The sequence below is a fragment of the Streptomyces sp. NPDC001270 genome (assembly GCF_042896695.1).
Taxonomy (GTDB): domain Bacteria; phylum Actinomycetota; class Actinomycetes; order Streptomycetales; family Streptomycetaceae; genus Streptomyces.
In genome coordinates this window covers 1-57,671 of the sequence record NZ_JBIAXM010000013.1, presented here as the reverse complement: position 1 = coordinate 57,671, position 57,671 = coordinate 1, and the positions used below count along the sequence as shown (strand labels likewise).

Genomic DNA, 57,671 nt, shown 5'->3' with positions numbered 1-57,671 from the left:
TGCTCCTGTATGACTCGGAGGTCGTCGAACGCCTTCCGGCTCAGGAGCACGACCGGCCCGTGCACGCCGTCGTGACGCCGTCCGGCGTGCGCCGCTTCAGGACCGGCTGACGGCGACGGCCCGCGGACTCGGCCGGGATTGCCCCGGCTGATGGGGAAGGGCCCGCTCACGCGCGCGTGAGCGGGCCCTTCCCCATCAGCCGTCAGCCGATCACGGATTGAGCACCAGGGTGTCGCTCGTGCTCTTGTCGACCGCCTTGCCGGAGTACGACCAGGACAGCAGCTCACCCTTGGCCCATGTGCCGGTCTGGTCGGTGTAATGGGCGCTGTAGGCGTGGCCCGAGGCTCCCGTGAGGTTGATCCACTTGGATTTGTCGAGGTCGTCCAGGTTGACCACCATCCGCATGGACGGCACCCACACGACGCCGTAGCCGCCGGCCGCGTTCCAGCCGGTCGCGTCGACCGTCGCCTCGCCGCCGCTCAGCTCCCACGGGCCGCGGTTGAGGGCGTACTGAAGGATGCCGGGGCCGTCCGTGCCCAGGGTCTGGTTCTTCAGGAACAGCCGGTGCAGCCGGCCCCAGCTCCAGGTGTCGATGTCCTTGCCGAGCTTGGCGGTCAGCTCCCAGCGGGCGTCGATCATGGCACGCCTGAACAGCTCGTCGCGGTTGTCGGCGGCCGGGCGGCTGCCCGTCTTGGAGGCCGGTGTCTTCCACCAGTCGCTGTCCGGCTTGTCCATGAGGGTGCGGACCACCTCGAACCAGCGGTCGCCGCCGTCCGGCTGCGCCTGGTCGGCGGCGCGCTGGCCGCACTCGCGCACCTTGGTGTCGTCGTCCACCGGACCGGTGCTGTCGACCTTGTCGACCCACAGGCACTGGCCCTTGACCCGCAGTTCCTTGGGCAGCTTGTCGCCGAAGGCGAGCTTGAGGATGTTGCGCCAGACCGCGTTGAAGTACGCCGCCGCCGCCGAGTCGGCGTCCTGGGTGTAGTCCCAGCCCTCCAGCAACTGCTGCGCCTGGCGGACGTCCTTGTCATCTACGTGGATCTTCAGCAGCGTGGGCACGAGCAGCTTGGCGATCTCGCTGCTGTTGTCGAGCTGCATCTGGCGCATGTCGTCGGTCGAGATCTTGCCACCGTTCTTGATCTTGGACTCGATCAGATCGGTGATCCGCTGACTGCGGGCGCCGTATCCCCAGTCGGTGGTGAGCGTGTACGGGTACTTGTCCGGGTCGACGACGGCCTGGTTGGCGGTGACGATGTAGCCGCGCGAGGGGTTGTACTCGTGGGGCAGTTCGTCCTGCTTGATGTAGCCGGTCCAGGCGTACTCGGAGTCCCAGCCCGGTGCCGGGACGGACCCGTCGTCGCCCTTCGCGCGCGTGGGGATCTTTCCGGGCAGCGTGTAGCCGATGTTGTCCTGGGTGTCGGCGTAGACCAGGTTCTGCGAGGGCACGTCGAACTGGGCGGCGGCGTTCCGGAAGTCGCTCCAGTCCGCCGCCTTGTCGAGGGCGAAGACGGCGTCCATGGTGGTGCCCGGCTCCAGGGCGGTCCACTTCAGGGCGATGCCGTAGCCGTCGCCGCGGTCCGGCGCCGCGGTGTCGACGGAGGCCGTCTTGCCCACCTTGACGAGTTCGTCGTCGCGGTCGGACAGCAGTGGCATGCCGTCGGCGGTCTGGCGCACGACGATCGTCTTGGACTCGCCGCCGGCGACCTTGATGGTCTCCTCGCGGCTGGTGAAGGGCTTGACCTTGTCGCCGTACAGGTAGCCGGCGCCGGTCAGCTTCTCCAGGTAGAGGTCGGTGACGTCGACACCGGAGTTGGTCATGCCCCAGGCGATGTCGCCGTTGTGACCGATGATCACGCCGGGCATGCCGGCGAAGGTGTAACCGGTGACGTCGTACTGGCACTTGGCGGAGACGGTGCGGCAGTGCAGGCCCATCTGGTACCAGACCGACGGCAGCGACGCCTCCAGGTGCGGATCGTTGGCGAGCAGCGGCTTGCCGGTGATCGTGTACTTCCCGGCCACGACCCAGGCGTTGGAGCCGATGCCCTGCCCGTTCACGCCGACGGCTGTGGGGAGGTTGTCCAGAACGTCGTAGAGGCCCGAGAGCTGGCTCGTGAGGCCCGCTCCGGAGCCGGAGGTGCCCGAGGAGCCGGACGTGCCCGTCGTGCCCTGTGTGCCGCCCGTGCCGCCGCTCTGCTCGAACGCCTTGGTCAGGTCGTTGTACTGACCCTCCTGGACGATCGTCTTGTTGCGGCTGTAGGGGTACTCCGGGTAGAGGTCCTTGATCTGCTGCGGGCCGAGGCGGGTGGTCATCAGGGCGCGGTCGATCTCGTCCTGCATGTTGCCGCGCAGGTCCCAGGCCATCGCCTTGAGCCACGAGATCGAGTCGACCGGGGACCACTGCCCGGGCTTGTAGTCGTTGGTGAACCCGAGCGCCGCGTACTCCAGGGAGATGTCCTTGCCGTCCTTGCCCTGGAGGTAGGCGTTGACGCCCTTGGAGTACGCCTGGAGGTACTTCTTCGTCGAGTCCGACAGCTTGGTGTCGTACTCCTGCTTCGCGACCCGGTCCCAGCCCAGGGTCCGCAGGAACTCGTCGTTCTTGACCTGACTCTTGCCGAACATCTCGGACAGCCGCCCGGCGGTCATGTGGCGGCGCACATCCATCTCGTAGAACCGGTCCTGCGCCTGGACATAGCCCTGCGCCATGAACAGGTCCTCGTCGGAGGAGGCGTAGATCTGCGGCACGCCGTAGCCGTCCCGCTTCACCTCGACCGGCCCGGACAGCCCGTCGAGCTTGATCGAGCCCGTGGTCTGCGGGAAGGACGCGCGCACGGTGCTGACCGACCAGTACGCGCCGTAGGCGACGCCGCCGACTATGGCAAGGACGACGACGAGCACGAGCAAGCGGAGTCTGCGCCCCTTTTTCCTGCCTGACCTGCCCGGCCGGGCACCCGCCTTCCTGCCTGATTTGCCGGGCTGGGCACCCACGGTGGCGGTGGTGTTCGGGGGCATCGCTGTCCTTGCTGTCCTAACGCGAGCGGCAGGTCGGGCTGTGACTTTGAATGAGCGCTGGAGCAACCATAGGCGCAGGAACCTGTGGCCCTTGACCCGGACCGGGGTACCAGCACGGACGCGCGTTCGATCTTGCCCCTCCCCGCGTCAAGAAAGCGTCAAGAGTTAGGTAAGGTAATGAAGTAGTTGGGTGCGGCGTGCCGCAGCCTCGACTGTGTGTACGTGAGCGTCGCGCCCCCGCGCGCGAACCGGTGAAGGGATGCGCTGCTGACTGTCGACCACCTCAACCAGCTCCTGCTCGTCTGCTCCCTCGTGCTGCTCGTCGCCGTGGCGGCGGTGCGGATCTCCTCGCGCAGCGGGCTGCCGAGCCTGCTCGTCTACCTGGGGATCGGCGTCCTCATGGGCCAGGACGGCATCGCGAAGATCCAGTTCAGCGACACCGAACTGACCCAGATCATCGGGTACGCGGCCCTGGTCGTGATCCTGGCCGAGGGCGGCCTGGGCACGAAGTGGAAAGAGATCAAACCCTCGCTGCCCGCGGCCTCCACGCTGGCGCTGTGCGGCGTCGCGGTGAGCGTCGGGGTGACGGCGTCGGCCGCGCACTACCTGGTCGGGCTGGACTGGCGGCAGGCGCTCATCATCGGTGCGGTGGTGTCCTCCACGGACGCGGCGGCGGTCTTCTCGGTGCTGCGCAGACTCCCGCTGCCCGCGCGCGTGACGGGCACGCTGGAAGCGGAATCGGGCTTCAACGACGCCCCGGTGGTCATCCTGGTCATCGCCTTCTCCACCGCGGGACCGGTCGCGCACTGGTACGTGCTGCTGGGCGAAATACTCCTGGAACTCGCCATCGGCGCGGCCATCGGACTCGCGGTCGGCTGGCTCGGCGCCTGGGGCCTCAGACACGTGGCGCTGCCCGCCTCCGGCCTCTACCCGATCGCCGTGCTGGCCATCGCCGTCACCGCCTACGCGGCCGGCGCACTCGCGCACGGCAGCGGCTTCCTCGCGGTCTACCTGGCCGCGATGCTGCTCGGCAACGCCAAGCTGCCGCACTGGCCCGCCACACGCGGCTTCGCCGAGGGAGTCGGCTGGATCGCCCAGATCGGCATGTTCGTCCTGCTCGGCCTGCTGGTCTCGCCGCACACCCTGGGCAGCGACTTCTGGCCGGCCCTGGTCATCGGCCTGGCGCTGACCCTGGTCGCGCGCCCGCTGAGCGTGCTGCTCAGCCTGGTGCCCTTCCGGGTGCCGTGGCAGGAGCAGGCCCTGATGTCCTGGGCCGGACTGCGCGGCGCCGTGCCCATCATCCTGGCGACGATCCCCATGGTGAACGGCGTCACCGGCAGCCGTCACATCTTCAACATCGTCTTCGTCCTGGTCGTCGTCTTCACCCTGGTCCAGGGGCCGACGCTGCCCTGGCTCGCACGTCTGCTGAAGCTCGGCGACGGGGCGGAGGCGGCCGACCTCGGGATCGAATCGGCACCCCTGGAGCGGCTGCGCGGTCATCTGCTGTCCTTCGCGATCCCGGAGGGCTCACGGATGCACGGCGTCGAGGTGGGCGAGCTGCGCCTGCCCGCCGGGGCCGGGGTCACCCTGGTCGTACGGGACGGAAAATCGTTCGTCCCGACACCGACGACCGTGCTGCGGCGCGGGGACGAACTCCTCGTGGTCACCACCGATCCCGTCCGGGACGCCGCCGAACAGCGGCTGCGGGCGGTCGCCCAGGGCGGCAAGCTGGCCGGCTGGCTGGGCACGGGCAGCGCGGGGACGGGGCACTGAGCAGCCCCCGGCTCCCGACGGGGACGGGCTCGCAGGCCCGCGGGCCTGCGAGCGCCGAACGGGCACGCGCGCGTGGGGGCGACTCAGGACGGCCACGCGCGCGTGGGGGCCGCATTTTCACGTGACGCGCTTCATGTCATCGCGCGTGGCGCGTTTCTTGTCGTCTCACGTGGCGCGTTTCATACGGCCGGCGTCTCCCGTCGATCCCAGGCGAACGCGCCTGGTGGTGCGCGGATTCACAGCCGTACGACGTGCTGAACCCTGTACGATGAAGGCACCCCTGATCGAACCAACTCTGTCTGACGCAGAGCTGGCGCGACCGTATGGCGGCCGGACGCCCTGAGCGGTGACGCCGGTATCTACCGCAGTTCCGCGCAAGAGGACAGCTCTCGGCGCCCCCGCGAGGCGTGTGGACCGAAGGAGCGTGCTCCTGAGGCGTACGGGCCCGGCAAGGGATCGCGCTACCAGGCGGCAGAAAGGCACGGCCGTGGCGTCCACGGTCACCAACGAGCCGTCGGAGAACCCGGCGGCACCGTCCCGCCCCGGATACGGGCAACTGCTGCGCACTCGCGGCGTATGGGCGTTCCTGCTCCCCGGCTTCGCGGCACGCCAGCCGTTCGCGATGCTCACCCTCTCCATCGTGCTGCTCGTGCAGCACACCACCGGCTCCTACGGCGCCGCGGGCGCCGCGGCGGCCGTCACCGGCGTCTCCATGGCGCTGTTCGCCCCTTACAGCGGGCGCCTCGCCGACCGCTACGGCCAGCACGCGGTGCTGATCCCCGGCGTCCTCGTGCACACGCTGTCGGGCCTGTCGCTGACGGCCCTCGCGCTGTCGCACGCACCCCTGTGGGCACTGCTGGCGGCGGCCGTGCCGACCGGCGCCTCGGTGCCGCAGATCGGTCCCATGGTGCGCACCCGCTGGAGCGCACGGCTCCAGGGCTCCCCGCTGGCGGCCACCGCGGCGGCCTTCGAGTCCGTCACGGACGAGCTGACCTTCGTCGTCGGCCCGCTGCTGGCGACGGCCCTGTGCACCGCGGTGGCCCCGGCCGCCGGGCTCGTCACGGAGGCCGCACTGACGCTGCTCGGCGGCCTGCTGTTCGCCGCGCGCAGGAGCACCCAGCCGCCGGTGACCGAACGCGGCCACGCGCGCGTGCGGCAGACGTCCGCGCTGCGCGTCCCCGGTGTACGGGTCCTGGTCGTGGCGTTCCTGGGCATCGGTTCCGTGTTCGGCGGCATGCAGGTCTCGCTGGCCGCGTTCAGCGAGTCGATCGGCCGGCCCGGCCTGAACGGCGTCCTGTACGGGACGTTCGCGGCGGGCAACATGCTCTCCGGCATCGTGTGCGGCGCGATCACCTGGAAGGTGGCACCACGACGCCGCCTGGTGATCGGCTACGCGGCGCTCGCGCTGACCGCGTCGTCCCTGTGGACCGCCCACTCCGTGCCGCTCCTCGCCGGGCTCGGCCTCCTGGTCGGCATCTGCATCGCGCCCGCCCTGATCACCGGCTACACCCTGGTCGGCGACCTGGTCGCGGCCGGCGCGCGCACCGAGGCGTTCACCTGGCTGACCGGGGCGGTCGCCCTGGGCCAGGCGGCCGCGGTCACCGTCGCCGGTCAGCTGGAGGACCGCGCGTGGGACGGCGCCGGATTCCTGGTGCCGATGGCGGGTACCCTGCTCGCCCTGGCAACCCTGCTGGCACTGCGTTCACGGCTGGCCGGCCCGCCCCGGGCCCGGACCGTCACACGTGGCGTCGGTCACCGAGCGCCGGTCGCGGTGGACTGATCCCCGGGAATACGTCACTATGGACCGTCGTTAGCACTCATCGAGTGAGAGTGCCAGGAGGAAGACAGTGCCCACCTACCAGTACCAGTGCACCGAGTGCGGCGAGGGCCTTGAGGCGGTGCAGAAGTTCACCGACGAGTCCCTCACCGAGTGCCCCGCTTGCGGTGGCCGTCTGAAGAAGGTGTTCTCCGCAGTCGGCATTGTCTTCAAGGGCTCCGGTTTCTACCGGAACGACAGCCGCGGCTCCTCTTCGGGCAGCAGCCCGGCCGCGAAGCCCGCCGCGTCCGGCACGTCGTCGGGTTCCTCCTCCGACACGAAGTCTTCGTCGGCGTCGTCCTCGACGTCCTCTTCTTCGTCGTCCTCGACGTCTTCGTCCTCGTCTTCCTCGTCGTCGAGCTCCAGCGGCAGCTCAGCCGCCTGAGACTCCTCCTCCTGAGACCCTGCCGTCACCCGACGGTGGGGTCTTCGGCGTCCTCTCCGGCCTCCGCTTTCCCGACGTTTTCCGCGCGGCTAGTGTGCTCGTCATGGCGAACGCAGAGATCGGCGTAATAGGCGGCTCGGGCTTCTACTCGTTCCTCGACGACGTGACCGAGCTCCAGGTGGACACCCCTTACGGTGCTCCCAGCGACTCCCTCTTCCTGGGCGAGGTCGCGGGGCGGCGGGTCGCCTTCCTGCCCCGGCACGGCCGTGGCCACCATCTGCCGCCCCACCGCATCAACTACCGGGCCAATCTCTGGGCCCTGCGGTCGGTGGGCGTCCGCCAGGTCCTCGGCCCCTGCGCGGTGGGCGGCCTGCGGTCCGAGTACGGGCCCGGCACGCTGCTCGTCCCGGACCAGCTGGTGGACCGCACGAAGGCGCGGGCACAGACGTATTTCGACGGGCTGCCGCTGCCCGACGGGACCGTGCCGAACGTGGTGCACGTGTCCCTGGCCGACCCCTACTGCCCCGTCGGCCGGAGCGCCGCGCTGAAGGCGGCTCGCGGCCAGGACTGGGAACCGGTGGGCGGCGGCACGCTGGTCGTGGTGGAGGGACCGCGGTTCTCCACCCGCGCCGAGTCGCTGTGGCACCAGGCGCAGGGCTGGTCGGTGGTGGGCATGACCGGCCACCCGGAGGCGGCACTCGCCCGTGAACTGGAGCTGTGCTACACATCGTTGACGCTGGTCACCGATCTCGACGCGGGCGCGGAGACCGGCGACGGGGTCTCCCACGACGAGGTGTTGCAGGTGTTCGCCGCCAATGTGGACCGGCTGCGGGGTGTGCTGTTCGACGTGGTGGCGGCGCTGCCGGACAGCGCGGCACGGGACTGCCTGTGCGCCGGCGCGCTCGGCGGGATGGACCCCGGGTTCGAGCTGCCGTAGGGCCTTGGGGCCGTAGGGCTGTGGTGCTGCGACGCCTTGGTGCTGCGACGCCTTGGTGCTGTGGTGCCGAGCGCCGTGGTGCTGTGCTGCCGTGGCGCCGTAGCGGAATTCCTCGTTCGGGCGGGCGAGTTGTCCACAGTCCGCCCGTGATCCACCGGCTTCGGCGAGTGTCGGCGTGAGGCGTCATCGTGGGATCGCAACCCGATTCCGCACACAGGTGGTGACCTCATGTCCGTTCCTCACCCGCCCGTTCCTCACCCGCCCGTTCCTCACCGGTCCGTCCCGCCCCGGCCTTCCTCGGGACCGTCCTTCCGCTCCGCTCCGCCGCCCGATCCCCGGCCGGACGCCCTGCGGCCGGCCGTCCGCACCCCCCCCCGCGCCGCCCCGCGCCCCCCCCGCGCGGCCCCCCCCCCCCCCCGGGGCCCCCCCCCCCCGCCCCCGCCCCCCCCCGCCCCCCCCCCGCCCCCCGGGGGGCCCCCCCGTCCGCACCCCCCAGCGCTCCGCCCCTCTCCCCCAGCGCTCGGCCCCTCCCCCGCAGCGGGCCTTCCCCAGCCGGCAGCAGCCCTCTCCGGCCGCACCTTGGCCCCCTTCCTTCTCCTCCCCGTCTCCGGCCACCCCTTCACCGCCTCCTTCCTTCCCGCCGCCCGCGCTCCCGCCTCCCCGTCCCGCTCCTGTTCCCGAGCCGCGCCCGCTCGGCACCGACGCCCCCGCCACGTGCGAGATCCCACAGTTCGCGCCGGTGCGGGTGCGCGGCGCACGGTACGGGCTGCAACGGCTCGTACGGCATCGCGGGCGTGCCCTGACGGCCGGGCTCGCCGTCACCGCCGCCGCGCTCCTGGCGACCGGACCGCGGGCCGCGACGGATCCCCACCGCCCCGAGCGGGCCCGCGGCCATCCCGCGATCGAGCCCGCACGGCAGCCGGGCACGGGCACGGCGGTCGAGGCGGTGACCGCACCGGTCCGGATCGCCGACGCCGCCACCGTCCGGCTGCTGCGCCCCGGGGACCGGGTCGACGTCATCGCCGCGCAGGATCCCGCGACGGGCGGTGCCGCCCAGGTGGTCGCACGCGGGGCGCGGGTGGCGCGGCTGCCGGAGCCGCTCGACGGTGCCGTGGAGAGCGGGGCGCTCGTCGTGCTGTCGGTGCCGCGCGCCACGGCAGCGCGCCTCGTGGGGGCGAGCGCGACGGCGCGACTGGCGGTGACGCTGTGCTGAACCGGCGCGGACCTTGTCTTGACGACACGCTGTCAAGTCCCTCGTTAGAGGGAAGGAATTGGACAGGATGGCCGCATGGTGCCGTAGGTTGCGGAGCGTTTCGTTCCACAACCTGTGCGCACGAGGAGAGTCCCCGAGGTGAGCGAGAAGCAGGAACCGAGCATCTGGCAAGGCTTCAAAGCCTTCCTGATGCGCGGCAATGTCGTCGACCTGGCGGTCGCGGTGGTCATCGGAGCCGCCTTCACGAACATCGTCAACGCGGTGGTGAAGGGCATCATCAACCCGCTGGTCGGAGCGGTCGGCACGCAGAACCTCGACCACTACAGCTCGTGCCTCAGCTCGTCGTGCGAGGGCGACCAGGGCATCCAGCTGATGTGGGGCTCGGTCCTCGGCGCCACGCTGAGCTTCGTGATCACCGCGGCGGTGGTCTACTTCCTGATGGTGCTGCCCATGGCGAAGTACCTGGCCCGGCTGGAGGCCCGCAGGAAGGACCGGGAGAAGGGGACGGAGGCCACCCCGGAGGTCATCGAGGTGACCGAGCTGGAGGTGCTCAAGGAGATCCGCAACGCGCTGGTGGCGCAGCGCGGTTCGGGCCACGACGAGCGGTAGCGGCCCCGCGGGGTCCGCTTCAGAGGTGGTGGGGCGGCTTCTCGTCGAGGAAGCGCTTCAGGCCGGCGGCGGAGTCGTCGGCCTCGCCCCAACCGCGGTCCGTGTCGTCCGAGGACTGCTGGTCGAGCGGATCGTCGAAGACGAGCGCGGGCCTGGGGTCGCGCGGTTCGGGGGCGGTGGTCATGCCCCAAGGGTACGGCCCTGGGACCGCCGCCCGGCGCCGAGTGCGCCACCGGGAGGGGTTCGGACACCGTCCGACCTGGTCGTTCCTTCGGATCGAGACCCACCGAAGAACTTGTGAACTCATTCACAAGCTTTTCGCCGGGATTTCTGCTGTGCTGAGAGGCATGACCCCGAGTCCCGCTCCGACACCCGCCTCCGCGGGCACGCCGCACCCACCCCGCCCCCTGCGCAGACTCACCGCACGCGAACGCGGCGAGCCGCACCGGGTCGCCACGCCACTCGAACTCTTCTTCGATCTGTGTTTCGTCGTGGCCGTGGCGCAGGCGGGCGCCGAGTTGGTGCACGCCGTGGCCGAGGGACACGCAGGCAACGGCATCCTGAACTACGCGATGCTGTTCTTCGCCATCTGGTGGGCCTGGATGAACTTCTCCTGGTTCGCCTCGGCGTACGACAACGACGACGTGCTCTACCGCCTGATCACCCTCGTCCAGATCGCCGGTGTCCTGGTCCTGGCCGCGGGGATCTCCCAGGCGTTCGAGAAGCACGACTACATGGCGGTCTGGCTCGGCTACGTGATCATGCGGGTGGCGATGGCCACCCAGTGGCTGCGGGCGGCGAGAACCGCCGAGGGCCCGGAACGGACCACGGCGGTGCGGTACGCGGCCGGAGTCCTGCTGGTCCAGATCGGCTGGGCCGGGCTGGTGGTCCTGCCTCCGCACGCACGCCCCTGGGTGTTCCTGGTGATGGCGATCGCGGAGATCTGCGTGCCGGTGTTCGCGGAGCGGCACCACACCACCGCCTGGCATCCGCACCACATCGCCGAGCGGTACGGGCTGTTCACGATCATCGTGCTCGGCGAGACGATCGCCGCGGCCACGGTCGCCGTGAAGTCCGCCGTGTCCGAGCACGACGCGCTCGACACGCTGCTGCCGATCGCGGCCGGCGGCCTGCTGATCGTCTTCTCGGCCTGGTGGATCTACTTCGCGGTGCCCATCCACGGACATCTGCGTTCCAGCAGACAGTCGTTCCTGTGGGGTTACGGCCACTACCTGGTCTTCGCCTCGGCGGCCGCGATCGGCGCCGGACTCGAAGTGGTGGTCGAGCAGTCCGTGGGCACCTCGCACATCTCGGTCCTGGCCGCCTCGGCGGCCGTCACCCTGCCCACGGCGCTCTACCTGCTGACGGTGTGGATCCTGCACTCGCGTCACTTCAAGGTCGGCACCGCCCAGCAGGTGGTGCTGCCGCTCGCGGCGCTGCTGGTGATCTGCTGCACCTTCCTGGGCCACTGGGCGGTACTGGCGGCGGGCATCGTGACCGCGCTGGCGGTGGCGGTCGGGATCGCACTGACGGCAGGAAGGGCGGCGCACGGGACGGAGGCGAGGCCCGCCACACCCGCCGCCTGACACTCCTGCGGCCGGCCTCGGCGGAGCCGCTCCGGGAGAGACTGGCCGTCATGACAGTTGACGCATTGACGGACGTCGCCGGGCTTCGGGTGGGGCACGCGACCCGCACCGGCGAAGGACTGCTCACCGGCACCACGGTCGTCCTCGCGCCGGAGGGCGGGGCCGTGGCCGCCGTGGACGTGCGCGGCGGCGGGCCCGGCACCAAGGAGACCGACGCCCTGGACCCGCGCAACCTGGTCCGCAAGGTCGAGGCGATCGTGCTCACCGGCGGCAGCGCGTACGGGCTGGACGCCGCCTCGGGGGTGATGGCCTGGCTGGAGGAGCGGGGACGCGGGGTGCGGGTCGGGGCGGATCCCGCGCACGTCGTGCCGGTGGTGCCGGCCGCCTGTGTCTTCGACCTCGGGCGGGGCGGTGACTTCCGGGCCCGCCCGGACGCGGCCACCGGACGGGCGGCGGTCGAGGCCGCCGCGGCGAACGCCCCCGGGTCGCCGGTGCCCGAGGGATGCGTGGGCGCCGGTACGGGCGCGGTGGTGGGACAGCTCAAGGGCGGGATCGGCACCGCGAGCACGGTCCTCGGCTCCGGCATCACGGTGGCCGCGCTGGTGGTCGCCAACGCCGCGGGATCGGCGCTGGATCCGCGGACGGGCGTGTTGTACGGGGAGTTGTTCCAGGGGCCGGTGACCTATCCGGAGGCGCGCGTCCACGAGGCGGCGGGCCGGCGCCTGGCCGACGCGGCCGCGCGGAACCAGGCTCCGCCGCTCAACACCACGCTGGCCGTGGTCGCCACCGACGCGGACCTCTCGAAGGCCCAGGCGCAGAAGGTGGCCGGCACCGCCCACGACGGCATCGCGCGCGCCGTACGGCCGGTGCACCTGCTCAACGACGGCGACACGGTGTTCGCGCTGGCCACGGGTGAACGCCCGCTCGACACCGGGAACCCGCTCGCGCTCAACGAGATCCTGGCGGCCGGCGCGGACGCCGTGACACGGGCGATCGTACGAGCCGTACGGGCCGCGGAGCCGGTGGCCGGACCGGGCGGAGCATGGCCGTCGTACGAGGAGTTGTACGGCGCCTCGTAGCGGCGGGGGGGCGACCGTGGGGGCGGGGTGGGGAGGGGAGGGGGGGAGGGGGTGGGAGCCCGGTCTTGTCGCACCCAGGACTGGTCCCACCCCTGGCTGGTCCCACCCCTGACTGGCCCCACCCTTGGCTGGTCGCGGCTCGGATTGTCGCGGTTCTGTCACGTGCATGTATTCATGAGCCGACGACGCGAACTTCACCGGGTGCGGGTGCCTCTCACCCCACGTACAGAAACGGATCACCCACACCACACAAACCTGGAGCAGCCCGTGACTACGCCGAACATCGCAGCGCGGCGCGTACTGGGGGCCAGTGCCGCCCTGTTGGTCGGCGCCCTGACCCTGACCGCGTGTGGCGGCAACGCCGGCACCACGATCAACGACGGCAAGGGCGGCGACTCCCCCACGACGTCCGTGGCGAAGATCGCGATCTCGGCGAAGGACGGTTCGACGGGCGCGTCCATCAACAGCACCGGTGTGAAGGTGAGCGACGGCAAGCTGACCGACGTCAAGATGACCGTCGCGGGGTCGGGACAGGCCGTGCCGGGCACGGTGTCGGCGGACGGCGCCAGCTGGAAGCCGAAGGAGCAGTTGGAGCGCGGGACCAAGTACGAGATAGCGGCAACCGCGAAGGACACCGACGGGCGTACGGCCGCGGCGAATTCCGTCTTCACCACCGTCAGCACGGCGAACAGCTTCATCGGGACGTACACGCCGGACGGCGGCGCCACGGTCGGCGTCGGCATGCCGGTGTCGTTCACCTTCGACAAGGCCATCAGCGACAAGAAGGCCGTGCAGTCACACATCACGGTCAACTCCGACAGCGGGCAGCAGGTGGTGGGGCACTGGTTCGGGACGCAGCGGCTCGACTTCCGGCCGCAGGAGTACTGGAAGGCCGGCTCGCGGGTCACCGTGAACATCGACCTGGACGGCGTCGAGGGCGCGAACGGCGTCTACGGGGTGCAGAAGAAGACCGTGACGTTCACCGTCGGGCGCTCGCAGGTCTCCACGGTCGACGTCAACACGCAGACCATGACGGTGGTGCGGGACGGCACGACCCTCAAGTCGGTGCCGATCTCGGCGGGCAGCCCGGAGCACACGACGTACAACGGGCAGATGGTGATCTCCGAGAAGTTCGTCCAGACGCGGATGAACGGCTCGACGGTCGGCTTCGGCGGCGAGTACGACATCCCGGACGTGCCGCACGCGATGCGACTGACCACGTCGGGGACGTTCGTCCACGGCAACTACTGGTACAGCAAGTCCAATCCGCCCTTCGGTCAGCAGGGCACGAGCCACGGCTGCGTGGGGCTCGCCGACGTGCAGGGCGCGCAGGGGGACACGACCGCCAAGTGGTTCTACGACAACTCTCTCATCGGCGACGTGGTGATCGTCAAGAACTCGCCGGACACCACCGTGGCTCCGGACAACGGCCTCAACGGCTGGAACCTGCCGTGGAACGAGTGGGTCGCCGGTAGCGCGGTCTGAGTGGCGAAGTGCCGCCTGACCGGCGGTTTTTGACGGAACATCGGGCCGTACGGGAACTTCCCCGTACGGCCCGCGCGTTTTCCCGGCGTACGTTTTCTCGGTTCCCGGACATGATGTCCGATCGAGGGGCTACGGTATGCACCCACAAGGTGACATGCAGCAACGCCGGGAGAAACCTTGAGCGTTCCGTACGAGACGGCAGCGTACGACCCAGCCGAGTCGCCCGAGTCTCCGGAGGAGCACCTCGCGCGGCTCCTCGGCCGCGCCCTGAACTCCTTCGAGCTGCCCGACGAGGCAATACTGCAACTCGACTGCGCGCTGGCGCACGACAGTTCCCTGCACTCCGCCCACCACAGCGCCGGCCTGCACTGCGAGACGTACCGGCACACCTGGCTGCTCACCGACGGCCGCGCGATCACGCTCTGGGAGCTGGTGCACAACACCGCCCCCGGCAGCGAACCGGCACACGAGGTCTACGCCGACGAGGAGGCACTGCGCGCCGCCACCTCCCGGCTGCCGCTGCCGCCCGAGAGCCCGGACTTCGAGCTGCCGGTGCACGTACAGCTGCCACCGCCCCCCGCGCCACGGCACGCCTATGCCCCGGACGACTCCGCGGACCACGCCCGCCGGCTGCTGCGGCGCGCGGAGAACGCGGACCGCCCGGACGCGGAGACGGCCGCGCTGCTCGCGACGGCGTTCGCGCACCAGATCACGCAGGCGTTCGGGCGGCCGGAGCGGACCGGCCGGCCGGTGGTCGGCATCTCGCTCTACGAGCACGCGTTCCTGTTGCGCGACGGCAGCGAACACTCCCTGTGGGAGGTCGAGCACACGGCGACGCCGGACGGCCGGCACATGTGCGAGGTGTACGGCACGGAGGACGCGGCACGGGCCGCCATGGAGCGCAGGGCGGCGCACCAGCCCTGAGGACGCCCGAGCCCCGCGCCGCCCACTCCCGGCGTCCGCGCCCGGCTGCGGCCGGCGTACGCGCCCGCCGACCGCCGCCGGCGGCCACCGACGGCTGACGTACGCGTCCGCCGACCGTCATCAGGGGCCGCCGGCTGCTGACGTGCGCGCGCCCGGCTGCGGCTGATGTTCGTACCCGGCGGCTAATGCCGGCCGAGTTGCCGCACCAGACCGGCGAACGCGTCCTGTTCCGCCGGGGTCAGTTCGACGGACTCCACGTGGGGAGCCGCCTGACGTTGGCGCGGGAGGCCGGACAGGGTGCGGCCCGTTCGACCGGCGGTACTCCCGGAGCGGCTCCCGCGCAGCAGAAGCACCAGCACGACTGCCCAGGCGACCGCAACCAGGACCAGCAGGCTCGCACCCAGCGCGGCGAGGACGGAGAGGTAGTCAGGCATGCGCCCCAGTAGACACCACGGGCCGGAACTTACCCCCCGGACCGTGACCTATCTCGCAGGTGCCGTGAATCACCCACAGCACCCGAAACAGACACTCCGCGCGGGGAGAGGCGGGCCGCCGTGCGGGCGGTCTCCCGACGGGTCTCCGCCTTGCGCCGCTCGGGCAGGGGGGCCGTGGGAGCGCGCGGCAGGATGGAAAATATCTGGTCAGAGCCAGGACGGCTGGATCTTGGGGTGGTCACGTCGGCAGATTGTGCCCGTGTGGCAAAATCTGCCGTCCGGTGGGTCACCCCGGGGTTCAGGTACGGGGTGACCCACCGTGCGGCCCGCCGAGAACCCACGTGCGACCGGCGAAGAGACCGGGGCAGGTCCCCCGGAAGAACGCGGGCCCGCCGAAGGACGGGCCGACCGAAGGACGCGGGCCCGCCGAAGAATGCGGGGCGGCCGAAGAACTCGGGCCGGCCAGGAGCGCAAAAAGTAGCCGGGCTCCGGCGCCCGGGGGGGGATAGGCGCCGAAGCCCGGCTTTGGGAAGGTCCCGGCGCCGGGGGGGAGTGCGTCGGGACGTGGTTCTGGGGAACGTGTGCGGCCGCGGGATCGCGGTCCCGGGCCCTCGAACTCCAACTCCTGGGCCCTGAGGGTTTGTTCCCGGGGGCCGGGGAGTTGAAGCGACGGTACACGGCCATGTTTGCGCGGTCTTCCGCCACCCGGCGTACGCGGGAGGCGGCACTCGCACCACACCTGTCGCCCGGGAGCTTCGCACCGGTCAGGTGCGGTCGGCTCCCGTCGTTCACGCGGCGGCGTCGAAACCGGTCTGGCGCGCCAGCTTCTTCAGTTCGAGCAGCGCGTGCTTCTCGATCTGGCGGATGCGTTCGCGCGTCAGGCCGTGCTCCTTGCCGACCTCGGTGAGCGTGCGCTCCCGGCCGTCCTCGATGCCGTACCGCATCTTGATGATGGAGGCCGTGCGCTCGTCGAGGCGGCCGATCAGTTCGTCCAGGCCCTCGCTGCGCAGCAGCGTGAGCACGGACTGCTCGGGTGAGACGGCCGAGGTGTCCTCCAGCAGGTCGCCGAACTGGGTCTCGCCCTCGTCGTCCACCGACATGTTCAGCGAGACCGGGTCGCGGGCCCAGTCGAGCACGTCGGTGACGCGGTCCGGCGTGGAGCCCAGCTCCACGGCGATCTCCGCGGGCTCGGGGTCGCGGCCGTTCTCCCGGTTGAACTCGCGCTGCACTCGTCGGATCCGGCCGAGTTCCTCGACCAGGTGGACGGGCAGGCGGATGGTGCGGGACTGGTCCGCGATCGAGCGGGTGATCGCCTGGCGGATCCACCAGGTGGCGTAGGTCGAGAACTTGAAGCCCTTGCGGTAGTCGAACTTCTCGACCGCGCGCACCAGGCCGGCATTGCCCTCCTGGATCAGGTCGAGGAGGGGCAGGCCGCTGCGCGGGTAGCGCCGGGCGACGGCCACGACCAGGCGGAGGTTGGAACGGATGAAGACGTCCTTGGCCCGCTCTCCGTCGGCCACCAGGGCCTCCAGTTCCTCACGGGTGGCGTCCGAGCGGGACTCCTCCTCGCCGTCGAGGACTTGCTGCGCGAACACACCCGCTTCTATGGTCTGGGACAGCTCGACTTCCTTGGCGGCGTCGAGCAGGGGCGTACGCGCGATCTCGTCGAGATACATGCCGACCAGATCGCGGTCCGCGATCTCGCCGCCACGGACGCGGACGCTGCTCGCCGAATCTGCCGTCTCTCCCCCAGAGCCGAATGCCTGGGAGGTACCCCCACGGGCGGACTGACGACGGGCGACGGCACGGGTTGCCATGCGTGCTCCCTTTCGAATCGGGGTCCCCCTGTCCGGCCGGAGCCGGGCCTCAGGGGAGGGCTGGCGGGTGTTCCTTGCGGACACTCAGCACTTCGAGAACTCCTGAGACTCTCGTCGAGTGCCCGGCATCCGAAGGAAACAACGACTGTAATCCGGACAGAATTCCCAACCCGCCCACCAGTTTTTCTGATCATGCAGTACCCTGTGCGGCCACAGGGGGAGGCCGGATGCCGTCGGAACGTACAGAGGTCCAGGTCAGGCCGGGGGTCGCGAGCGATCTCGAAGCCCTTACCGATCTCTACAACCACTATGTACGCGAGACGCCCATCACATTCGACACCGAGATCTTCACTCCGGAGGAGCGCCGCCCTTGGCTGCTCTCCCACCCGGAAGACGGTCCGCACCGCCTGATGGTTGCCGTGGAGGCGGACTCTCAGGAGATTCTTGGCTACGTCACATCGAGTCCTCACCGTCCGAAGCCCGCGTACGGCACCACGGTGGAGACCACGGTGTACGTCGCACCGCACGCGGTCCGCCGCGGCGTCGGCACGCTGCTCTACACGGCCCTCTTCACGGCCTTGTCCGGCGAGGACCTGCACCGCGCCTATGCGGGTATCACCCAGCCGAACGCCGGGTCGACGCGGCTGCACGAGCGGTTCGGATTCCGCTACGTCGGCACGTACCACGAGGTGGGCCGCACATTCGGGCGGTACTGGGATGTGGCCTGGTACGAGAAGGAACTGTGAGCCACGGCGCCCACCGCGCCCCGCGTCCACGGCACCCGCCGCGCCCCGCGCCCACAGCACCCCACCGCACCCCGGGGCACCCCGGGGCACCCCACGGCAGCCCATGGCACCCCGCGGCGGTCAGCCGAACTGCACCGACCGCTTCGCCATCCCCATCCAGAACCCGTCGATCACCGGCTTCGGAGCGGTCGGCCCACCGTCGCCGGCCGCCGCGCCCATGGTGACGAACAGCGGAGCGAAGTGCTCGGTGCGCGGATGGGCGTACCGGCCGGCCGGGGCCTTGTCGAGGAAGTCAAGCAGGGCGTCCCAGTCGCGGGTTTCCAGGGCGCGGCGGCCCCAGTCGTCGAACTCGGCGGACCAGGCGGGCACGCCGCCTCCCGCGTGGCGCAGCGCGGCCAGGTTGTGGGTGAAGAAGCCGGATCCGACGATCAGCACGCCCTCGTCGCGCAGCGGCGCCAGCTTGCGTCCGATCTCCATCAGGCGCACCGGGTCGAGGGTCGGCATGGAGATCTGCAGGACGGGGATGTCGGCCGCGGGGAACATCTCCACCAGGGGGACGTACGCCCCGTGGTCGAGGCCGCGGTCCGGGATGTCCTGGACCGGGGTGCCGGGGGCGCGCAGCAGCTTGCGCACCGACTCGGCCAGCTCCGGGGCGCCGGGGGCCGCGTAGGTGACCTGGTAGTAGCGCTCCGGGAAGCCCCAGAAGTCGTAGACAAGGGGGACGGTCCGGACGGCGCCGAGGGCGAGCGGCGCCTCCTCCCAGTGGGCGGAGACCATGAGGACGGCCTTCGGTCGCGGCAGGTCGGCGGACCAGGCGGCCAGCTGGCCGGGCCAGACCGGGTCGTCGGCGAGCGGTGGGGCGCCGTGGCTCAGGTAGAGGGCGGGCATGCGCTCCGGTGCGGCGACGGACATGGCGGCGGCTCCCTCCGACGGCCCGGACGGTGCCGGGCGGCCGATCCCGTGGTCGTACATCTACTTTAAAGCTCAAGCTTTCGCGACACCGTACGCCGAACTTGTTCAACTTTCAAGGAGATTCCCCGTACAGTGGCCCCATGGACACGGCATCCGGCTCCGCCTCGCAGTACCGCTGGCTCACCGACGAGGAGCAGCGCGTCTGGCGCTCGTACCTGCACGCCACGACGTTGCTGGAGGACCACCTCGACCGCCAGTTGCAGCGCGATGCGGGCATGCCGCACATCTACTACGGCCTGCTCGTCCAGCTCGCCGAGGCCCCGGGCCACCGGCTGCGGATGACCGAGCTGGCCATGAAGGTGAAGATCACCCGCTCCCGGCTCTCGCACGCCGTCGCGCGCCTGGAGAAGAACGGCTGGGTACGCCGCGAGGACTGCCCCTCCGACAAGCGCGGCCAGTTCGCGGTGCTGACCGAGAAGGGCCACGAGGTGCTGCGGCACACCGCGCCGGGCCATGTGGCCGCCGTGCGCCAGGCACTGTTCCAGCGGCTGACCCCTGAGCAGCAGAAGGCCCTCGGCGAGATCATGGAGATCGTCGCCGAGGGCCTTCAGCCGAACGATGCGGGCGCCGACCTGCCCTGGCTGCGCTGAGCCGGGCGGGCGCCCCGGTGCCTCAGTGGGCGACCACCGGCACCGCCAGCTCGTCGTCGGCGCCCGCGCCGGAGGCCACCGCGCCGCCGCCCGGCCGGCCGGCGTTGACGAGGGTCAGGGCGATGGCCGCCGCGGCCACGAGGATGCCGACCGCGAACCAGATGGCGCTGCTGTAGCCGTGCACCATCGCCTGGAGCTGGACCAGCTGCCGCTGCTGCCCGGTGGCCGCGGTCGCGATGTGGTCCTTGATGTACGAGGTCGTCGCGGAGGCGGCGATCGTGTTCAGCAGGGCCGTACCGATCGCGCCGCCCACCTGCTGCGAGGTGTTGACCATCGCGGAGGCGACACCGGCGTCCCGCGGCTGGACCCCCTGCGTGGCCAGCGCCATGGCGGGCATGAACGCCGTACCCATGCCGAGGCCGAGCAGCATCATCGCGGGCAGCACCACCGAGGCGTAGGCCGAGCCGATCTCCAGCTGGGCCAGCAGCAGCATGCCCACCGCGGCGAGCAGGAAGCCGGGGCCCATCAGCAGCCGGGGCGCGACCCGGGTCATCAGACGGGCGCCGATCTGCGTCGAGCCGGTGATCATGCACGCGACCATCGGCAGGAAGGCGAAGCCGGTCTGGATCGGCGAGTAGCCCTTGACGACCTGGAGGTAGTACGTCAGGAAGAGGAAGGTGCCGAACATCGCGATGATCGCGAGACCCAGCGAGAGGTAGACGCCACCGCGGTTGCGGTCGGTGACCACGCGCAGGGGCAGCAGCGGGGCCTTGACCCGGGTCTCGGTGACCACGAAGGCCAGCAGCAGCACCACCGACGCGACGAACAGCCCGATGGTCGTCGGGTCGCCCCAGCCGTCGGACTCGGCGCGGGTGAAGCCGTAGACCAGCGAGACCAGGCCCAGGGTGGACAGGATGACGCCGGGGATGTCCAGCGAGGAGCGGTTGCGGCTGCCCTCCGGCTCACGGATGACGAAGTAGGCGCCGGCCGCCGCGATGATCGCGAACGGGACGTTGACGAAGAAGGTCCAGCGCCAGTCGAGGTACTCGGTGAGCACACCGCCGAGGATCAGACCGACGGCACCGCCGCCACCGGCGATCGCGCCGTAGATGCCGAACGCCTTGGCGCGCTCCCGGGCGTCCGTGAACATCACGGCGAGCAGGGACAGCGCGGCGGGGGCGAGCAGGGCGCCGAAGACACCCTGGAGGGCGCGGGCGCCGAACATCATCGAGCCGGTGGTCGCCGCGCCGCCGAGCGCGGAGGCGGCGGCGAAACCGGCCAGACCCAGGACGAAGGCGCGCTTGCGGCCCCACAGGTCGGCTATCCGGCCGCCGAACAGGAGCAGTCCGCCGAAGGCGAGCGCGTAGGCCGTGACGACCCACTGCCGGTTGGCGTCGGAGATGCCCAGGTCGGTCTGGGCGGAGGGCAGGGCGATGTTCACGATGGTGGCGTCGAGGACGACCATCAGCTGGGCAAGCGCGATGAAGACGAGCGCCTTCCAGCGGTTGGCGTCGGGGACGCCGAGAGCCTTGGAGGCTGTTTCAGACATGGAGGTACCCATTTCGGGACTTCGGGACTTCATGACCTTCAGCGGGGAAGGCCGGGACGTCATGACGGAGGAAGTGATCGAGAAGCGGTGCCGAGGCAGTCGGAGGAGACGTGAGGGAAGGCGATGTGGTCGAAGGCGAAGTGATCGAAGAAGCGGCGACCGAAGAAGCGGCGATCGAAGGTGACGTGGTCTAAGAGGAGGCGATCGAAGGCGATGTGTTCCAAGAAGAGGTCATCGATGGTGAAGTGATCGAAGAAGGGGTGATTGAGGGAGCGCCCACCGAAGAATAGATGAACAGATGTTCGATCCGATCCATAGGCAGAGGCGAAGCGATCGACAGTGAACGGCGCGTCGCCAGTGACGGCCGAAGGGCGTGTACGTGAAGACCGGGCTACGGCCCTGAACTGAGCGTCAGACCTGGCGCAGGTCCTCCAGAGTCGCCGCCGTACCCGGCAGGACGGAGCGGGCCGGAGCCCGCAGCCCGTCCAGGAACAGTTGCAGGTGGCGGTGGACGAAGCGATCCACACTGAGGCAGCCGACCCCGGCCGGCGGCCGGGACAGCTGGGCCACGGCGACCGTCACATCACCGACGCCGACGTCCGGCCGGAGCTGACCGGCCACCTTGGCACGGTCCATGACCTCGGCGATGAGACGCTCGGTACGCTCCCGCGCGGCCTCCAGATCGGGATGGTCCTGGTCGAAGGTGCTGGAGACCATCGGACACAGCGCGCTGATCCGCTCGTCGGCGGCGGCGTGCACGAACCCCTCCAGCGCCGCGAAGGCGTCCCCCGTCTCCGCGAGCGCCTCCTCGGCCACCCGCGCCGTACGGTCCATCACGGAGCAGACGACCTCGCGCACGAGGGCGTCGCGGTCGGGGAAGTTGCGGTACACCGTGGCGTTGCCGACACCGGCCCGGCGGGCGATGTCGTCGAGCGGCACGTCCGGCCCGTGCTCGACGAACATCTCCCGGGCGGCGCCGACGATCCGCTCCCGGTTGCGCAGGGCGTCGGCGCGGGGCCTGGACGCCTTGCGCTGCACGGCGGTCGCGGTCTGCACGGCGTACTCCTCGGATGGTCTTGAGCCGGTCGCAACGACCGGTCCTGCCGGACGGGTCGGAGCAATCGAACCGGCCGGGTCGGCGACCGGTCAGGGCCGACCGCCCACGTACGGGTCGGATGGAACGGATGGATCAGGTAGATCAGGTAGATCCTGCGGATCAGGTGGATCAAGCGTCGAGCGCAGGAAAAGCCCCCCTTCGCTCCGACACAGGTTTAAACGGGGAGACGATCCCCAGTTATTTCCCGCCCTCGCGACGAATTCCTGTGACCTGACTCACATCTCCGCGCCCGAGAAACCCACGATCGGTCTCCTCCAGCGCGCGCCGGGCGCCCGGTCGGCACAGGGTGATCGCAAGGGTGCAGCCGGTGACCGGCGGCTGCCGTGGAGCGAAAGGCCCATGATGCAGCCGCAGCCGATCGCCCGTCGGATACGCCCGCGGCGTGTAGCCGCTCTCGCGTCCGTGACCGTCCTGACGCTGGCGGTCAGCACCTCCGCCGGAACCGGTCGCCTCTCCTCCGGCGCCACCGCCACGGGCGCCGGCTCGGCCGCCGCCCTGGCCCGCAAGACCGCGCTCGCCCCCTGCCTGATCAACGGCGCCCACGAAGTCCAGATGACGGAAGGCGTTCCCACCTCCGGCGGTTACTCCCGCTCCACCGGCACCGTCCGTGCGCTGACCCTGATGGTCGACTTCCCCGACGCGCCCGGCGAGGGCGACGCCCTCGACCGCTTCCGCGAGTTCTTCCCGCAGACCCAGGACTGGTTCCGCACGGCGTCCTACGGCCGTCTCGACTACCGCCCCGAGACCCCCATACCGACCTGGCTGCGGATGCCGAAGCCGTTCACGGACTACGGCATAGAGCGCGGCGCCCCCTTCGACCCCGGCTACCGCCAACTGGTCCAGGACATCGTGGCCGCCGCCGACCCCACCGTGGACTTCAAGTCGTACGACCTTCTGAACGTGCTCGTCAGCCCCGACGCCGGCCCCTCCGCTCTGGACACGGTGCTCTCCGTGACCTTCGCCGGCAACGGTGAGGCGCCCGTCGCCGACGGTGTCCCCGTCTCCAACGCCTCCTTCGTCTACTCCCGCCAGGACGACGGCTCCGGCTCCTACCCGCACACCGGCTTCCGCGTGCTCCCCCACGAGAACGGCCATGTCTTCGGCCTGCCCGACCTCTACACCCAGGACGGCGGCGGCGCGGTCGGCCACTGGGACATCATGAGCGAGGACTGGGGCGCCAACAACGACCTGCTCGGCTGGCACAAGTGGAAGCTGGGCTGGCTCGACGCCGACCAGGTGAGCTGCGCGGCCGCCGCGGGCCCCAAGGAGTACACGCTGACCCCGCTGTTCCGGACCGGCGGCCAGAAACTCGTCTTCGTCCCGCTCACCGCGCACACCGGCTACGCCCTCGAACTGCGCAGCCACGGCGGCAACGACGAGGACGTGTGCCACCCCGGCGTCCTGATCTACAAGGTCGACGCGAACGTCGACACCGGACGCGGGCCCATCTCGGTGTACGACGCCCACCGCGACAGCGGCGGCTGCACCCGCAGCCCGAACGTCCACGCCGAACTCTCCGACGCCCCCTTCGCCCCGGGAGAGACCTTCAAGGACCCGCACCACGCCATCACCATCGAGGTGATGGCCGCGGGGCACGACGGGGACGTCAAGGTGCGGGTGGAACGGAAGTAGCCGGGCTCGGGCAGCCACGGCGGGGCCCACCTCCTCCGCCGACCGGCCGCCGTTTCAATCTCCACCGGCCGCTGACGGGCCGTCGTCGGCCACTGACAGGTCATCGTCAGCCCCTGACAGGCCCTCATCGGGCGCCGACCGCACCCGAGCGCCTGCCTCCACCCGCGGGGACTCGGCCCGGCAGCGGGTTACCGTAGGCGAACCCTGCCACGGTCGGCGTACCCAGGCAGGTGTGCGTGCCGCACCGCCGTACCGGAGAACCGATGCCCGCCCAGACCGTGCCGAACGCCCCCGAGGCTGCCCTGGCGCAGCCCCCTGGGAGCACCGCCGTACCCCCGCCCGAGGCGATCGCCCCGCTCATCCGCGGGATCACGGTGCTGCACCGGCTCACCGAGGCGGACGGCACCCTGAGCCTGAGCGCCCTCGAACGCTCCACGGGCCTGGCCCGCTCCACCGTGGACCGCATCACGGCGACCCTCGCGCACATGGGACACCTCCGCCTCGACGGCCGGGACGCGACCCTCACCCCGCACGTCATGGAACTGGGCAACGCCTACCTGGCCGCCCTGCGCCTGCCGACCCTGCTGGACGCCCGTGCGGACGCGCTGGCCGACGAACTCGACGAATCCGTCTCGCTGGCCGTCGCCGACCACGACGGCATCCGCTTCATCCACCAGGCCACCCGCCGCCGCGCACTGTCCCTGAGCTTCCGCATCGGCGACCTGCTCCCCGCCGAACGCACCGCGCCGGGCTCGCTGTTCGCGGCCGGCTGGACCCCCGAGGAGTGGACCGCCTGGCGCGCCCGCCGAGCGGCGGACCCCGAGGACCGGACCTTCCCGGCGGTACCGCCCCGCGCGCCGTCGCCCACGCCGCCCCGCCCTCTCCCCGGCGACGAGGAGTTCGTACGCCGGGCAGCGCGGGCCGCCACCGACGGCTGGGCACTGGACGACCAGCTGATCGAACCGGGCCTGGTCGCGGTGTCCGTACCCGTACGGGACCCGCGCACGGGCCGTGTGCTGTGCGCGGCGAGCGTGGTCAGCCACACCAGCCGCCGCACCGCGGCCGACCTGCGCGCCACGCTGCTCCCCCGCCTGCGTACGGCGGTGACGGAGATGGAGACGGTCCTGCGCGACGCCCCGCCGGCCGACCCCGGCCCGTCCCCCTCCGGTCTGGCCACCTGGACGACCGCGTCCAAGCATGAACTCGGCCGGGAGTTCATCGAATCGCTGGCCCGGGGCCTCACGGTCCTGACGGCCTTCGGCGAGGGCCGCGCCGCGCTCACCCTGACAGAGATCGCGAAGGCGACGGGCCTGGCCCGGGCGACCGTCCGCCGTGCGCTGATCACCTACGCGCATCTGGGGCTGGTGACGACGCCCCCGGCCCCGCCCCACACCTTCGCCCTCACCCCCCGGGTCCTCTCCCTGGGCTTCCCGCCCCTGTCCCGCACTACCCTCCCGCGCCTGGCGGTCCCCCATCTCAAAGCCCTGACGCACCGCCTGAACGAGCCGACGGCCCTGGCCATCCTCCTGACCCCGCCCGACGCCGAACCGGAGATCCAGTACACGGCCGGAGCCACGGCACCCCGGGTCCTCACGGTCGACATCACCGTGGGCACCCGCCTGCCGGCCCACGTCACCGCCCTGGGCCGAGTACTCCTGGCCGACGCTCCCACCGCCCCACCCGGACCGGACCTGCTCCCCGACCTCGCCGAGATCCGCGCCCAGGGCTATGCCCTGGCCGACGAGGAACTCGAATCCGGCCTCCGTGCGATCGCGGTCCCCATCCGCGACCGCACGGGCCGGGCGGTCGCGGCACTGAACGTCGCCACCCACGCGGCCCGCCGCACCCTGGAGGACTGCATCACCCAGATCCTCCCGGAACTGACCCACACGGCCACCCGCATCCAATCCGACCTGCACACAGCGTCCCGTTTCACCCGCGTCCCCCTGACCTGACCCCCACACCCCCACCAACCGAATCCGGTACGCTGACGCCTGTGGCCCACACGACCACGCTCCGCCTTCGTAGCTCAGGGGATAGAGCACCGCTCTCCTAAAGCGGGTGTCGCAGGTTCGAATCCTGCCGGGGGCACACGGCTAAGGGCCAGCTCAGGAGGGATTTCCTCCCAGGCTGGCCCTTCGGCGTTTCAGGGGGCGTGCCACGGGCGTGCCACTACGGGCTTGCAGGCCCTTTCTCGGAGGGTTCGGGGACCGCTCCCCCACCACCGTCACGGATCATGGCACCGAGCCGATCCGCGATGGCCCGGTCCCGGTCGCTGGTCATGTGCTGATAGATCAGCGCGGCCCGCGAGCTGCTGTGGCCCATGCGGGTCATCAGCTCACGGGTACTGGCCCCGACCGTGGAGGCGAGCGTATTGCCCGTGTGCCGAAGGTCGTGAAAGTGCAGCTCGGCCGAGACTCCCGCAGCCTTCCGAGCCGTGACCCAGTCGTCGCGGAAGTTGCTCCGCCGCAGTTGTCCGCCCTGGGCCCCGACGAAGACATGACCGTCACGGCCAGGCGCGGCGAAGTGCTCCAGGTGGTTCGTGACCTCGTCCAGCAGCTCGGCCGGGAAGGAGACGGCCCGCACCCCGGCCGCTGATTTCGGGGCCTTGTCGAACAGCCGGCCGTTCTGCAATTCCGCCTGCGCGCGGCGCACGGTGACGGTCAGCGCTTCCACGTCGACGTCCCTGCGTCGCAGGGCGGCCAGCTCGCCGAAGCGAAGGGTGGTGAAGGCCGCCAGGAGCACGAGCAGCCGGTAGCGCGGACCGATCGCGTCGGCGATGGCGAAGACCTCCGGAACGGTGAGAACCGGCCGCTCGGGCACGTCGTAGCGGTCCGCGCCCTTGATCCGGCAAGGGTTGCGCCGGATCAGTTCGTCGTCCACGGCGGTGTTCATCAGGGCCCGGAGGAGTTGGTACGCCTTGACCACGGTCGGCTCACCGAGTCCGGCCGCCAGGAGCTTGCCGCGCCAGCTGCGAACCCGGGCCGTTGTCACGTCGGCCACGCTCCCGGTCCCGAAGGTGGGCAGGATGTGCAGCCGGATCACCGACTCATTGCGCTCGCGTGTACGGTCGGCCAGCTTCCGGTCTCGCAGCCAAGCAGTCGCGTACTCCTCGAAGTTCACAGCCCCGGCGTCCGGATCGGACCACTGTCCACGCGTGATGTCGGACTCGATGTGAGTGAGGGCCGCTTGGGCGTCGGTCTTGGTCGGGTAGGTCTTCTCGTCCGGGCGTAGCTGCCCCGTTTCGGGATCGCGGTACCGCACCTGCCAACGGCCGGATGGAAGTTGCCGGACCGACCCGAAGCTTCTACGCCTCCCCTGCCTGTTGGCCATCAGGCAACCCTCCGCAGCGAGCTACGCCGGTGGCCGATCGGCTCCACCGTGTTGGCGTCGATGAACGCGCTCAGCGAGCTTTCCGGGATGCGAACGTGGCGGCCGACCTTGACGAACGTGATGCGGCGCTCGGCGACCAGGCGGCGGGGGAATCGTTCCGTGGTGCCAAGGAGTTCGGCCACCTGCGCCACGGTGAGGTAGCGGTCAGCCACGGGTGGGTTCTCCTTCCGTTCCGGGGGCGGGTTCGAGGGATGCGGCAAGCCAGGCTTCGGTGTCGGACAGGCCGGTTCCGGCGAAGACCCAGTGGGCGAGGACGTACGTCGTGTCGGTCTCCGGGCCGTTGGCCGTTGCCGCCTGTGCTCGACGCCATTCGGCGCGGGCGTCGCGGAGGGCGCCGAGGGTGGTGGAGTAGCGGCGGGACTTGGTGGAGAAGTGGCCGCGGAAGCCGAGCATGTGCGCCCAGGCCCTGAGCCGGAGATCTTCCAGTTCCTTGCGCGCGCCAAGGGTCCAGGCGGTTCGGACCAGTTGGCGGGCGTGGTCGCTGATGTCGAGGTGGGCGAGTTCGGCGAGGAACTTGAGCGGGCGGTCGAGAGCTCCCGTGGCGGTCTCGGCCCCCTTGGTGGCGTACTTAGCGATGTACGCCGCTACGGCCCGTTCGGTCAGCTCCTGGCCGTCGTTGAAGTCGGCGGATCGGATGGTGCGGACGTCGAGTTGGCGGCCGAAGGTGAAGTTGTGCGCGCGTCCGTCGACAACCGGCCCGTCCAGGCGGGCGGCGGTAGTGGCGGCGCGGATGGCGTCAGCCAGCAGCTCGGCGGTTGCCCAGGCGGGCGGTGGGGTGTCGCCGCCCGTGGGGCCGTCGATGCGGATGACGGCGTGGAAGTGGACGGCTCCGCGCTTCTGGTACTCGGCGACCTTGGCGAAGGACACCCGTGCGTGCTCGCGAAACCGGCGCTGCGAGAGGCCAGCCCGCTTGGCCACTTCCCGGCGGAGGTAGGTCGAGAAGCGCCGCCACAGCGGTCCAGCATGCGCGTTCCAGAGCACAGCCGCTTCGTAGCCGTACGTGTCAGGGTCCAGCGGAGTGCCAAGGGCGGCGTCCTCCTGGTCGTGCGGGACGCCGCAGCGGCAGGGGCGGACTGTCCCGGCCGGGCCGGTCGGGCGGTTGTGCACCGGGCCGAAACTGGGCGCGGTGAAGGTGGCGAAGACGCGCGGGTGTGCGGCGACGTGTTCCGGGATGCCCTTGCCGCCACGCAGGCCGGAGGTGATCAGGTGGAAGGTGTCGCGACGGTAGACCTCGGCACAGGCCGGGCAACGGGTCGTACGGCGGTTGTTGCAGCGGACGAGGAGCTGTCCAGCCGGGAGAGCCGACGAGTCGAGGTGCTGGAGGGTGCGGCCGATCTCGCCGGTCCGGGTGTCGACGTCGTATTCGGTGCGGTGGCCGTCGAGGCGGATCGGGTGGGTGCAGCCGCCGAGGCCGGAGAGCTGCTGGAGGATACCCGGGAGCGCGCCCTGTGAGGCCAGGTTCGCGATGTCCGGCAGTGGAGCCGGGGTGGTGCGGGTGAAGATGACGTTCTCCTTCTGACTGGCTCGGTCGGGAGGGATGGGCCCGGGGCGGTGGATGCTTGGCGGTATCGAGCCGCCCCGGGCCTCAGGCGCCGTTCAGCGCCGGTGGTGTTCGCGGAGCAGGGAGCGCAGGACCACCGCGGCTACCGCCACGGAGATGGCCGTGACGGCGACGGCGGCCAGGAGCGCGGTGAGGACCACGCCACCCGTGATCACGGCCGCAACGGCGCCGGTGCTGATGGAGACCGACGGAAGCGCACGGCGTACGGGCGTCGGATCGGCCGGGGTGTGGGTGTGCATGGGCGGCGGCACGGGGCTGTCTGGGTACTTGGGCAGGAACACGGCGAACCTTCTCTCATCTACTCGTCTAGTCATGTGTGCCGTTTATGACGGTCACGCCGGAACGCGTGCCGGACTCGATGGCCGGGGCCAGGAAGGTGTGCGAGAGCCAGAAGCCGAAGAGGGCGATCAGGACGACGACCCAGACGCGGACGCCGAGGAACTTGACCGCTCCCCAGGCGAAGAGGCCGAGGACGAAGACGAGCGGCAGGCTGACGGTCACGGTGGGGCAGGTCCTTTCAGCGGACGGGGCAACGGTGGGTGCGGGCGGCGAGTTCGGCGGCGGCGCGGCTGTCGTAGTCGGCGGAGAAGCCGCAGCGCGGGGCCGTGCAGGCGGCGGTGTGCTTCTCGCGGCCCCGGTTGTCGTAGGCGGTGCCGACCTGGACGGGCCCGATGCGGGTGACGTGGCGGAAGCGGCGGTTGGCAGTCATGGTCAGTACTCCTGTCGCAGACTGGAGCCAGGGAAGTCGTGCAGGATACGGGCGGCTTCGGCGAGGTCCGAGGCGCGGTCGGCAGCCTCTTCGGCCAGCAGTCGCGCCAGCGCCGGGCGGCCGGTGGCAGCCATCTGACGGGCGGCGTCGAGGTAGTCGGCGGCCGTGTCGAAGTTGAAGTGCGGCATGTTCCCCTACTTCAGGCGAGTTGGGCGGCGATAGCTTCGGCCAGGGGCTCAGGTACACCGAGCCGGGCGCGGAGGGTCGGGATGTCGATGGGGGTTCCGGTACGGGCCCGGTGTTGATCGGCGACCTTGCGGGCGTGTTCGACGAGGGCAGCCGGGACGGGGACGGCGGGACGCTCGGGCGGCGTCTCTATAGCCGCGGGGTGTGGCGGAGGCTCGGGCGAAGGTTCAGGCACCTCCTCCTGGTCCTCAACTTCCTCGGAAGCGGCGATGGCCGTCGGCGCGGAGTGGGCGAGGAGGGTTCCGCCGAGGAAGGCGACCGCTGGCCAGCCCGCGACGAGGATTCGTAGCCATGCCGGCGCCTGGTGCATGTCGAGCAGTCCGGCCGTGGCGACGTTCGCGCCGAGAGAGGCAGTGAGCGCGATGACGAACCATGACCACCCGGCCGCTTTCGCGTCACCGGACCGCAGCCGACGCCAGGCGGCGACCAGCAGCAGGTCAACGCTGATCGGGTAGGCCCACGCTTTCCATCCGTCCTGCCCGGCCGCCGAGGCGATGTCGTGCAGATGGGCGAAGGACAGCGCTGCGGCAATGACCGCTTGGACGAGCACCGCGTCCACGCGGGCCAGTTGGGCGCGCACGATGCGGCTCCTTCCGGTTTCAGGCATGGGAGGGGTAGGGACGTGGCGTGAGACGGTCACGCCGACCGAGGTGAGGGAGCGATGGTCAGTCGGTCACCGGTCGCGGCTTGACGACCGGGGCCAGTGTCTCGACCGGCCGTTCGGGCACGTCGGGCCGGAAGGGCTTGAGCGCGGGTAGGTCGGGCACCAGGTGCGCCGATGCGCGGCAGATCTCGGCGGCGTCGCCGAGGGACAGGTACGGCGTACGGATGCGGGACCAGCCGCCGGAGGTGTCACCAGCGACGGCGAGGCCGGGCCGTTCGGGGGCGATGGCGCAGGCGGCGTAGACGGCTTCGGGTGCGATGTCGCCGAGCGCCATCTTGGCGGATGCTTCGTCGTTGACGCGGTGGCAGACGCGGCCGGTGAGCTGGGCCCGGAGCATAGTGGCGCCCTTGCCCAGTTCGGCGCCAAAGCGCTGGCCGCAGACCTCCAGGTAGATGCCAGCGGCGCGGCCGAGCTGAGCGAGGCGGATGAGCTGGGTGACCATCTCGTCCCGCCGTTCCTCCTCCTTGCGCGTGGCGACGAGGAAGAGTTCGGCCACCTCGTCGACGAACAGCACGACGGGAACCGGGCGTTCGTTCTCGGGCAGGCCCCAGATATCGGAGGTGATCTCTTCTTCCGGGGTGTCCGGCGCGAGGCCCTGCCGGGCCTTGATCAGGTCGTATCGGTCCTCCATTTCCCTCACGAGCACGGGCAGCAGGTCCGCCGCCTGATTAGGGTCGGTGGCCAGGGCAGACAGCCGGGCGGCGAACGGGGCCAGCTCCACGCCCCGCTTGCAGTCGATGCCGACCAGGGCGACCGGTTGCCGGGCAAGTTCTGCGATCAGATGGCGCAGGTACATGGACTTGCCGGAGAGCGTGGCGCCGAGGGTCAGTTGGTGAGGGACGGTCCGGTAGTCGCGTAGGAAGGGGGTGGCGTCTTCCCGCAGTGCCACCGGCACCTTGAGAAACCCGGCCTCGACCTTGCGTGGCATCCGGACCTTGCGCAGGACGTCGAAGCCGACGAGCCGCAGTTCGGCCACGCCCGGCTTGATGGTCGTGACGTAGACGGCGTGCACTCCCCAGGCGTGCCGCAGCCGCTCCGCCGAGGCGGCGACGTCTGCCGGTTCCTGTCCGGGAGCGAGCCGGAGACGAAGCCGCAGCCCGGTCGACGTGGGCCGGATGATCCCCCGGCGGGGCGGAACGGGACGGACCTCACGCCGGGTGGTGGCCTTGACCGCCCACGCCCGCAGCCGGGACGGCGCCACGGTCAGCCCGCATGCCTCCATGACCGAGGTGTACGAGCCGAGCAGCCGGACCGTGGATATCGGCAAACCGATGGTGGACCAGTAGACGCCCGGGTGCTGGGCCCGGGTGTAGGCGGCCCCGCCGCCGAGCGCGACGAGGGGACCACCCACCTCCAGAAGCGTTGTCAGGTCGGCCATCAGGCAGCGGCCCCCGAGGCGGCCGGGAACGCGGCCGGAGTCACGGCGGCAGCCCGGTAGGCGATGCCGTGCCGCTGCTGCCCGTTGAACACCGACTCCCACGGCCGGGCCACCAGTCCCGGCAGCGAGACCGGCGCCCCGAGGGTCAGCCCCTCCGAGATACCGCCCTCCGGGACGGTGACCTTGATCAGCGACGATTCGCCGTCCTCGATGTAGACGACGCCGATCGTCATCAGGGCCTCTCCGCTGTTCGCGTCCTTGGCGATCTCGCCGGTCTGACGGTCGCGGACCTTCGGCTCGGGAGCCTCGGTGAGCAGGATCGTCGCGGCGGAGGTCTCAACACGGATGGTACGCAAAGCACTTTCCCATCTACTCGTCTATACAAGAATCGTCCTGCGAACCCGATCTCCCGGGCTCGCGTGGACCACCTTGCCACACGACTTGCCCACTCGTCTATACGAGTATGCGTGTCGGCGTGTACGAGTTCGGAACGACGTCCCCGCGCACCACCGCAAACCAGGACGATCAGGTCGCCGGAAGCTGGTACGACAGCACGTACGCGTCCGCCGCCATCACCGTGTCGCAGACCTCCACAGCCCGCCCCTCGGTGTCGAAGGCGGTCCGGATCAGATGGATCACGGGCACGCCGGAAGCCAGCCGAAGCGTCTTGACCTCAGCGGGCGAGGGCATCCGGGCCCGGATCTCCTCCTCGAAGTGGTCAAGCCGGTGCCCCAGCTCCTCAAGCCGGCCGTAGATACCGCCGGGACCGGGGTTGGGCTCAGCGATCGGCGTGCCCCGCGCGATGTCGAGCGGCAGATACGACGTGGCGAACTCCACCGGCCGCCCGTCGAGGAGATACCGCCGCCGACGGGCCAGCACCCGCCGCACGGAACCCAGCCGGGCGGAGACGTCCTGACTCGCCTTCTCCTCCTTGACCTCCAGGCTGTCGACCTGCGGGTGACTGCCGGCCGCATCCGCCTCCACGATGAACGCGGACTTCCCCTGCTCCCGGTGCCGCCGGGCGAACCGGTCCGAGGCAAGCCGCCGCACCGGGGGGCGCGGCCGCACGAACACGCCCTTGCCGTGCTCGGCGTGGACCAGGCCCTCACCCTGGAGGATGGAAAAGGAGTTGCGGACCGTCATCCGGGAAACCCCGTAGTGCTCGACAAGATCAGCCTCGGAAGGCAGCTTCTCGCCCTCCCTGAACCGCCCGCGGTCGATGGCCTCGCGCAGCTGGTCGGCGATCTGCCGGAAGACCGCACGATCACTCGTGGGGTCGAGAGCGCCGAGGAGGCCGGAGGAAAGAGGGCTCACAGTGTGTACTCCTTTAGGTATCTAGACGAGTGGGCGAGTGTTGTTGCTACGGTGGAAAGACTAGCCATCCGAGAGGGCCGAGGAACGTGAGTACAGAACGCCCGCACTCCGTGAGCGTCGCCGGGGTCGTCGTCGACGACCAGGGCCGGGCCCTCCTGATCCAGCGCCGCGACAACGGCCACTGGGAGCCGCCGGGCGGAGTCCTCGAACGCGAGGAGACCATCCCCGAAGCCCTCCAGCGCGAAGTACTCGAAGAGACCGGCATCAAGATCACGCTTCCCGCGACCCTCACCGGCGTCTACAAGAACATGACGGGCCTGATCGTCTCCCTGGTCTTCCGCTGCCAGGCCGCCGACGGCGTACCCACCACTGGTGACGAGACCCGCGCCCTGCGCTGGGCCACCCGCGAAGAGGTCACCGAGCTTGCCGACGAGGCATACGCGATCCGCGTCATCGACGCACTCGACGCGACGACCCCGCCGGCCATCCGCGCCCACGACGGCGTGAAACTCGTCTAACCCGAACCCGCTGCACATGGCGGCCTACCAGCACGAAGGAACTTGTATGCACGAGTATACGAGTACAGCCCGGGTCTGGGGGCTCACTTGCCCAGGATTCCCGGAAGAGGTCAGCCGGGCCCGCCGCTGGACCCGGGACATCCTGCACGGATCACCCTTAGCCGAGGACGCCGAACTGATCGTGAGCGAACTGAGCGCAAACGCCATCCTCCACACGGCCAGCGGTCTGGAATCCGGCTGCTTCCACCTCGCTCTTGCCGTCTCCCCACAGGTGATCGCCCTCTCCGTCACCGACGACGGAGGCACCGCAACGGCCCCGAAAGTCGAGGACCAGGCCGAAGACGCCGACGCCGAGCACGGCCGGGGACTGGGCATGGTCATCGCCATCGCCCACCGGGTCGTGGTCCGCAACAGCCACGGCGGCTACACGGTCACCGCGGAACTCTTCACCCAACCCGCCATGGGAGAAGGCACGTGCTGACATCGACCACAGCAGAAGACTTGGCCGCAGGCGGACAGCCCTCCCCATACCCGTGCTGGGCCGCCGCCTACCCCCTGCATGAGGTCCGCTCCATCACCCTGGGAGAGCACGGCGCCGCAAGCCCCCGCCTGGCACTGCGCTGGCTGCTGAAGCGCACGCGGCACATCACGGACCAGCTCGACATGGCGTACGCACAGCCAGGCCGCCACTGGCTCACCGACGGGGCAGAGCACGAACGAGCCCTTGCGCATCTGGCTTCGGGAACGGCCTACCAACTCACCCTGCACGACGAAAACACGCGCTACGTGCTCGTGGCCTACCCCCGAGGAGCGACATCGTGAAGGGAACCGTACGCGGCTACTGGTGCGACTGCTGGACCGAAGACCTCACCGATGGAAGGCCGCCGGCACTCCGGGCATCCTTCGACGCCTACTCGGCATCCCAGGCGGACAGATGGGTCGCGGTCACGCTCCGCACGATCTCACCGGCGCTCGATCCCGACGCATCCGCGGAAGCCTGGGAATGGCTGTACAACGGCCGCATCGAGACAAGGAGAGCCCTCCTGCGCACCGAACCCTGCACCGTGTCAGTCACCCAGGACAGCACCCGCATCACCTGGACGATCCGACCAGTGCTCTTCGTACCGCTCGCCAACCGTCAGAGCATCGAACTCCCAGCATGTGCATACGACTTCAAGCCCCACCCGACCGACTGAGTTACAACTTTCTCTACTGGTTCAAGGCGGCTCGCTCCGCTCCCCGCGCGCGGCCCGGCCCCCGGCCGGGCCTGCGCTCATGTCTCCGCCCCGCTCCAGCCCGGCCGGTGTCCGTGCCGCGCGCACAGCAATCAGCCGCCTGACGCCAGAGACGGGGCACGTCGTGGCTGGGGCGGCCGGCTCCACGGCCCTTTGCAGGAAAACGCACCACGAACTGCCCATCCCGATAGGATCAGCTCATGGCTTGGAATGATAAACACTCCTTTCGCGATTGCCCCTGGTGCGGATTACGTAATACGCGCCTTACCGTAGCCCACACCGAGCAGGAGTTTTCAACTAGAACAGGTGCCGCCCGTTATTGGGCAACTCTAGGGTGCCCGAGTTGTGGGGGTGCCACCCTGCTCGAACACAGCAATCCGCACGATGAAAGTGATACAGTCTTCCTGTCCGTGCCGACAGGATTGGAGGAATCGGTAGGGATTAAACACCTACCTAAGGATGTCGAGCAATACCTCATGGGCGCAATTCGCGTTCTTAGCATCGGGGAACCCGATGCCGCAGCCGTGCAACTCAGGAGGACACTCGAAGCTGCAGCAGCGCATTTTCAGATTAGCGAAAAAGCTCTCGTGAAAAGTATCGAGAAACTGATCTCTGATGGACACGTAACCAAGAGCTTCGCGCCCGCCCTGCACCACATTCGTGTAATCGGTAACCTTGGTGCTCACGCAAACGATGAACGCGTCGGCCAAGAGGCTGCCGAGAGAGTCCTCCGGTTCACGATACAGCTCCTAAGGAACCTGTTTGAGGTGCCCGGTGAGCTGCAGATGCTGACCCACCAAAAAGTCCCAAACCAGAAGGGGAATTAGGCGACGTTTGAATCGTTGCGCGTCCGGTTAACTGAGGTGGAAGGGGACCCCTTCCACCTCAGCACTCTCTCAACAGAAAATACTTCAGGATTTCTGCTTGGCGAAGCGGAGGATATCCTTAGAGATCCTTCCCATAGCTTCCGCATTCTCCAGGTCGCGGAGCTGCGACCGCGAAACCCCAAGCTTTGCGAAGCTTGCCAAGTCGAGCAAATACATACTCCTGGCCAGTTTCACGCAGCCGATTTCTTGGAGATAATCCAGGACTGTCCTGGCCCTCTTATTTGAACCAACAACCAGATTATCCATCATCGGCTGATAGACAGCAGCCTCTCCGTCTTTCGCATCCTTAAACCGGAGAACAATCCGGCGAAATTCCAAGTAAAGCGCACCTTGTTCCCGGGCGTCGGCAGCCAAACCGCCTAGATCGAGCCGTCGCTGGTACTTAGACCACGGAAAAGACAGATGATCGTCGCACAACAGGATCACATCGGAAGATTCTCCCTGAATCTTGACATGCTCGCTAATCAGCGATCGAACGTTCAAAACTACAGGGGTTTCTCCCCTGTCGACGTACGCTTGCAGCTCACGGGCTGCAACCATTAGGTCTGCACAGGAAATATAGACACTCGATCCGAACTTGAATGACGGCCGATCTCCTCCCAAAATCACTTCAGGGACATCCCAAATGTTGGCATAACTCAGCTCGCGCGGAAATGCGATACTTACTGTCCCCTCGTGCGTGAGGAACTGCAATGGAGCCGCGCCAGCACCACTTCCCCGCACGATGGAGAAGTAAGCAGCCAACCTGTTTCCTGCTCTACCGATGGATGTCAGCAGTCTATCGCCAACCTCACAGGCAGATTTAAAGGACTCATAGAGTGCCCCTAGATCCTCCGAATGGCACGCAGACTTTTCGCTTGAAGTTGACTTACCTAGACTGTGCGAAAAGAACCCGTACATCGGGGAATGCTTCCAGTCTGACGATAGGATATTTGATCGGATTCTCTTGGCTGCCTCCAGCGAAGTGGAGGGACTCAGTTGCGCTCGCGCAGTCACGTAGTCTCTGAAGATTACGTTGAACCATCCCCCTCCCCTCAAGAATGGATGATTAGACAACTGCGTATCAGCGGCAGTTTCATAACTTTCACGCAGGTTCACAGGCAGGCTGGCGGGTAGATTCAAATCGAGTTGCATGCCTTCGACGTAGTCCAGCAATCGAGCGCACTGCTCCTCTGGGGTATAGAGAACAGACAGGAGCGCTGAACTTCCGTGCCTCTGAAACTCTTCAACCTCTTGAAACTGGGCGACGAATTTTGATTGCTCTCGCGCAAGCAGCTGATCAATTACGCTTGCGACGAGGTCCCAATGCGCGAACCCCTCGCGGCTGGTCGAACCGATTGCCGAGTTTCCAAGGTTGGCGAAGTTGTCCACAGCAAGGTATTCAGCAGCAACGTCCAAGACAGGGGCGTATCCAAGGAAATCACGCACATCGGGTTCTTCCCAAAAGCCTTCCCGCTTTGGCGTGATAGCCGACGCGAGAACTGTGAATAGACTGTCCCTCTCTTTGCTGTATGGGCGTGAATGCTTGAGATGTAGCGGCTCCTTCTCCTGATTTTGATAAACATCCGTGACCTTCCTTTCGAGGTACCGCTCAGACTGCTCCTTGCCGAAAGGACGGATTTCAAAATGGCAGTATGGCAATTTCCGCTCATCAAAAATTTCCTGGATGACACGTGAGCTTTCAGCTCTAGAAAGGACTACGAGGGACGGCCGACCTCCGACAATCTGCGATGCTGCACCAGCAAGCCCGCGCACGAATGCCCGAAAATTCGCCTGCCCAGATCGCACCTCCGCTTCATCCAACGCGTCTACGATGAGAGTAGCCTTGCTTTCCAGTAAAGCCTCTTGGTACCGGGCATTCTTCCTGATACCAAAAGATCTGGCTGGCATGCCGTCCACAGTCCCATCTCCAACTTGGAGACGGGACAGGTCGAGGATGGGGCATTTGAGTTTATTGCTCATATATTCCGCTGCTGTGCTTTTCCCGACGGCAGCAGGGGCCGTGATCAACATGAGAACTGTAGTCAGTGGAGCAGGGTTCTGCTTTTCTCGAACTTCAGGAACCTCATAATCTACATTTGGCTCTATGACTTCCCTCATCCCATAGTCATTGCTTTCCAAGCCGTACCAGCTGGGCGACGTTGGCAGCAATTCGCAGAGATCGTCGAGAAGCATGCTTTCTCCGAAACGTTAGTCGGCGGCCTTGCTCCTATGGGTAGCACGCTAGATCGTCGACTGCATGGGAGATCCGGTTTATTATCTTCACCCCTTTAATCCGATTTGACAGATACTAGGGGAAATCGTATGGGGCATGAGGTGCTCGTGGGCTGACCGACCGTGGCCGATGCAGTTCCGGCTGACGATGGCTGGCTCAAACAGAGGATTCGGATGCCGGGCGCGCTTACGAGCTCAGGCACTTGCGCCAGCTTTGGCAACGCGTTGCCTACGATCCTGCGCCGAATCGAACCTGCCGTAGGCGGTTGCGCCGGACTCCTACGCCGACAGCGCGACGGTCGACGCTTCCTCGCACCACAAGCGCACCAGATCGAGCGGGGAACAACGGGGAACCACGGTGAAAGCCGCCGAGGCTGACGGGGCAGCGCCCAAGCTGTTCGCCCAGGTCAGCGCGCAAACGGGCCGCCAATAATCGCAGCTTCGCAAGCTGAGGGCTTGCGGATCGTCGTCACGGATCCGCCGTCAGAACTTGCTCCAGTCGACGACACAAGCCGGTAGCGTGGCTGAGGCCGGTGGGGGTGCAGCGAGGCATACGCGTGCGTGGTCGGTCGACGCACCCACCGTCGTGGCTGGCTGTCGTCGGCTGAGGTTCGTGCCACTGTCGTGCCAGATGCAGGGGTCAGCCACGGTCAACGGGGGTGTCTCGCGGTCGAGTTCTCAGCGGCCTGACCAGGTATCGAAGCTCCAGGTCAGCGTCCTTACTCCCCCCGCTTCTCTCCTAAGGTGGTTGTCCAGCGCGCTCAGCGATTCCATGTCCGCTGGAACTCCCCGGCCGGGATGGGCTCCAGCGGATCCGCCTCAGGATCGATCGCTTGGTCTGTCAGGCCGCCGTGCTCGTCCTCCAGGTGCTCCCAGCTGTACCGTTGGAGCTGGCTGGCCGAGGTCAGCTCGGCCTGCTTGATGACGATCAACTCGCCGCGGTCGGGTACGGCCTCGATGTACCAGAGGCCGCCTTCTTCGTCAGCGCGGCGGAAGTGGTGCCGCAGGGTGGCGCTCTCGTCGAGCCCTCGGTAGTACGCCATGATTTCTGCCGCGATGCGCTCCAGGTCAACCACGGGACCATCGTGCCAGCGAGCGCACTCAGTTGGCCCGTTCTGACATCCACAAGTGACATCAACAGCGCCGGACGCCAGCACTCCTAGGCGGTCCGGCATGGCCAGCGTGACAGGGCGGCTCCCCGGTAGTGCCGGGGAACGACCGAACTCCTAAAGCGGGTGTCGCAGGTTCGAATCCTGCCGGGGGCACAGAGAAGCACCAGGTCAGAGCTGGTGCAGGCATCAAAAAGGCCCTCCATGATCTTCATGGAGGGCCTTTTTACATCAGATGGGAACGAGATGGGAACGAGCCGTCAGGCAGCCGTCTCCCCGGACTCATCGATGGGAACTTCGGGCGGAGTGCGCGGGTCCTGCTGCTTCCGGCCTCGGGGCACCAGGGCGACCGGGGCTTCGGCCTCGGCCTTCTCGAACTGGGGCAGCACCGAGGTGTAGGTGTCGGCGGTCAGGGAATAGCTGGCGTGGCCGAGGAGGGCTTGGATCTTCTTCATGTGGATGCCGGCGGCCAGGGAGAGAGTGGCGGCGCAGTGGCGGAGGTCGTGGAGGCGGACGGGGGGCAGGCCCAGTTTCGCGATCAGCCGCTCGAACATCTGCGAGAGGTACTCAGGGTGGTAGGCGTCGCCGTTTTCCCATGTAAAGACAAGGCCGGTGTCCTTCCAGGGTTTTGTTGCCGCCGTGTGGTTCGGTTCGTCGGTCTTGGACTTGCGGCGCTTCCATTCCTGGTAGGCGCGGTTCCATTCGTCGCGTTCGGCTTGCTGGCGCTGTTGCCAGAGGGTGAGTAGCTCGTGTGAGTCGGAGTCCAGCGTGATGGTGCGGTCGCCGCTCTCGCTCTTGGGTGTGTCTTCCCAGACCTCGTACGAGGCCGCGACGAGTTGCTCACTGACGTGGATGGTGCCGATAGTCAGGTTGGTTTCGCTCCAGGGCAGGCCGGCGACTTCGCCGCGGCGGGGGCCTCGGAAGATCATGAGGTGAAACATGGGGTAGAGCCGGTGGTCGGCGACGGTGTCGAGGAAAGTACCGGTCAGCTCGGGTGTCCAGACCATGACCTTGCCCGGCTTCTTGCCGGTGGCTCGCCAGCGCGCGACCCGTTCGTCGGTCCACACCAGCGGCTTCGGGCGGACGTATTTGGGCAGGACGACGCGCTTGGCCCAGTTCTCGCTGATCAGCTTCTCTGTCACAGCGTCTTCGAGGGCGGCGCTGAGCGTGTTGTTCATCTTGAGCTGGGTGCCGGGGCCGCTGATGTGGCGCGGCTTGCTGCGGGCTGCTCGGAGGGCGCCTTTGGCCGCATTCCAGTTCCGGCGCAGTTCGGGCGGTCGCTTGCGGGCCGTGCAGTTGCGCCATGCTGTGTGGGCGGCTCGTTCGGCTTGGAGGGCTTCTTCGGCGGCTGCGCGGTTTTGCTGGTGGATCATGTTGTCGGCCCAGATGGCTTTGAACATGTCCTGGATATGGCGGGTGCGCAGGTCGCGCATCTTCAGGTGGCCCAGGGCGGGTATGAAGACGCGTTCGATGTGGTCGTCGTAGCCGTTGCGAGTGGACCGCTTGAGGTCGACCCGGTTGGCGAACCAGCGGTGGAGGTATTCGGCGACGGTCTCATTGGATTTGACCTGTATGCCGCCTTGGGCCTGCTCCCAGATTTCCTTGCAAGCTGTGGCGGCGTCCTTCTGGGTGCGGAAGCCGCCTTTCTTCGCGATTTCGCGCCCTCCGCCGGGGCCTGGCGGCAGTTCGATGGAGTAGTACCAGGAGCCGTGGTCACGCTTGGCCAGCCTGGGGCATCGCTTCTCCAGGCGGCCGATCTTTGGTGTGCCGTCCTCTTTGAGGACTGGCTTGCCCTCCTTGTCCACCATGGGTCCCTTGCAGGCACACCGCTTGTAGGTCTTCTCCTCGAACATGCGCCTTCCCTCGCCCTTGCACCCGTGATCCGGGAGCTGCCGGTCGTTCCGTGATCGCGTTGCGCGATCTGTGTTGATCTTCCGAGGGCTGTCGGACACTGAGGTAAAGTCGCGGGCAGGTTGGCGCGGGGGAGATTGCGACCAACGACATGACTGCTCAGGACACGGACGGGCAGGCTCCCGCTGGCCCCGCTGGAGCGATGGGCCTGGAGGAGCTGTTGTCTCTTCCGGTCACGGTCAATGTGGTGACCGCGGCACGGGCTCTGGGAATCTCCCCGAACAAGGCGTATCAGCTGATCCGGGACGGCCGGTTCCCGGTTCGTACGCTGCCGTTGGGCAGCACGATGCGGGTGCCGACGGCGGCGTTGTGGGCGGCGCTGGGCGTTGAGGGCACTCAGGCGTAGGGGTTGCCGCAAGGGGCTGCGGAATATGCCGCTTTCCCGATATAGGACCACTCTTTGCAGCAGTGTGGCCTATCTTCGTTACCATGGGAGGTCTACTGGGGTCGGCGAGGGCTGGGGAGATTCTGTGCCAAGGCTGTACGGGTTCGCGGATACGGCGTTCAGAAGGCCGAAGGCTGATGAGGTGCCGCCGTTGCAGGAGGCGGCCAAGCGGCGGGAAGCCGAGCAGCCCTACGAGGAGATCGCGGGTTGGATGAACGCGGAGGGCCACCGCACCACCCTCGGCAATGAGTGGCGCCCCCATGTTCTGGCCGCGGTCCTGGATCACCCGGCCATCGCCGGCCTCTTTGAGGACGAGGAGGGCAACCTGCTGCCCTCCGGCGGGCCGGAGCTGATCTCGCCCGAGCAGTTCCGGAAGATCCGTCAGATGCGCCCCAAGCACCAGCCGGGAGCCGCCCAGGCGCCGGAACGGGAGTACATGCTGAGCGGTAAGCGCCTGGTGTGCGGCCTGTGCGGCTACGTCCTCGGTGGTGCTCCGTCCAACGCGGGCAGCCGCGGCCACCGCTGCCCGCCGAGCAGTCCACGGCGTCCCCGGGGCTGCGGGCGTGTACGGATCAACGCCGACCTCCTGGAGACGTATGTCGGTGAGCACGTGCTGGCCGAGTTGGCCAAGCCGGGAGTGAGCGCCCTGGTGGAGAAGGCGCGCGAGCAGGCCGAGCACGAGGCGGCCTCGCTGCGGGAGCGCATCGAGCATGACCGCCGGCGCCAGAGTCGCCTTGGCGAGGACTTCGCGAAGGCGCGCGACGTGTCCTTGTCCGCTTTCAAGGCGGCAGACAAGGAGTTGTCGAAGCAGATCCGCGAGGGCAGGCAGGAGCTGCGCTTCCTGGAGCAGCTTGCGGGCGTGAGCGTCGCTGGTGTTCCGGACCTCGTGAAGTGGTGGAAGCACGCGCCGCTCGCCTCGAAGAGGGCACTGACGTTCCTGCTGCTGGACAAGATCGCCGTCTATCCGGGTGGCCGGGGCTCGCGCACGGTGGACTCCGACAGGGTGGCCCTGACCTGGCGTACATGGGGATGACCGCCCCCAGGGGGTGAACTGTGCGCGTGCGTACGTCGGGTGGGGTGTCATGCCACGGTGACGGGCAGTTCCCGCAGGGCGTGTGACCGCCAGGAGTGGCGCCAGCGCACCTCGTGCGGTGCAGCGGCCAGACGCAGTCGGGGGAATCTGTCCAGGAGGGCGGAGAGCGCGGCCTCGACCTCGATGCGGGCCAGCGCAGCGCCGAGGCAGTAGTGCAGGCCGTGTCCCAGGGAGAGGTGGGCCTTGTCCGCCCGGCGGATGTCGAAGCGGTCCGCGTCCGGGTAGCGGTCGGGGTCCCGGTTCGCGGAGGCAAGGCAGAGCATCACCGTTTCGCCGCGGGGGATGCGGACGCCGCCGATGTCGAGGTCTTCCAGCGGAAAGCGGCGGATGGCCATCTGGTTGGGGTGCGCGTACCGGAGTATCTCCTCCACCGCGTCCGGACGGAGCTTCCGGTCGGCCTGGAGCGCGGCGAGCTGTTGAGGATGCTGGAGCAGGGTGTACACCCCGGTGGTGATCACATGCTGGGCGTTCTCGCTTCCGGCCATGAGGATCAGGAAGGCGAGGGAGACGAGTTCGTCCTCGCTGAGCTTGTCGTCCTCGTCCCGGGCGGCGATCAGTCCGGAGAGAAGGTCGTCGCCGGGGGCGCGCTGGCGCTCGGCGACCAGGCCGGTCAGGAACTCCTGGATCTTCTTGATGGCTTCGCCGGCCTGCCCGGGGTGCTCGGGGGCGAACATGGTGCCGACCCAGGAGGAGAAGGCGAGCCGGTCCGTGTCGGGAACGGCCAGGAGGTCTCCGATGACCGTGATCGGAAGCGGGCTGGCGTAGACGGCGGCCAGGTCGTGGATGCCGCCTCCGTCCAGGGCATCAGCCAGCCGGTGTGCAGACGCCTCGATCGTGGTGCGCATCTGCTCCACGCGACGGGCGGTGAAGGCTTGGCTCACCAGTCGGCGCAGCCGCAGGTGGTCCGCGTGGTCGACGTTGAGGAGGTTGGCGTCCAGGGCTGGCGGAAGGGAGAAGCCCAACGCGCGCTACCTGCCGCACGAGCAGTTCCGTCAGCTGGTCGCCAACATCAAGCGGGACGGCCATCTGACCTCGACGCCGCTGGTGTGGAACGACACCGGCAGCGGGCGGCTGATCGTGCTGTCCGGCAATCACCGCACGCTCGCCGCCATCGAGGCCGGCCTGTGCTCGATCTGGTGGATGCAGATCGACGAGCCGCTGCCCCGACAGCGGCAGATCGCCCTCCAGCTCTCCCACAACGCCATCGCGGGCCAGGACGACCCGGCGATCCTCAAGGAGTTGTACGACGAACTGGAGTCGGTGGAGTGGCGGCAATACACGGGGCTGGACGACAAGACCCTGGACCTGCTGGAGAAGGTGGACGTCGCCAGCCTCGGCGAGGCCAACCTCGACTTCGCCTCGGTGCAGCTGATGTTCCTGCCCGACGAATTGGAGAGGGCCCAGGCCGCATTCGATGCCGCGCGCTCCACGGCCGCGGCGGACCAGCGGTGGGTGGCCGGGCTGGAGCAGTACGAGTCGGTGCTCGATGCGCTGGAAACCTCCCGGGCCGCGTACAAGATTGGTAACAGCGCGACGGCGCTCGGCGTGATCCTCTCCGTGTTCGAGCGGCACCTGGGCGAACTGGCCGAGGGCTGGTTCGACGCGGCCGCGGGGGAAGCGACGCGGGTGGGGATGGCGCCGTTGGAGACGGTGTTCGGCGTGCGCGAGATCCCAGTGGAGACCGCAGCCGCCGTCAGGGCCGCGATCGATCGCATGGTGCAGAACGGCACAGTGGCTGTGGACGAGCGGTGGCGTGCCCTTGAGGCGCTGGCCAGGGAAACGGTGTAGCCGGACGGTCTGGAGCTCGTTGGTGTGGTCGGCGCATCCAGGATGGAGTTCGTGCTCAGCTCACGGTGAAATTGGTGATGTTGTTCTCTTACGTCGATGACGACAGCGACGCTTGCTGATGGGAGCTGAGGCTCGGCTGCTGGGACGGCCGTCGGCGCGGAGCGCGCAGGCGCGGACGCGCGCCCGCTGCAGTCCCAGCGCGGTCAGCAGCCCCAGAGCAGGTGCGGCATGAGCGGCTGAGGGGTTAATGGGTTCCTGCAGTGTGCGCGTGCGCGTGGTGGAACTGTGATCGGCGCACCGCACCGTGAGGGTGATGCTGCCAGCGATCTGCCCCTCTCCGCGCAGCAGTACGCCGACCTGTTCGGCAAGTCCCAGGACGGCTCGGTGATGCTGTGCCGGATCGAGGCAGTCCCGCTCCAGCACGAGATCGGCGGTCAGGTACGCCGCCGGTTCCGTGGGGGTGACCGGGCGGGAGGTCGTTACCGCTGGCGCGCTCGGCCACGCTGGTGTAAGTGTTGAATGACATGGTCCTCGACCGGTACGGTCCGTACCTCGTGACGCCGACTGCGACCAAGTCCCCGTCTTCACCAAGGACGGCACCTGGTTCGGCGAAGCCACGAACCACTTCCCCTGTCACGGTCCGCTCATCTGCGGGCCAGTGCCATGGTGACAGCCGCCACCCCGCCAAGTACCGCCCAGCACGCTGTCGCGCCCGCCACCTGTCGGCCCGTCAGGACCTGCCGCCCTTTCGACGCATTCTCACGTCGGGTCCATAGCGGCCGCGGCTCCGACCAGTAATACGCCGCGAAGCCGAACCCGAAGACTAGTGAGGCAACAAGCCAGTATCCCGCGCTCGGGGAGCGAAGGTCCGGCCTGAGTATCATGCCCGTGAGGGCGACGATACAGCAGACAGCTACCGGCCAGGCGAAGAAGGGCATAATCCGCCAGTACAGGACGGGGACAAGCAGATCGACGACACCCAGCGGGTCGAGCCGGTCACCTTCCGCGAATGTGAGCTTGCCAGCCTGCTCGCCAAGCGTCTTCCTTACGTCCGTCGTGAACCGCTCCTCCGGGGAAGTAGAACCGTCCGGAGTGAAAGCGGACTTGTAGCGATGCGTGAACTGGTAGTCCCTCAGGTATCCAGCAGACCAGTACACGTGCACCTCACCGACGTCGTAGCTGACGACGCGGACAACAGACGTGTCCCCGTTCCTTATGTCCTGCAGGAGGTCCGGCATTTCCGCCTTCATGGGGAAGAGCAATGAACACAGTCCGAGATAACCCGCGGCCAGCACGGCCAGAAACAACACCCGAAAAGTCCACTCGATGGCAGCCGCGGTTCCGCCGTCGGAAGTCTTCGCTCGAAGCTTCACCACACCACTTATCACAGGGATCACTCACTCACTGTCACGGTCCAGTAGTATATCTGCCGAAGAGTTCCCTGCTGCCAGCCCTCCGCACGATCAGGCATGATATGTGTCAGGGATTCAAACCCCGTCTCGTTGTACGCGGCAAAGGCCACGGTAAAGCTTCGTTTCCGACGGTCCACATTGACGACCTGATGGATCTCGTCGTAGGACCCCATATACGCCTCGGGAAGGTCAGAGCCATGCCTTCCGTCGGTGATCATCCCCAGGACATCCTTGGCCAAATTGGACTTGGGATCCTTGTAGGCCGACCTGCCTCCAAGCTTGTCGGAGGAGACGTCGTATCCGGCGGCCGAGATCACTTTCTGTAGTTCCCTCAGGATCTTGGTGTTGTGGTCATTCCCGGCCAGCTGCTGCGTGATCAGGCTGCCTGCTCCGAAGACGTAGGTGCTGCCTTTGCCATTCAACCAGTCGTTCACGACGTCGTTCATGTCCTTGGTGGATCCCACACCCATGAGGTCCGCACAGGCGGCAGCGGGACCTGAGGTCACCGAGGCACCCTCCGTGCATGGGTCGGTGTTCTTGCCCAGGGCCTTGATGTATTTCTGCAGCTCGACCGCGAGGGCCTTGTATAGGCCGCCTGAGAACCGCTTCTCTAGTGCTCTGAGTGCCTTCAGACAGGCCGTATCGCAGCCGCCGGCCATGTTGGTGCCGCCGTTGCCGCTGCTCGAGGTCGTGCTGCTGCCAGTACTCGCGGTGCCCTTGGAGAAGTCAACCGCTTCGTTGGGGCGCCCGTTGCCCGGTGTTCCGTCCGGTCGTGTCGGGCAGGCTTCCTGGGAGCCGCCCGCGCCTCCGCAGGCGAGTCCCAGGCCAGTGGGGTCGCTGAAAGTGAGCGGGTTTTGGGCGCCGTAGGTGTAACCGTTGAGGGTTTGGGGTTTGTCGGTTTCGAGGAGTGGGTCGACGCTGATGAAGCGGCCTGTGGTGGGGTCGTATTCGCGGGCTCCGAGGTGGGTGAGGCCGGTGGTGTTGGTGTCGTCGGTGCCTCCGACGTATCCCTTGGTGCCGGGCCAGGTGCCGGTGCTGTTGCCCCGGTTGCCGCCGAAGGGCAGGGTGCGGCGCTGGGAGAGTGCGAGGTCGCCGATACCGATGGCGAGTTGGCCGGTGCCGAGGTGGTCGGCGATGGTGATGGTGATCTTGCCGTCGTCGGACTGGACGGCCTGGCTTCCGCTGCCGAGGTCGATGTAGCGGGTGGCCTTGGGTGTTGTTGCTCCCTTGGCCAGGACGAGTTCGGTGTTTCCGATGTAGGCGGTGGTCTTGTTCGGGCCTCGGGCGATGAGGCGGTTGCCGTCCGCGTCGTAGATGTATTCGGTGACCTCGTCGGGCTTGCCGGGCACGGGCTGGGTCACCTTGGCGAGTTTGCCTTCAGGGTCCCAGTCCAGGACCTGGGTGTCACCGGAGATCGTCCGGCCGGTGGTGTTGCCGGTGAGGTCGTAGTTATAGCTGGTCTTGGCCGTGCCCGTGGGGCCGGTCTGGTTGACTTCCGTCAGGGTATGGGGCTGCGCGGTGCCTGCCGGCGGGTAGGTGTAGCTGCGCTGGATGTCCTTGCTGGTGTCACCGGCAGTGTCATGGAGTGTCTCGGTCTTGCGTTCGCCGGCCTTGTCGTAGGTGTAGGAGTGCCAGTACGGCGCGACGCTGCCCAGCGCGCCGGCCGGCGGGGCTGTCTGGCAGGTGGTGTCGGCTTCGGTCCACGCCTCGGTCAGGCGGCGCAGGTAGTCGTAGGTGAAGCACTGGTTGTCGGTTCCGGCGCGGGAGACGTCGGTGACGGACAGGACGTTGCCCGTCTGGTCGTAGTGGTAGGTGTTCTGCCGGTCGACGCCCGCGATGTCGTAGCGGTCGACGCGGGAGGTGGCCAGGCGCTGGGTGCCCCATTCGTAGGTGTTGGTCGCCCAGGCTTCCTTCGCTCCGCTCGCGGTGGAGTGGTAGCTGTACTGAAGCGGCTTGCCGGTCAGTGAGTAACTGGTGACGTCTGCCTGGAACCCGTCACCGAGGAGGGAGATCGGGCGGAGGGCGTCGTCGTAGGTGTAGGAGTAGCCGCCGCCGGGCAGGGAGCCCGCCGAGGAGTAGGAGACACCGGCGACCAGGCCGGAGGACTTGTAGCTGATGCCGGCCTGGTAGGTGCCGGCCAGGCCCTTGTTCTCCGGGGTGTCCGGGATGGTGACGGAGGTGCGCTGGGGCCGGTAAAGCCGGTCGTACAGTGTGACCTTGCTCGTATAGGCCGCGCCGTTCACCCAGCGGGTGGAGGAGGCCGGCTGTCCCTTGGCTCCGGAGACCGTGTCGTACGTCCACTCGGCGCGACGCAGGCCGGTGGCGTTCTTCTCCCGCAGTTCGGTCTGGCGTCCGAGCTGGTCGTAGGCGTGGTACAGAACCGTGTCGCCTGCGGTTTTCGTGGTGGTCGTAGTGGTGGTGATGCGGCTGCGGTCGTCGTACGCGGTGTCGGTGGCTCCCTTGTCCGGGTCGACAGCCCTGGTCTGACGGCCACGCAGGTCGTACTCGTAGGTCCACGCGTTGCCGGCCGGGTCGGTGAGCTTGGTGAGCTGGCCGGCGAGGTCGTACTTGTAGCTGGTGGTGTCGTAGGCGGCGCTGGCGCTGCGGGTGTGGTGCTGGCGCAGTTCGGCGGTCTGCCCGCGTACGTCGGTGAGGGTGGTGGTGGCGGTGCCGCCTTCAGGTGGGATGACGGTGGTGCGGTCGCCGCCGTAGATGGTCTGGGTGATGCCCAGGACTGTGCCGCCGTCGCCGTTGCCCGCCATGTTCCTGGACTCGGTTTCCCGGCCCAGGCCGTCGTAGGTGTGCCAGGTCTGCGTCTCTACGCTCAGGGCCTTGGCGGGCGGGAACAGTACGCGGCTGGGTGCGGTGGCTGTGTAGTAGGTGGCGAAGGTTTTGGCGACCTGGCCGCGTTCGTCGTAGAACGTGTCGGCGATGAGGCTGCCGCCGTTCGGCCCGATGTCCTGGGTCTGGCGGGCGCGCAGCAGCCCGTCGTAGAGGGTGTAGGACGGGATCTGGCCGCCGTTGTTGTTCAGCGTCAGGGTGCGGACCGTGGCTGGTTTGCCGTCCTCGATGAAGTAGTCGAAGTCGTAGGACGGGGCCTGTCCGGTTAGGCGGTCGGCGAGCCAGATCTTGTCGCTGCGTCCGAGCGCGTCATAGGTGAAGGCCGTGACCTTGCCGTTGGTGTCCTGCTCCGCTGTGGGCTGGCCGCGCAGGGGGTCGAGGGTGGTTGTGGTGGTCTGTGCGGTGGTGGCGTCGGCGGCCTGGGCGGGTGGGGTCTTGGTGGTGACGGTGGTCGGGAAGCCGGTGGCCGGGGTGTAGGTCGTGGTGTTGGTCAGGCCGTCCTTGCGCGTACTGCGGACGGGTGTGCCGCCTTCGGTGGCGGTGACGTCGGCGGTCAGGTCGGTGACGGTCAGCGGCCGGCCGTAGGAGTCGTAGGTGGTACCGGTCTCCAGGTAGGTGGCCGTGGTGCCGTCGTGCTTGCTGAGGGTGGCGGTCGCGGTGACGTCGCCCTTCGTGGGCGCCGTGTTGTAGGCGCCACCGTCATATGCGGTGCGTACGTCTGACAGGACGTCCTTGGCCCGGTCCGGAGTGGCCGAACAGTCCACGCCCACGGACTCGGTGCGGGAGGTGAGCGTGAGGATGTTGGCGCTGGTGTTGGTGGCGTAGGTGATGCGGGTGCAGGTGTTGTCGGCGACTCCGGTCTCGCCGTTGTCCGCGGTCTGGGTGAGTCTGCCGGTGACCGTGTCGTACGCCATGGACTTCGAGGCGATGCGCCAGTCGGCACCCGCACCGTTGTCCAGCGAGGTGAACGTCTGGGTGTTCGCCGTGCCGGTGAAGTTGGAGGTCACCGTGCCCCAGGACCTCACCCGCTTACCGGTCTCGTGGTGCCAGGGCCGGTTGACGGTCTTTGCCAGCACCTTGCCGCCGGGACCGGAGTAGGTCTCCGTCCGGTATGGGAAACCGGCCGCGGACTCGTGGTCGGCGATCGGGTCGCCTTCACCAGCATTCAGTGAGACGCTGACGGACTTGGTGCCGCCGGAGGAGTCCTTGCGGTCGCCGCCCATGCCGCGCAGGAAGTAGCTTTCCTGCTGGGTTTTCATGGCGGTGCCGCCGCCCTGGCCGCCGGTCCTGACCCGGACGTGGCCGTAGCCGCGCCACTGCGACCAGGTCTTGTTCTTCTCCTTGGTCAGGCCGTCGTCATCGTCGTAGTGCCAGGCCCCTCCGTCGAGATACTCGTAGGAGGTGACGGCGTCCGGGGCACCGCCGGTACGGTCGGTGGCAGTGACGGAGGTGACGACGTACTTGTTGAACCAGTGCCGCTCGGGATCTTCGGTGTCCGAGCCACCCAGCATCTGCGGAAAGCAGCGAGTGGTATTGGTCTCCGGTGTCGGCAGGCTGTCCGCCTTGCAGGCCGGCTCCGAATAGTTGACGTCCGTCTGGCCACCGTACTCGTCGCTGATCGTCGACAGGCGTGCCTTGACGAAGGGCGCGTAGCCGTCGCCGATCTTGTCCAGCCGGTTCTCCAACTGGGTGTAGGCAAACGTAGTCGGCGGCAGAGTGATCGGGGTGGTAGCGGTCTGGCCGGTGTGCTGCACGGAATCGAGCAGCAACTGGTAGTCGACGTCCGCCTGACCCCAGCGATGGTTCAGCTTCCAGGAGTCGACCGGACTGTAGTCAGCCCCGTTGAGGACCTGGGTGGAAATGCCGGTGAGGCGCTTACGGGTCCAGAACGTCGGCGAATAGCTCGTGTCACAGTCCGTATCCGCATCGCAGTTCATGTCCCACGGCGTGTCATACCAGTAGAACGCGTCCTTGGAGATGGACGAGCAGTCCGTCGCGCTGTCGGGCAGGCACCGCTCGGAACTGGTGAAGTCGACCTTGGCCAGCGGCTTGGCGCTGTAGGCATGGTCCCACTGCACGCCGTACTCGATACGGTCGAGGTAGCCACCCCGGGTGTAACGGGTGTCGTCGGCCGCCTTCAGGTTCCGTCCGTAGGAGTTGTCTTCCTTGTCGTAGTAGTAGGCGATGGCGTTGCCGTGCGTGTCGATGACATAGTCGAGGTTCCACCGCCATGCCTGCCGGCACCAGGAGTCGGCGAAGGTCGCGGCATGGCAGGGCTCGTCGGTGTCGTCGCCGTAGACGGGGACGGTCCAGGTGGAGTCGGTGGTTTCCTTGCCGTCCGCCCAGCCTTCCAGCCGGTTATAGCCGAAGAAGTAGCGGGTGCCGTCCGCGGCCGTGACCTGCCAGTACTCGTTGTCATCGTCACCGTTGCCGCGGGCTGTCTCCTTCAGCCGTGCGATGCGTGTGCCGTCATCGTTCTTCAGCCGCCACTCGTCATCGCCGTCCGGGACGAGTTCGCCGCTCTTGCCGTTGAAGGAGATGTAGGCGTTGTCGTAGCCCCAGCACAGATCGCCCGGTTTGTTGACACCGTCGTCGGCTTTCTGTCCGTCATCCGCGCACGGCTTGTAGCGGCGCTCGATGAAACCCGGCGAAAGGTCGAACCCGTCGCCGACCCACGAGGACTGGTTGTTGCTGTTGCCGGTGCGCCCGTCGATCTCTCCGGAGGAGTACGACAGCCCCACGCTCGGCGACAGGCCGCCTGGCACCGCAGGCACCGGAATGCCGTAGGACCAGCTGAAGGAACCCGAGTTCAGACTGGTGCTCCAGGTCGACGACGCCGACAGCGGAGTCGCCTTGTAGTCACCGGTCTTGCCCGAGTCGTCGGCGACCACAGCCAGCACCGTCGGGCTGCCGGCCTTGACGGACACAGCAGACGCCGTGAGCGTCTGCGCCTCGGTGTCATTGTCCGCGGCCACGGGGGTGGTGGTGCGGCAGGCGTCCTTGACCGGTGAGGTCAGCACACAGGCGGGTAGTTCGACGAGGGAGAGGCGGTAAGCATAGGAGCCACCGAATGCCTGCGCGAAGGATGCGTAGCCGACGGTGGTCCCTAACGTGCCCGCCGCGTCCGGGTCCTGGGCATCCAGGGTGACCAGCAGGCCGTCGATGCCCGCCTTGCGGGACGCGTCCTGGCCCAGCACGCGGGCTTCGATGTGACCGCCGGTGGCGGACTTGACCTGCTTCGCCGGGGTGTTCAGCTCCAGTGGCAGCCCCTTGGCCTTCACTGGATCACTGGCCTTGGTCTGCGGCTCGTTCAATGCCACCACGGCGGAGCCGGTCGCGGGCCATGCAGCGTTGGGCGCCTCTGCCGGTGTGCGCGGGCCCTTCATTTCCTTGCGGGGCTTGGCCTTGATGGCGGGGCCGGCAGCGACCGGCTTGTCCAGGTCCGTTACCGACGGGCGGCCCATGTCCGCCGCATCAGCGAGGGGCGCGGAGGCCGCTGCCTGCAGCAGTGTGGCGATCAGGACTGCCGAGACGCCCAGCGCGACTCTTCGCCGCTGGACGACAGCACGACGTGCTCGCGATATGCCGTACATGCTGGATCCGATCCTCATCAACAGGCACTCACCCAGGGGTGGGTGCGGGACATTCAGGTGGGGAAGGAAAGGGTGCGCCGGGTCCGTCCGTTCCCGGCGCACCATCTGTTCGGTCAGTCGCCGGGGACTTCGGTGGGCACCTCGAACCAGTTGGTGGCCAGCTTGGCGATCTGGGCGTCGGTCAGTGCGCCCTGGAAGGTCCATACGTCATCGACCAGGCCGGGGAAGTACCCGCCGGCGCTGCTGCCGGTGCCGCTGCGGCCGATCTGCAGCGACGTGGCCTTGAACGACAGCACGTTCTCCGCCCAGGGAACCTGATCCGTGCAGGTGTCGCTGTCACTGGTGCCATCACCGTCGGCGTCCGTGCAGGCGACTTCCGCCAGACTTCCGTTGACGTAGAGGCGGGCCTCCTTGGCGAAGCCGTCGTAGACCAGGGCCAGGTGGTTCCACTCGCGGGCGTTGTGGAACGCGCTGTTGTCGACCTGCACCACGGTGGCGTCCGCGGCGTCCTTGTCCGCCACCGCCAGTTGCCAGCGCCCAGGGAGGTTCTCTGGGGCAGTGGCATCGGGCACGAAGCGGACCGTGAAGGCGCTGCGCGCGCTTCCTTCTGCGCCGGCCAGGGCCACCGCCCCGTCGGGCATCGCCGCAGCCTGCGCCCAGGCCGTCAGCGTGAAGCTGCCCGAGGTATCCACCGGCATACTCTTCGCGGAGGCGTAGCCGTTGATGCCGTCGAGTTCCATGGCCCCGAAGTCGATGAATCCCGCATCCGACTTCTTGGCGCCACCGTTCAGCGTGAGGGAATTGCCGGTGCCCGCAGCATCCGGAACAGTCACCGGAGCCGTACCGACAGTCTCCTCGAACTTCCAGCGGCTCTTGACCAATGGGCGCTGTTTGAACATCTGCTGCACCTCGACGGACGAGACCGGCCGGTCCAGCACCCGGACGTCGTCGACAGAGCCAGGAAAGAAGTACTGCGTCGCTCCGCCGAACATCCCTGTACCGATATACATCGACTCGGCTGCATAGAAGGGGCTGGTCTGGGTGACCGAGCCGGCCTTCACCCCGTTCACATACAAGGTGAGTGTGTTGTCCTCGGTGTCGTGCACGCCGACCAGATGCGTCCACTCCCCGGCCCGCGCCTTCGTACCGGCGGAAGGGACTGCGCGAACGATGCCCGCATCCGGTGTGTCCGCCGTGTACTGGGCGAATGTCCACTGCTGGGCGGAGGCGGAGTAGTACAGCTCCATCCCGGGGCGTTCCTTGCCGGCCTGCGTCACGACCACGCCGCTTTCAGCCGCCAGGCTGTCCAGCTTCGCCCAGGCGGAGACAGTGAAGCTCCGGAAGGTGTTGATGTGCGGGGCGCTGGTCTGGCCGATCTTCCCGTAGCCGGTTGCGCCGTCGAAGTGTGTGGCTTTCCCCGCCATACCCGGCACTCCTGTGGTGACGGCACCGTGGTATTCCGCCGGGAACACTCCGCCGTAGCCGGCGATCTCGGTGGCGCCGGCTTCCTCGTCCAGGTGGAACACCGCGATCGCGGGCGGCCCCGGGTCGCCGACAGTCTCCTTCGCATACAGCTTGCCGACCTCGCTGTCGGCGAGCGACCGGCTGAAGATCTGCACTTCGTCGATGGCGCCGGGAAGGAAGTTGCCCGGTGTCCCGCTGTAGGACCCGGCACCCAGGCGCAGGCCGCGGCGGGCGTTCCACGGTGTGGACCAGCTTTTCTCACCGACCAGTTGTCCGTCGACATACAGTCGCAGCAGGTCGAGGGTCGCATCGTAGGAGCCGGCCACCTGCGTCCACTTGCCGACCGTGACCGGTGCGGGCGTGGCAGCCTTGGCCATGACCGAGGTGGCATCAGCGGAATCCGCGGAATGCTGGTTGAACACCCAGCCGTAGGTCAGGGAGTAGTAGAGCTCGAAGCCCGCCATGACATTGCCGGGCTGGGTGGCAACCACCGCCGAACGGGTGGGCTGCTGATCGAACTTCACCCAGGAGGACACAGTGAAGCTTTGGGTGGAATTGACCGGGGAGAGGTCGGTGTCGGCGTACCCGTCCGTACCGTTGAACCGCACCGCCGTACCCGTGACACCCTCCACCCCGGCCGTGGTGCCGCCCAGCAGTTTCAGATTGCGCGGCGGAGTGGAGCCCGCCGCCTTGCTCGCGTCGGCGGCCTCGTCCATCTGCCAGGTCGCACGGTCGGGCTGCCCGGCCTTCACCCGGTAGAAGTAGGTGCGGGTCTCACTGCCGTTACCCGCCGAGTCGAAAGCCTTCGCAGTGAAGAAGTTGACACCCGGCTTGGACGGCAGCACTTTGGCGATCTGCGCAGCCCCGCCCGAAGTCCTGATCGTGTTGTCCGGGTTCGGATCGCCGTTGACGCCGTACCAGTACGTCGTCACATCCGAGTTCACCCCGTCGATCGTGAACGATCCGTACTGCCCGACCCCGTCATGCCAGGGGTCATCAGGATCCGCCGGATCCGATTCCGGATACTCACCCGAGCTGACCGTCGGCGCCGCGGGCGCATTCTTGTCGTAGACGAAATAGCACGCCGTCGCATCCCCCGCATACGACCACGGCGAGTACTGCGCCCCGTCATAAGCACGGGCGTACCAGTTGACCGACTTACCCTCCGGAATCGTCGACGGCAGGCTGATCTTGAAAGACGTCCCTGACGCCTTCAGTGATGTCCTCGCGGGGCTCCAGGAACCGCCGTCCCACTTCGCCTGGAACTGCACCGCGACGCTGTCCCCGTCCGGATCGGTGACATTGTTCGCATAGATCAGGCCGAGGCTGCGCACCCGGGCAGCCGACGACGGCTTCTTGCACGTGCCGCCGTACACCATCGTCAACTGCGACATCTTGATCTGAGCCGGCGGACGGTTGTACTTCACCCGCAAGAACGCCTTGTCCGAGAACCGCTTCCACGCATAGGCATCTTCCTCGCTGGCCGCCTTCAGGCCGAACGTCATCGTGGAGTCCTTGTTGTTCGCAGCCGTCTGCACCGCGGACTTGACATCGAACTCGCCGTCCTTGGCCGCACAGCCCTCGAATCCGTACGCGAATGACGGCGCGTCCAACTGCTTGATCCAGAAGCCGGATGCCTTCTGGGTGTTCCACGTGGTCGACGAGGAGATGTCCTTGGTCTGCCACAGCTCCACCGTCCGCGCTCCACAGGACGCCGACCAGGTGTTGCGCACCACGAATTCCGCCGACAGAATCGACCGGCCCGCGAACGCGGACACCGGGACGCGGTAGAAAAGGCGCTTGGTGTCGTTCGGCTTGCAGTACGACCAATTGCAGAAACCCATCCCGGCATCGGACTCCCCGTTGAACTTCCACTGCGGCGACGACGCCCAGTACTCCGACGCCATCGTCCACGCCGACGCCCGAGGCGAATACCACTGCGGATCGATGTAGACGGGATACGTGGTGTCCTCGCCCTTCAGCACACCGGCATCCGGAGTCAGCACCACCTCCTTCTGCCCAGCAGACACCTCCACCTCCACCGGCGCCAGCTTGCCCGACTCCCCCGCACCCGGCCCCTCCCCCGCGTCCGCAGCCGCCCTCGGCTCAGCGTTGCTACCGGACCCTGCCGACGACGACCGCGCCGTGCCCGCCGATTCCGTACCCGGGCTGGAATCCCACATCATCGGCTTCGGCGCCTCGAAAACCGCGCCCTGGGCCCCCGGGTCGAGCGCCTGCAGGCCACCCTCCGGAGTCTCTTCAACGGACAGACCCTGCGCCGACAGCCGCAGCCGCAACTCGGCCAGTTCAGGACTCGCCGCTGCCGCGGCCGTCTTCACCACCAGCAACTGAGTGAAACCATCCGCCTGCGCCGTCATCCGCAGATCCACGTCCGGCAGCACCGACGGATAAGTCGCCACCGCCCCCGCCAGCTCGGGCTCGGGCAGCGACGTGGGCCACGACAGGCTCAGCTCCCGCCCCGCACGCCGCATCACCACCAACGGAGCCGCGCCCCCGCCCGAGAACTCCACACCCATCGTCGACACCTTGGGAGCGACCATGCCCGACCCGGTCACCACCAGGTCAGAGTCGATGCGCTGCCAGCCACCCGCCACACGGGCCCAGACCGGACGTAGATACTCACGCGCCTCAAGATTGCCGTCCGGCATCGCGAAGACCTCACTGGCCTCACCACGCAACGCCGCAACCTCCACCGGCTCACCGGTCTTCGCAGCCTTCGCCCGTGCATCAGCCTCCGACAGGCCACCCGCATCATCGGCCGGTGACGCACTCTGACTGCTCGGGGCCGCCGCCACGCCTGCCGACGCACTGGTGGCCAGCGCAGGCACTGACCCGACAGCTAAGGCCAAACCCAGCAGGATCTCGATCACCCTGGGCCCAACCCTCATCCGGCTCCGCATTTCCGCCACACCCCGCACACAGTGGTCTCACAACTGCCTGCAGTAACTAACCCCACACACCAACAGCAGGTCAACGGAGAGGAAAGCTTCGACGACTGAAAAGTCTGACTTTGCGCCTGTGGTGATCGTTACGTTTACCGGGAATCCGGCCAGTAGATGGCGTCGCCCACCACGATGAGGTGACTGCGTGCGCGGGTGATGGCCACGTTCCAGAGGTTGAGCTGGTGCCCGATCCAGCTGATGGCGCCCCTACTCATTCCGTTGGTCGCGACGAGAAAGAAGGTCACGGCCGTCGCACTCTCCGCCCTGGAAAGGGTGAACGGTGCCGACGCGAAGCCGGTCGGGGACGTACGCGCTGAGCCGGTCGCGAAGTTCTTCGAAGGGGGTGACCACGCCGATCGTTACCTTGGGCGGAAGGTATGCCAACAGGTCGCGCACGCAGTCTTCGACCCGTTCGGCCTCCGCACTGTTGACCCACGAGGAACCGCGCGGTGGCCGTGTGGCCTGGCCGCCTGTTACGTCGGACCAGGTTCGCCGACCACATGGGCGGCCGCGTGGAATGCCGAGTGCCGTCGGTAGGCCAGACGGTATTTCTCCAGCCAGTCGGCATGCAGGCCCCTGTCGCCGCCGGATGAGGGCCTCGCGTTCAGGGCCGACCTCCGCGATGTGAGTTACGGGCTGACCCGCGAGTGATCTTGGGGTGTGCTGGCCTGCGGTTCGGCTGGGTTGTGGTTCAGCAGGCCGTGGCGCGAACAGGCCGCCATGGCTGGGTCGAACGAACTAGATGAATGAGTCCAAGGGGTGTTGTTGCGTCAGTGATCGTAGGCGGTCAGTGACCGCTTGATTGGCTGTCCGGTTTTGTCGTTGTGCCAGATCACCGCTGTGAGCGCGAGGATCCGGCACAGGACGCGGACTGCTACTCCCGCTGGGCTCTTGCCGCCGTGTCGTTCCAGGTCGAGTTGCCCCTTGAAGGTCTGGTTGATCGACTCAATGACCTGTCGCAGTGGTTTGAACAGGTGTGCCCCGGCCCGCTCTGGTTCGCCTTTGCGGGCCGGCCGCAGCAGTTCCAGGTGGCGCTCGGCAAGGTCGTGCTCGAATGCGCTGCCGTAGTAGTTCTTGTCGCCGATGATCGTCTGTCCGGGACGGGCGGCGGTCACGTCGGGTGCGGTGTCGAGCATGTCGCGCAGCGTCTCGCGCTCGTCGGCTTTCGCGCCGGTGAGGGCGAAGAGGACGGGCAGTCCGCCGAGCGTGCACACCAGGTGCAGCTGCAGGCCCCAGAAGTATCGTGAGTGCGACGCGCAGTAGCCGTACTGTGCCCACCCGGCCAGGTCCGAGCGCTTGGCGGTTTCGCGGGAGCAGCCG

The 57,671-nt window shown here is 68.1% G+C and carries 53 protein-coding genes and 1 tRNA gene (1 of these 54 running past the window's edge); 24 read left to right on the top strand and 30 right to left on the bottom strand.

Features of this window, described 5'->3' with window-relative positions; translation table 11 throughout:
* Positions 1–110, top strand: the 3' end of a protein-coding gene (locus tag ACFY2B_RS22470) for a 5-formyltetrahydrofolate cyclo-ligase (protein WP_390764853.1). It extends 526 nt beyond the left edge of the window; only the last 110 of its 636 coding nucleotides appear in the window; its start codon lies beyond the left edge, outside the window; its stop codon occupies positions 108–110.
* 100 nt (positions 111–210) lie between these two features.
* Here ACFY2B_RS22470 and ACFY2B_RS22465 read toward each other — a convergent pair whose 3' ends face one another.
* Positions 211–3,009 carry a penicillin acylase family protein gene (locus ACFY2B_RS22465; RefSeq protein ID WP_390764852.1) on the bottom strand — a complete coding sequence of 933 codons (2,799 nt, stop codon included), beginning with the start codon at positions 3,007–3,009 and terminating at the stop codon, positions 211–213.
* A gap of 312 nt (positions 3,010–3,321) precedes the next feature.
* On the opposite strand from ACFY2B_RS22465, the gene ACFY2B_RS22460 reads away from it, so the two are divergent.
* From ACFY2B_RS22460 to mscL, 6 genes are all read left to right on the top strand, one after another.
* Complete coding sequence (locus ACFY2B_RS22460) at positions 3,322–4,782, top strand: potassium/proton antiporter (protein ID WP_390764851.1); 1,461 nt, start codon at positions 3,322–3,324, stop codon at positions 4,780–4,782.
* Between the two features lie 487 nt (positions 4,783–5,269).
* Positions 5,270–6,562, top strand: coding sequence for an MFS transporter (locus ACFY2B_RS22455; RefSeq protein WP_390764850.1), 1,293 nt, complete (start codon positions 5,270–5,272; stop codon positions 6,560–6,562).
* Between the two features lie 67 nt (positions 6,563–6,629).
* The gene (locus ACFY2B_RS22450; RefSeq protein ID WP_390764849.1) at positions 6,630–6,983 is read left to right on the top strand and encodes an FmdB family zinc ribbon protein; all 354 of its coding nucleotides are present in this window, start codon (positions 6,630–6,632) and stop codon (positions 6,981–6,983) included.
* A 103-nt stretch (positions 6,984–7,086) separates the two neighbouring features.
* Positions 7,087–7,920, top strand: coding sequence for an S-methyl-5'-thioadenosine phosphorylase (locus ACFY2B_RS22445; RefSeq protein WP_390764848.1), 834 nt, complete (start codon positions 7,087–7,089; stop codon positions 7,918–7,920).
* 739 nt (positions 7,921–8,659) lie between these two features.
* Positions 8,660–9,133, top strand: a complete 474-nt coding sequence (locus tag ACFY2B_RS22440; protein ID WP_390764847.1) for a hypothetical protein — start codon at positions 8,660–8,662, stop codon at positions 9,131–9,133.
* Positions 9,134–9,271: 138 nt separating this feature from the next.
* Positions 9,272–9,742, top strand: coding sequence for a large conductance mechanosensitive channel protein MscL (gene mscL / locus ACFY2B_RS22435; RefSeq protein ID WP_390764846.1), 471 nt, complete (start codon positions 9,272–9,274; stop codon positions 9,740–9,742).
* A 19-nt stretch (positions 9,743–9,761) separates the two neighbouring features.
* On the opposite strand, the gene ACFY2B_RS22430 is transcribed toward mscL, so the two are convergent.
* The gene (locus ACFY2B_RS22430) at positions 9,762–9,926 is read right to left on the bottom strand and encodes a hypothetical protein (protein ID WP_390764845.1); all 165 of its coding nucleotides are present in this window, start codon (positions 9,924–9,926) and stop codon (positions 9,762–9,764) included.
* A gap of 163 nt (positions 9,927–10,089) precedes the next feature.
* On the opposite strand from ACFY2B_RS22430, the gene ACFY2B_RS22425 reads away from it, so the two are divergent.
* The 4 genes from ACFY2B_RS22425 (at position 10,090) to ACFY2B_RS22410 (ending at position 14,816) form a co-directional block, all read left to right on the top strand.
* Complete coding sequence (locus ACFY2B_RS22425; RefSeq protein WP_390764844.1) at positions 10,090–11,328, top strand: low temperature requirement protein A; 1,239 nt, start codon at positions 10,090–10,092, stop codon at positions 11,326–11,328.
* A 50-nt stretch (positions 11,329–11,378) separates the two neighbouring features.
* Positions 11,379–12,407 carry a P1 family peptidase gene (locus ACFY2B_RS22420; protein WP_390764843.1) on the top strand — a complete coding sequence of 343 codons (1,029 nt, stop codon included), beginning with the start codon at positions 11,379–11,381 and terminating at the stop codon, positions 12,405–12,407.
* Between the two features lie 267 nt (positions 12,408–12,674).
* Complete coding sequence (locus ACFY2B_RS22415; RefSeq protein ID WP_390764842.1) at positions 12,675–13,892, top strand: Ig-like domain-containing protein; 1,218 nt, start codon at positions 12,675–12,677, stop codon at positions 13,890–13,892.
* A gap of 177 nt (positions 13,893–14,069) precedes the next feature.
* On the top strand, positions 14,070–14,816 hold the full coding sequence (locus ACFY2B_RS22410; RefSeq protein WP_390764841.1) for a DUF6227 family protein: 747 nt from the start codon (positions 14,070–14,072) through the stop codon (positions 14,814–14,816).
* A 182-nt stretch (positions 14,817–14,998) separates the two neighbouring features.
* Here the strand turns inward: ACFY2B_RS22410 and ACFY2B_RS22405 are convergent, their stop codons facing one another.
* Complete coding sequence (locus ACFY2B_RS22405; RefSeq protein ID WP_390764840.1) at positions 14,999–15,250, bottom strand: hypothetical protein; 252 nt, start codon at positions 15,248–15,250, stop codon at positions 14,999–15,001.
* A gap of 788 nt (positions 15,251–16,038) precedes the next feature.
* The gene (locus tag ACFY2B_RS22400) at positions 16,039–17,067 is read right to left on the bottom strand and encodes an RNA polymerase sigma factor RpoD/SigA (protein WP_376534236.1); all 1,029 of its coding nucleotides are present in this window, start codon (positions 17,065–17,067) and stop codon (positions 16,039–16,041) included.
* A 227-nt stretch (positions 17,068–17,294) separates the two neighbouring features.
* On the opposite strand from ACFY2B_RS22400, the gene ACFY2B_RS22395 reads away from it, so the two are divergent.
* Positions 17,295–17,813 carry a GNAT family N-acetyltransferase gene (locus ACFY2B_RS22395; protein ID WP_390764839.1) on the top strand — a complete coding sequence of 173 codons (519 nt, stop codon included), beginning with the start codon at positions 17,295–17,297 and terminating at the stop codon, positions 17,811–17,813.
* Positions 17,814–17,933: 120 nt separating this feature from the next.
* Here ACFY2B_RS22395 and ACFY2B_RS22390 read toward each other — a convergent pair whose 3' ends face one another.
* Positions 17,934–18,725: a dioxygenase gene (locus ACFY2B_RS22390; RefSeq protein ID WP_390764838.1), complete on the bottom strand. Its 792-nt coding sequence runs from the start codon at positions 18,723–18,725 to the stop codon at positions 17,934–17,936.
* A gap of 140 nt (positions 18,726–18,865) precedes the next feature.
* On the opposite strand from ACFY2B_RS22390, the gene ACFY2B_RS22385 reads away from it, so the two are divergent.
* The gene (locus tag ACFY2B_RS22385; RefSeq protein WP_390764837.1) at positions 18,866–19,375 is read left to right on the top strand and encodes a MarR family winged helix-turn-helix transcriptional regulator; all 510 of its coding nucleotides are present in this window, start codon (positions 18,866–18,868) and stop codon (positions 19,373–19,375) included.
* A 22-nt stretch (positions 19,376–19,397) separates the two neighbouring features.
* Here the strand turns inward: ACFY2B_RS22385 and ACFY2B_RS22380 are convergent, their stop codons facing one another.
* The 3 genes from ACFY2B_RS22380 to ACFY2B_RS22370 form a co-directional block, all read right to left on the bottom strand.
* Positions 19,398–20,924 carry an MFS transporter gene (locus ACFY2B_RS22380; RefSeq protein ID WP_390764836.1) on the bottom strand — a complete coding sequence of 509 codons (1,527 nt, stop codon included), beginning with the start codon at positions 20,922–20,924 and terminating at the stop codon, positions 19,398–19,400.
* Positions 20,925–20,983: 59 nt separating this feature from the next.
* Complete coding sequence (locus tag ACFY2B_RS22375) at positions 20,984–21,148, bottom strand: hypothetical protein (RefSeq protein ID WP_390764835.1); 165 nt, start codon at positions 21,146–21,148, stop codon at positions 20,984–20,986.
* 187 nt (positions 21,149–21,335) lie between these two features.
* Complete coding sequence (locus ACFY2B_RS22370) at positions 21,336–21,980, bottom strand: TetR/AcrR family transcriptional regulator (protein ID WP_390764834.1); 645 nt, start codon at positions 21,978–21,980, stop codon at positions 21,336–21,338.
* A gap of 403 nt (positions 21,981–22,383) precedes the next feature.
* Here ACFY2B_RS22370 and ACFY2B_RS22365 point away from each other — a divergent pair, with 403 nt between their 5' ends.
* The 3 genes from ACFY2B_RS22365 to ACFY2B_RS22355 all read left to right on the top strand — a co-directional run bounded on the left by ACFY2B_RS22365 (position 22,384) and on the right by ACFY2B_RS22355 (position 25,764).
* The gene (locus ACFY2B_RS22365; RefSeq protein ID WP_390765045.1) at positions 22,384–23,673 is read left to right on the top strand and encodes a M6 family metalloprotease domain-containing protein; all 1,290 of its coding nucleotides are present in this window, start codon (positions 22,384–22,386) and stop codon (positions 23,671–23,673) included.
* A gap of 263 nt (positions 23,674–23,936) precedes the next feature.
* Positions 23,937–25,628: an IclR family transcriptional regulator C-terminal domain-containing protein gene (locus tag ACFY2B_RS22360; protein WP_390764833.1), complete on the top strand. Its 1,692-nt coding sequence runs from the start codon at positions 23,937–23,939 to the stop codon at positions 25,626–25,628.
* Positions 25,629–25,691: 63 nt separating this feature from the next.
* Positions 25,692–25,764 (top strand) — tRNA-Arg (locus ACFY2B_RS22355).
* An 81-nt stretch (positions 25,765–25,845) separates the two neighbouring features.
* On the opposite strand, the gene ACFY2B_RS22350 is transcribed toward ACFY2B_RS22355, so the two are convergent.
* The 11 genes from ACFY2B_RS22350 to ACFY2B_RS22300 all read right to left on the bottom strand — a co-directional run bounded on the left by ACFY2B_RS22350 (position 25,846) and on the right by ACFY2B_RS22300 (position 32,938).
* Positions 25,846–27,006, bottom strand: a complete 1,161-nt coding sequence (locus tag ACFY2B_RS22350; RefSeq protein WP_390764832.1) for a tyrosine-type recombinase/integrase — start codon at positions 27,004–27,006, stop codon at positions 25,846–25,848.
* Positions 27,006–27,218 (bottom strand): excisionase family DNA-binding protein, encoded by a 213-nt coding sequence (locus tag ACFY2B_RS22345; protein WP_390764831.1) that lies wholly within the window; start codon positions 27,216–27,218, stop codon positions 27,006–27,008. Before ACFY2B_RS22345 ends, ACFY2B_RS22350 begins: the two co-directional genes overlap by 1 nt.
* The gene (locus tag ACFY2B_RS22340) at positions 27,211–28,524 is read right to left on the bottom strand and encodes a replication initiator (RefSeq protein WP_390765044.1); all 1,314 of its coding nucleotides are present in this window, start codon (positions 28,522–28,524) and stop codon (positions 27,211–27,213) included. The genes ACFY2B_RS22345 and ACFY2B_RS22340 overlap by 8 nt, the downstream gene beginning before the upstream one ends.
* A 138-nt stretch (positions 28,525–28,662) precedes the next feature.
* Positions 28,663–28,908: a SpdD protein gene (locus tag ACFY2B_RS22335; RefSeq protein WP_390765043.1), complete on the bottom strand. Its 246-nt coding sequence runs from the start codon at positions 28,906–28,908 to the stop codon at positions 28,663–28,665.
* A 25-nt stretch (positions 28,909–28,933) separates the two neighbouring features.
* On the bottom strand, positions 28,934–29,128 hold the full coding sequence (locus ACFY2B_RS22330; RefSeq protein ID WP_390764830.1) for a hypothetical protein: 195 nt from the start codon (positions 29,126–29,128) through the stop codon (positions 28,934–28,936).
* Positions 29,129–29,144: 16 nt separating this feature from the next.
* Positions 29,145–29,336 (bottom strand): mobile element transfer protein, encoded by a 192-nt coding sequence (locus ACFY2B_RS22325; protein WP_389022213.1) that lies wholly within the window; start codon positions 29,334–29,336, stop codon positions 29,145–29,147.
* Positions 29,337–29,338: 2 nt separating this feature from the next.
* Entirely contained in the window at positions 29,339–29,524 is a 186-nt protein-coding gene (locus ACFY2B_RS22320; protein WP_390764829.1) for a hypothetical protein, read from the bottom strand.
* Positions 29,525–29,535: 11 nt separating this feature from the next.
* A complete protein-coding gene (locus tag ACFY2B_RS22315) occupies positions 29,536–30,162 on the bottom strand; it encodes a DUF2637 domain-containing protein (protein WP_390764828.1) in 627 nt (208 codons plus the stop codon).
* Positions 30,163–30,247: 85 nt separating this feature from the next.
* Positions 30,248–31,624, bottom strand: a complete 1,377-nt coding sequence (locus ACFY2B_RS22310) for an FtsK/SpoIIIE domain-containing protein (protein WP_390764827.1) — start codon at positions 31,622–31,624, stop codon at positions 30,248–30,250.
* Entirely contained in the window at positions 31,624–31,980 is a 357-nt protein-coding gene (locus ACFY2B_RS22305) for a hypothetical protein (RefSeq protein WP_390764826.1), read from the bottom strand. The genes ACFY2B_RS22310 and ACFY2B_RS22305 overlap by 1 nt, the downstream gene beginning before the upstream one ends.
* A 169-nt stretch (positions 31,981–32,149) precedes the next feature.
* A complete protein-coding gene (locus tag ACFY2B_RS22300; protein ID WP_390764825.1) occupies positions 32,150–32,938 on the bottom strand; it encodes a GntR family transcriptional regulator in 789 nt (262 codons plus the stop codon).
* Positions 32,939–33,048: 110 nt separating this feature from the next.
* Here ACFY2B_RS22300 and ACFY2B_RS22295 point away from each other — a divergent pair, with 110 nt between their 5' ends.
* From ACFY2B_RS22295 to ACFY2B_RS22275, 5 genes are all read left to right on the top strand, one after another.
* On the top strand, positions 33,049–33,456 hold the full coding sequence (locus tag ACFY2B_RS22295) for an NUDIX hydrolase (RefSeq protein WP_390765042.1): 408 nt from the start codon (positions 33,049–33,051) through the stop codon (positions 33,454–33,456).
* A gap of 46 nt (positions 33,457–33,502) precedes the next feature.
* On the top strand, positions 33,503–33,937 hold the full coding sequence (locus tag ACFY2B_RS22290; RefSeq protein WP_390764824.1) for an ATP-binding protein: 435 nt from the start codon (positions 33,503–33,505) through the stop codon (positions 33,935–33,937).
* Positions 33,931–34,278 (top strand): hypothetical protein, encoded by a 348-nt coding sequence (locus ACFY2B_RS22285; protein ID WP_390764823.1) that lies wholly within the window; start codon positions 33,931–33,933, stop codon positions 34,276–34,278. Before ACFY2B_RS22290 ends, ACFY2B_RS22285 begins: the two co-directional genes overlap by 7 nt.
* Positions 34,275–34,652: a hypothetical protein gene (locus ACFY2B_RS22280; protein ID WP_390764822.1), complete on the top strand. Its 378-nt coding sequence runs from the start codon at positions 34,275–34,277 to the stop codon at positions 34,650–34,652. Before ACFY2B_RS22285 ends, ACFY2B_RS22280 begins: the two co-directional genes overlap by 4 nt.
* 239 nt (positions 34,653–34,891) lie before the next feature.
* Entirely contained in the window at positions 34,892–35,518 is a 627-nt protein-coding gene (locus tag ACFY2B_RS22275) for a DUF4145 domain-containing protein (protein ID WP_390764821.1), read from the top strand.
* Between the two features lie 84 nt (positions 35,519–35,602).
* Here ACFY2B_RS22275 and ACFY2B_RS22270 read toward each other — a convergent pair whose 3' ends face one another.
* The 3 genes from ACFY2B_RS22270 to xerC form a co-directional block, all read right to left on the bottom strand.
* Positions 35,603–37,753, bottom strand: a complete 2,151-nt coding sequence (locus ACFY2B_RS22270; RefSeq protein WP_390764820.1) for a hypothetical protein — start codon at positions 37,751–37,753, stop codon at positions 35,603–35,605.
* 800 nt (positions 37,754–38,553) lie between these two features.
* Complete coding sequence (locus tag ACFY2B_RS22265; protein WP_390764819.1) at positions 38,554–38,868, bottom strand: hypothetical protein; 315 nt, start codon at positions 38,866–38,868, stop codon at positions 38,554–38,556.
* Positions 38,869–39,161: 293 nt separating this feature from the next.
* Positions 39,162–40,754, bottom strand: coding sequence for a tyrosine recombinase XerC (gene xerC, locus ACFY2B_RS22260; RefSeq protein WP_390764818.1), 1,593 nt, complete (start codon positions 40,752–40,754; stop codon positions 39,162–39,164).
* Positions 40,755–40,903: 149 nt separating this feature from the next.
* On the opposite strand from xerC, the gene ACFY2B_RS22255 reads away from it, so the two are divergent.
* Positions 40,904–41,158 (top strand): helix-turn-helix domain-containing protein, encoded by a 255-nt coding sequence (locus ACFY2B_RS22255; RefSeq protein ID WP_390764817.1) that lies wholly within the window; start codon positions 40,904–40,906, stop codon positions 41,156–41,158.
* A 181-nt stretch (positions 41,159–41,339) separates the two neighbouring features.
* Positions 41,340–42,230: a recombinase family protein gene (locus tag ACFY2B_RS22250; protein ID WP_390764816.1), complete on the top strand. Its 891-nt coding sequence runs from the start codon at positions 41,340–41,342 to the stop codon at positions 42,228–42,230.
* Between the two features lie 47 nt (positions 42,231–42,277).
* Here the strand turns inward: ACFY2B_RS22250 and ACFY2B_RS22245 are convergent, their stop codons facing one another.
* Entirely contained in the window at positions 42,278–43,252 is a 975-nt protein-coding gene (locus tag ACFY2B_RS22245) for a cytochrome P450 (RefSeq protein ID WP_390764815.1), read from the bottom strand.
* Here ACFY2B_RS22245 and ACFY2B_RS22240 point away from each other — a divergent pair.
* A complete protein-coding gene (locus tag ACFY2B_RS22240) occupies positions 43,218–44,078 on the top strand; it encodes a ParB N-terminal domain-containing protein (RefSeq protein WP_390764814.1) in 861 nt (286 codons plus the stop codon). The genes ACFY2B_RS22245 and ACFY2B_RS22240 overlap by 35 nt on opposite strands.
* 60 nt (positions 44,079–44,138) lie before the next feature.
* Here the strand turns inward: ACFY2B_RS22240 and ACFY2B_RS22235 are convergent, their stop codons facing one another.
* From ACFY2B_RS22235 to ACFY2B_RS22205, 7 genes are all read right to left on the bottom strand, one after another.
* Positions 44,139–44,501: a hypothetical protein gene (locus tag ACFY2B_RS22235; protein WP_390764813.1), complete on the bottom strand. Its 363-nt coding sequence runs from the start codon at positions 44,499–44,501 to the stop codon at positions 44,139–44,141.
* Between the two features lie 221 nt (positions 44,502–44,722).
* Positions 44,723–45,475 carry a hypothetical protein gene (locus ACFY2B_RS22230; protein WP_390764812.1) on the bottom strand — a complete coding sequence of 251 codons (753 nt, stop codon included), beginning with the start codon at positions 45,473–45,475 and terminating at the stop codon, positions 44,723–44,725.
* Positions 45,472–51,924 (bottom strand): RHS repeat-associated core domain-containing protein, encoded by a 6,453-nt coding sequence (locus tag ACFY2B_RS22225; protein ID WP_390764811.1) that lies wholly within the window; start codon positions 51,922–51,924, stop codon positions 45,472–45,474. Before ACFY2B_RS22225 ends, ACFY2B_RS22230 begins: the two co-directional genes overlap by 4 nt.
* 113 nt (positions 51,925–52,037) lie before the next feature.
* Complete coding sequence (locus tag ACFY2B_RS22220; RefSeq protein ID WP_390765041.1) at positions 52,038–56,309, bottom strand: LamG-like jellyroll fold domain-containing protein; 4,272 nt, start codon at positions 56,307–56,309, stop codon at positions 52,038–52,040.
* 134 nt (positions 56,310–56,443) lie between these two features.
* Entirely contained in the window at positions 56,444–56,596 is a 153-nt protein-coding gene (locus ACFY2B_RS22215) for a hypothetical protein (protein ID WP_390764810.1), read from the bottom strand.
* Positions 56,559–56,870 (bottom strand): AAA domain-containing protein, encoded by a 312-nt coding sequence (locus ACFY2B_RS22210; protein WP_390765040.1) that lies wholly within the window; start codon positions 56,868–56,870, stop codon positions 56,559–56,561. The genes ACFY2B_RS22215 and ACFY2B_RS22210 overlap by 38 nt, the downstream gene beginning before the upstream one ends.
* Positions 56,871–57,121: 251 nt before the next feature.
* Positions 57,122–57,671 (bottom strand): transposase (locus tag ACFY2B_RS22205; RefSeq protein ID WP_390764809.1); only part of this gene is annotated, 550 nt, incomplete at its 5' end.

Bases quoted from the DNA above. Each gene is read 5' to 3' on its own strand.
- ACFY2B_RS22465 (WP_390764852.1), bottom strand. From the start codon at position 3,009: ATGCCCCCGAACACCACCGCCACCGTGGGTGCCCAGCCCGGCAAATCA.
- ACFY2B_RS22445 (WP_390764848.1), top strand. From the start codon at position 7,087: ATGGCGAACGCAGAGATCGGCGTAATAGGCGGCTCGGGCTTCTACTCG.
- ACFY2B_RS22430 (WP_390764845.1), bottom strand. From the start codon at position 9,926: ATGACCACCGCCCCCGAACCGCGCGACCCCAGGCCCGCGCTCGTCTTC.
- ACFY2B_RS22425 (WP_390764844.1), top strand. From the start codon at position 10,090: ATGACCCCGAGTCCCGCTCCGACACCCGCCTCCGCGGGCACGCCGCAC.
- ACFY2B_RS22420 (WP_390764843.1), top strand. From the start codon at position 11,379: ATGACAGTTGACGCATTGACGGACGTCGCCGGGCTTCGGGTGGGGCAC.
- ACFY2B_RS22405 (WP_390764840.1), bottom strand. From the start codon at position 15,250: ATGCCTGACTACCTCTCCGTCCTCGCCGCGCTGGGTGCGAGCCTGCTG.
- ACFY2B_RS22400 (WP_376534236.1), bottom strand. From the start codon at position 17,067: ATGGCAACCCGTGCCGTCGCCCGTCGTCAGTCCGCCCGTGGGGGTACC.
- ACFY2B_RS22395 (WP_390764839.1), top strand. From the start codon at position 17,295: ATGCCGTCGGAACGTACAGAGGTCCAGGTCAGGCCGGGGGTCGCGAGC.
- ACFY2B_RS22390 (WP_390764838.1), bottom strand. From the start codon at position 18,725: ATGTCCGTCGCCGCACCGGAGCGCATGCCCGCCCTCTACCTGAGCCAC.
- ACFY2B_RS22385 (WP_390764837.1), top strand. From the start codon at position 18,866: ATGGACACGGCATCCGGCTCCGCCTCGCAGTACCGCTGGCTCACCGAC.
- ACFY2B_RS22380 (WP_390764836.1), bottom strand. From the start codon at position 20,924: ATGTCTGAAACAGCCTCCAAGGCTCTCGGCGTCCCCGACGCCAACCGC.
- ACFY2B_RS22365 (WP_390765045.1), top strand. From the start codon at position 22,384: ATGCAGCCGCAGCCGATCGCCCGTCGGATACGCCCGCGGCGTGTAGCC.
- ACFY2B_RS22360 (WP_390764833.1), top strand. From the start codon at position 23,937: ATGCCCGCCCAGACCGTGCCGAACGCCCCCGAGGCTGCCCTGGCGCAG.
- ACFY2B_RS22350 (WP_390764832.1), bottom strand. From the start codon at position 27,006: ATGGCCAACAGGCAGGGGAGGCGTAGAAGCTTCGGGTCGGTCCGGCAA.
- ACFY2B_RS22325 (WP_389022213.1), bottom strand. From the start codon at position 29,336: ATGACTGCCAACCGCCGCTTCCGCCACGTCACCCGCATCGGGCCCGTC.
- ACFY2B_RS22320 (WP_390764829.1), bottom strand. From the start codon at position 29,524: ATGCCGCACTTCAACTTCGACACGGCCGCCGACTACCTCGACGCCGCC.
- ACFY2B_RS22310 (WP_390764827.1), bottom strand. From the start codon at position 31,624: ATGGCCGACCTGACAACGCTTCTGGAGGTGGGTGGTCCCCTCGTCGCG.
- ACFY2B_RS22290 (WP_390764824.1), top strand. From the start codon at position 33,503: ATGCACGAGTATACGAGTACAGCCCGGGTCTGGGGGCTCACTTGCCCA.
- ACFY2B_RS22275 (WP_390764821.1), top strand. From the start codon at position 34,892: ATGGCTTGGAATGATAAACACTCCTTTCGCGATTGCCCCTGGTGCGGA.
- ACFY2B_RS22270 (WP_390764820.1), bottom strand. From the start codon at position 37,753: ATGCTTCTCGACGATCTCTGCGAATTGCTGCCAACGTCGCCCAGCTGG.
- xerC (WP_390764818.1), bottom strand. From the start codon at position 40,754: ATGTTCGAGGAGAAGACCTACAAGCGGTGTGCCTGCAAGGGACCCATG.
- ACFY2B_RS22255 (WP_390764817.1), top strand. From the start codon at position 40,904: ATGACTGCTCAGGACACGGACGGGCAGGCTCCCGCTGGCCCCGCTGGA.
- ACFY2B_RS22225 (WP_390764811.1), bottom strand. From the start codon at position 51,924: ATGTACGGCATATCGCGAGCACGTCGTGCTGTCGTCCAGCGGCGAAGA.
- ACFY2B_RS22220 (WP_390765041.1), bottom strand. From the start codon at position 56,309: ATGCGGAGCCGGATGAGGGTTGGGCCCAGGGTGATCGAGATCCTGCTG.